This window comes from Leyella stercorea, from assembly GCF_021531655.1.
On sequence record NZ_JADYUF010000006.1, the window covers coordinates 57,672 to 104,026 of the forward strand.

Sequence of the window (46,355 nt, forward strand, 5' to 3'; positions counted from 1 at the left end):
CGTCGTTGCGACTTGGAGTTTGATGGCATTGACGACCCTAATCTGCCTGCTTGGTTTGAAGGACGTCCTACAAGCGAGTGGCCGGTATTCCCATGTTGGGGAATGTATTTCCGCAATGTAGGGCTGGTATATATAAATAATGTGACTCTGCGCTTGAAGGGCGTCGACTATCGGGTGCCATACATGTGTCACAATGTGGGTGAAATGAAAAAAAGGAAACTCAAATATTGAGTTTCCTTTTTTAATAGTTGGGTGGCAGGTGGGACTCGAACCCACGACATTCAGAACCACAATCTGACGCTCTAACCAACTGAACTACGGCCACCATGTGAATGGGCTTTGATTTTTAAGCGAGTGCAAAGGTAGTGAATTATTGCTAAACTACCAAATGCTTTTGCTACTTTTTTTAGTCTTTATGTGCGATTTTTGTAGAATTAGCAAAAAAAAAAAGAGTTCAGCAAACTGTTTGCGCTTGCTGAACTCTTATGTAGTTTTAATCAAACTGTCTTGTTGGTATTACTTTGCGGGCTGAGCAGGAGTCTGCTGAGTGCCTGCTGCAGGAGCCTGCTGAGCACCAGTAGCAGGAGCTTGCTGCTGCTGGCTTGCACCGAAACCAGGAGTTGTGTTCGGGTTTGTGTTCTGTGTTTCAGTAGCTGCCTTCTCCATAACGCTGCTTTCGGTAGTAGAAACCGGAGCTACATAGGCGCATACGATGCTGAAGAATACCATAGCAATGGCAAGACCCCATGTTGCCTTCTCGATGAAGTCGGTAGTTTTGCGAACGCCCATGATGGCGTTTGATGAAGAGAAGTTTGAGGCCAGTCCGCCACCCTTAGATTCTTGGATAAGAACGATGCCGATCATCAGCAGCGAAGCTATCACAATGAAAATTACGAATAAAAAGTAAATCATTTTCTTATTTGTTATTTATTATTTATTATTTATTATTTATTGCTTGTTTTTTGTGGCTTTGCCACTTTGCTACGAATGTGTGCAAACTGCGTTTTTACTGCTTTTTGCCCTTCTCGTTTATGATAAGTTTCTTCAAGAAACGTATTTGGTCTGCAAAGTAAGCACTTTTTTTTGGATAATTCAAATTTAAGCGTTGAATAATTTCAAGTGCCTTTGAATATCTGCCTTGTTTTATATAAATTTTGGCCAAAGTCTCTGTGAAATACCCTTCGTCGCTGTCGTTTGACGTATTGTCCTCGTTGTTTATTTCTGGTTTGTATGTGGGCTTGTCTTGCAGTTGTATCTTGCCACCGTCGTTGTTGATGAAGTCGTCGATAAGTTCCTGCCCCTTCAGTTGCGGACTTTCGTTGTTGGTATTCTCTTCGTCTTCGTTCTCTTGTTTTAGCAGATATGCCACGTAGTCGATTGCGGCATCGGCTGGAGTTGGTTTGCTCTTTGTGTCTTGTCCGTCTGTGTCGGCATCGGGTTTGGCATTTTCAAGATAGCTGTCAATCAGGGATATGGTTCGGTTGCCCGTTGAGTCATTGTCTCGCTGGGCAGCAGAGCTGGCTGATTTCTCGTCGGCCAGCTCTTGTGCTGTCTTTATCTTATAATGTGCCCCCTCTACAAGTTCGAAGAGTAGTGAACGGTCGGATACGTATAGTGCAGCCCGATGCAGTTCGTCGTCGAAAGCCGAGTCGTGCATCAGGTACATGTTCTGCAACATCAGCAGCCTGGCTGTCTGATAGTAAGGATAGAGCGCGACAAGGCTTCGGAGTTCGTACAGAGTCTCCTTGTTCATTAGCTCGGGATGTTGTATGAGGCGCACTAAGTCCACGTTGTCGTTATGTTAAATGTTAATTGATAGTTGTTGAATGTTTGATTACCAGTTTGCCACGGTGGCGTTGAATATCTGTTCGGTCAGGTCCTTCACCATTTGTGTCACGAGCTCTTCCTGTACCGCAGCGAGGCTTTGTGTGGTTTCGTACGACTTTGATGCGGTGAACTGTCGTTCGAAGTCCTCGTTGTGATTGGCGTTGTTGGTGAATCGTACGTTGACCGTAATAGACAGTTCGGTCTGTGCTGAACTACCGTCAGCCGATACCGACTTGTTACGCTGTGAGTATTGGGTTATCTCGCCCTCAATCTTCAGGTCGCCGTTGCGCTTCACCTGGCTAAGCTTGGTATGGTTGGCAAACTCGTCCTTTAGCTGATTGTTGAACATCGGTCCCATAGGTCCCCATACATAGCTTGAGCGTATGGGGAAATCGGCTATCTGTATAGTCTTGGTCTTGGTGTAGTCGATGCTGGCTCCGTTGAACTTGTATCCGGAGAAAGCGCACGAAACCCATGTCATTGCCATCAAGGCAAAAGCCACCATTCTAATGGTCAGGTGTTTATGTTTGTTTATCATTTTAGATATGCTTTATTGTTTATCCAGTCCATACTGCTTGATGCGTCGGTAGAGTGTACGGTCGGAGATGCCGAGTTCTTGTGCCGCTTTCTTGCGGTTGCCGCCATTACGCTCAAGAGCTTTCTCCACGACATGACGTCCTATGTCGTTGAGGTTGAGGCTGTCGTTTTCGGACAGTCCGGCATTCTCGTTGTCGTTTATCTCTTCGGCTTCAACATCCTGGAAGGCATTGAAGCGGTTTTGCGGATTACGATACTGCTGTATTGATGCTGCGGGATTGCCGTAACCGTGAGTCTCTGGTCCGCCAAGCGAGTGCATACCGTTCAGCGCCGACAGATTGTCGAGTGCGTGAGTGGTGTCCATCTTCTTGCGCATGTCTGCCATCTCGCGTCGCAGGTCGCTCACGTTGCCTCGCAGTTCGTACAATATCTTATATAGTATTTCGCGTTCGCTCTCGTAGGAGTGGCTTCCCGGAGCTGTGGTTGTGGTAAGCTGTGTGCTTTCCTGGTTCTCAGGTATGAACTTGCTCAATGTCTCGGCATCAATCTCGCGCTTCTGGCTTAATATCGACATCTGCTCGGTGATATTCTTGAGCTGGCGCACGTTGCCCGGCCACTTGTACTTGAGCATTATCTGCTTGGCGTCGTCGGTGAGTGTGATGCGAGGAATGCGATACTTCTCAGCCATCTGCATTGTGAAGAGTCTGAACAACAGCAGTATGTCTTCACCTCTATCGCGCAATGGCGGAATCTGTATAGGTATGGTATTGAGACGATAGAACAGATCCTCGCGGAAGCGTCCCTCGCTTATTGCCTTGTGCATATTGACATTGGTGGCAGCCACGATGCGCACATCGGTCTTCATTATTTTCTGACCGCCTACACGTATGTATTCGCCGGTTTCGAGTACACGCAGCAATCTTGCCTGTGTGGCAATGGGCAGTTCGCCCACTTCATCGAGGAATATCGTACCCTTGTTGGCTGTACCGAAATAGCCCTCACTCTCGCCTATAGCACCCGTGAACGAACCCTTTTCGTGTCCGAACAGTTCGCTGTCGATAGTGCCTTCGGGGATGGAGCCGCAGTTGATGGCGAAGTATTTTTCGCGCTTTCGTGTTGAGTTGTCGTGTATCAGGCGTGGTATAATCTCCTTGCCCACGCCACTTTCGCCTACGATAAGCACACTAAGATCGGTCGGCGCAACCTGAAGAGCTACGTCGAGTGCGTGATTGAGGGCTTCGCAGTTGCCCACAATATTGTATCTTTGTTTTATTCTTTGCAGTTCTGATGTGTCCATTTGCTAACAAAATTACACATTATAATTGATATATAGGCAACGGGCTTTCTGTTTTTTTTAGTGAATTTAAAGGTTTGGTGCCCGTTGCTGTTTACATCCGTTATTCAGCAGCCTGCTGCTTGTTGGCATCAGTCTTTTGTGGAGTTGCGCTGTTTCGGTTGTCTGTCTGTCCGGGGTGTTGTGCCGGACGGCGGTCGTTATGTTCGTTGCGGTTGAACGGTTCGCGCTTCTTGGGTATGGCAAATCTTACCTTCTCGCTGTCGTCGCGTTTCTCGTGATAGAGTTTCTGCAATGGATTGGCAAGTGGCAAGTCGTGCTCGTCGCGGTTGCGTACTATATCGATGGCTCTGAATATGGCATGGCGTAGTGCGCTCTCATCGTTCTCGCCGCTGCCGGCATTGGCGAAGTCGGGAGTCAGGGCGGGTGCCGTGCATACCAGCGGTAGCGATGCTATGTAGCATATGCCGTCGTTCTGCATGAGTGTGGTGAACGGTATGTTGGCCTGGTCGTCGTACATTGCCAGAACGCAGTCGAAGGCTTCGTAGAGGTTTTGTCCGAAGAATTCGTCGGCGGCATAAGGTCCGTATGTGTTGATGCCGTCCTCTTCCGATTTCTTGATGGCCGGAATGATAGTGTCTTTCTCTTCAGTGCCATTGGCATTAGGGTTGAGTGCCAATACGGCTATGCGCGGATTTGAGATACGGAAGTCGCGCTGTATGCTTGTGTGCACAGCCTTGATTTTGGCTATGAGACGCTCTTCGGTGAGGCTTGCCGGCACATCCTTGATAGCGAGTCCGTCGGTGGCGAGTGCTATGCGCAGCGATTCGTTAATCATTATCTTCACGCCCTTGGCACCGTCGCCGATGCTTGTCTCCGAGTATTCCTTCAGATTCTTGTAGCTGTAGTTGTCGGCTGACATGTTGGTGTTGTCTACCGGACATGCCACAAGCACATCGTACAGTTGGCTGCGGAAGTCGGTCATGGCACGGTCGAGAGCCTTCAGGGCAGCTTCGCCCGACTCCTTGGTAGGTGTGCCAATCTCTACTTTCACCTCATCGTCGAAGCATGTGAGCAGATTGACACGTCCGTCTTGTGCGTCTTCTGCACGGTTGATGATGCTGAAGCTGGCCTGGATGTTCATAGCTTTGCGATGATAGGCAGCAATCTTAGGCGAACCGTAGATGATGGGAGTGCACAGTTCCAGCATCTCAGGCTCAGCAAAGGTTTTAAAAATGAGTTCGTATCCGATACCGTTGGTATCGCCGTGCGTTATGGCAACGCGTATTTTTCTATCTTCCATTGTATATTATATATTGTGTATAAATAATTAGTCTGTATGTGTTTTGCCCGACAGATGCCTTGTCGGCTCCTGCTTCTTCTTTGCCCGTTGTTTATGCGTAGCATACACGATGGCTTCGAGCTGCATCATGAGGTTGCGCTTTTTCATGCCGGGGGCATAGACGAATCCCTCTACCGTTACTGCCTCACGAGGATAATATCCCCATATCGAACGAGCCACAAGCGGTCCGCCCATAGCATCGCCTTTCATCTCCCACAGTCCGCGCCACTCTTGCGTATGGATGTCTTCCCGCTCGTCATTCTTGTAGATTACGCTACATGCGTCATGTACGGTTGCCATGTACATCGAGTCGGTCTCTCCCTTTATGTTCACCTGCATCACGCTGTCGCGGTTGCGAAACTGCTGCTTATAGATGCAGATGTTCTGCATAGCCGTAGGCGAATCGTTTGAAATCCACAGAAAGTCCTTGCCACGTTTGCACGACTTCATGTCGGCAGGAATCGGCATGTCAAACCCGAACATGCGCTTCACCTCTGCCTCCATCTTCGGGTTGTGCTTGCGCTGTAAAGTTTCGATGTAGGCTTTCGACTCGTGGGCTTTCAGCAGTTCAACCAATGTGTGTGCATTGCCTTGCAGGGCTGTGTCTTGGGCAGACATGCTGCGCAAGCAGTCGGCAGTAGGGGCGCATACTCGCACAATCAGTTGCGGTTTGGCGTACATATTGTGCTTGCATGCAATGCTCAGCTTGTCGTATTTCTTTGGGTTGATGTCCACAACGACCAGCGACCTTGCGTATCGCAACACTCCATTCAATGCTTCCGCCGGTCTGACATCAGGCTCGCTCACGTCGAACATCGGTTCGCTCTGCGGCAATCCTTCAACGTCTATGCTCAGCGCCTTGTACAATATGCTGTCAACATCGCCCACTACAGTCACCTCAAACGGACTGCCTCCGCTCGTAGGCAGCATGCTCTTGCGGTCGTTGCAGGCTGCAATGAGCAGACAGCAGAAGCTAAGCAGGAGGCGTGTTACGTACTTATACATATGGTATTTGTATATAGATATATTTGAGCAATCATTGCATATTGCTCCCCTCCCTGCGGGGGAGGGGTAAGGGGGAGGGGCTTTATCTTCTTATGTCCTCAATCGTCTTTGCCGTAGACAGCAGTCCGCACGCAGCGAAGATGTCCTGTCCTCGGCTTGCGCGTATAGTGGTGATGATGCCGTGATTGTTGAGATAGTCGCGGAAAGCCTCCATCTTCTGCTCGTCGCAACCCTCAAGGTCGACATTGGGAATCTTGTGGAAGCGTATGAGATTGATACGGCAGAACAGTCCCTTTGTCAGCTTCACAATCTCGCGGGCGTGAGTCATCGAGTCGTTTACGCCACGGAACATGATGTATTCGAACGAAAGGCGGCGCTGATGAGTGAAGTCATACTGGTGCATGAGGTCGATAATCTCCGTTATGGACATGCCGCGTTCGGCAGGCATGAGCATGGCTCGCTGCTCGGGAATGGGTGAGTGCATGCTGATGGCAACATGGCATTCGCTCTCGTCGAGAAATCTCTTCAGCTTGTTCTTCACGCCCACGCTGCTCACCGTGATGCGTTTGGGGCTCCATGCGTAGCCATAGTCAGACGTAAGCACCTCGGTAGCCTTCAGCACGTTGTCGAGATTGTCCATAGGTTCGCCTTGTCCCATAAACACAACGTTGGTCAATTTGTCGCGTTCGGGCAATGCGTATATCTGGTTGAGAATGTCAGTAACGGTAAGATAGCCCTCAAAGCCCTGCTTGCCGGTCTGGCAGAACAGGCAATTCATCTTGCATCCCACCTCGCACGATACACAAAGTGTGGCGCGGTCGTGGTCGGGAATGTACACCGTCTCTACATGTTTGCCCGATGCTGTGGGGAAAAGATACTTCATAGTGCCGTCCTTCGACTTCTGGCATTCTATGTGCGGCATGCAGCCTATGGTGTATTCGGCGGCGAGCTTCTCGCGGTTTGCCTTTGATATATTTGTCATTTCGTCAATCGACTCTACATGCTGTGTGTACAGCCACTTTGCCATCTGTCCGCCAGTGAAGGCCGGCATGCCGAGCGACTTAGCCACTTCTTTCAGTTCATGGAGCGATAGTCCGAGTAGGGGTTTCTTATTGTCTGTCATATAATTTCCGTTAGCGAATTGTTTCATCTATAATTCTGCAAAATTAATGTTTTCCTCGCAGAATACCAAATGTTTAAGGGGTGTAATTCAAATGTAGTCCTTTTGGCTTTCAAATGTAGTCCTTTTACACTTCAAAAGGAGTCCTTTTGCAAGCCAAAACGAGTCCTTTTGCAAGCCAAAAGGAGTCCTTTTGCAAGTAGGGAGGACAGATTTGGGCGGATATACCCGTAATAACCTCGTTTTTGTGGGGTTTTTACAGCATACGTTGAGGCTTTTTCGAAAAATATAAGTTACCTTTGTAGCGGATTATTTTAGCATCGTATATACTTGAAACGAAAAAAGACAACTGACACGATTATGATAAAGAATCTGATTTTCGACTTCGGCAAGGTTCTTGTCGATTATGATTATATGCTGGTGCTCGACCAGGTTTTCAGTACACACGAGCAGTCGGTCGACTTCTACAATCGTCTTATGGCCGACGGATGGAACAAGCGTCTCGACCGCGAAGACAAGCCTTTCGGTGCTGTCATCGATGACATGGCGGAGGCAATGCCGCAATATGCCGACGAGATACGCCAGTTTGGCAGTCGCTATACGGAGTTTGTCATTGGCGAGATGGAGGGGATGCGTTCGTTGCTCGGGCAGTTGAAGCAGGAGGGTTATAGGCTCTTCGGGCTGACCAACTGGTGCAGCAAGGTGCATGTCACAATGAAGCAGTATCCTATATTTGAGCTGTTGGAGGGGCGTCTGGTGTCGTCAGAAGAACATCTGATAAAGCCCGAACGTGCCATATATGAGCGTATGTGCGAGAAGTTCGCGTTGAAGCCCGAAGAGTGCGTGTTCGCCGACGACAGAATGGACAATATCGAGGCTGCACGTGATTACGGTATGCGCGGCATAGTGTTCAGAAATGCGCGCCAGTATGAGGCCGACTTGCGACGTATACTCGACATAGAGAGTAGGGTAGAGCGTGCTGTCGACAACTTCATGCAGGGTTATGGATGCTGCCAGTCGGTAGTGGCAGCATTCGGAGATATGTACGGACTCGACGACAATCTTGCCAAACGTATAGGTGCCGGTTTTGGCGGAGGCGTGGGACGTATGCGTATGATGTGCGGAGCCGTGTCGGGTATAGTCACATGTGTAGGACTTGACTGTGGTCAGACCGATGGTGCCGACCGTGAGGGCAAGTCGGCTTGCTACAAGGTAGTGCAGGATTTGCTTGCCAAGTCGAAAGAGCAGAACGGCTCGCTTATATGTGCCGAGATACTCGGACTGAAAGGTGTGGACAAGGCGCATTCGTCGTATGTAGCCTCGGCACGTACAGCCGAATACTATAAGAAGCGTCCGTGTGCAGCCAAGGTGGAGAGTGCTGCCCGCATATTTGCCGACTATCTGGAGGACAAACTCTTCGCTGAGGAGTGTGCTGCCGATGACAGTAAGACGGTTTACAGATAAATTTGATGGCTAAAAATGCTGATAATGCTAAAATTGTCCGCATTTTTGGCACTTGTGAAGATAATTTGTTGTAACTTTGCAGAAACACATACAACGAATTGTAGTAAAAATAGATATTATGTCAAGAAATATACTCATAGCAATGTTTATGGCTGTTGCCGGCATGTTTGTGCCATGCAGTGCCGAAGCAGTTTGTTTGACAGAAATGGATATGATAGACAATAATGACATGTCGAAGATAACCATCTCGGTCAATGAGTCGGTGCTGCGCGTTACGGGTGCAGCCGGAATGACAATGTCTGTTTATAATGTTACGGGCGGTGTGCCGGTGATGAAGGTTAGGATTGAAGGTCCCGACAAGCGTTTCGATCTTAATCTGCCACGAGGCATTTATATTGTTCAGGTAGGCAAGGCCGTGCGTAAAATTGTAATAAAATAATTCTGCTTTTGAGAAATCAGCATTTTGAACCATTAAGGTTCTTTATTCTTGTAGCTCTTGTGGCATGCGCGTTGTGCTCGTGCAATGAGAGTAAGGTCAATATGCACGTTTCTCTTGATGCGTTTGCCGAATTGCGCAAACCATATTTACAGATTGACGAGGACAAGGTGAGCGAGAATATACGCCGACTGGCATTTGCTGACCGATCGCTAACAACTGCCGACCGACATACGCGCACCTATTATCTTGAGGGCGGACGGCCTATGTGGCTCTCGCGAAAAGGTGCCGACAGCAGGGTGGACAGCGTGCTGGCGTATGTAGCAAGGGTCGATTCTTTCGGCTTTTCGCGCGAAGGCTTCTGTTATTCCACTATTATCAGCGACGTTGCACGTGTGCAAAACCTCGACTTCGACACTTTGCCCGATGCAGCTAACAGCATCAATCGTGTATATGCCCGACTGGAATACAGTCTGACCAAGGCTTTCCTGCGCTATTGCGAAGGCCAGCGCTTTGGTTTCGCCAACCCATATGATTTGTTCAACCGTCTTGATGTGCGCGACAGCGACTCCGTACACGTGTCGTATCGCTCGCTATATGGCGTGCCTACAAAATTGGCTGGTAGCGCATTTCTTGATGAAGCTTACGGCGCAATAGCCTCAGGCAGCGAGAAGGTGGGGGCTTTCATGCAAGCCTCTTATCCCGAAAATCCTCTTTATCCCGAATTCTGCAAGATGTTGTCGCGTACGTTGTCGGCTGCCGAACGACGTCGGGTGTTCTGCAATATAGAGCGTAGCCGCTGGCGTCATGGCGACTATCCGCAGCTGCACGACAAGTATGTACTTGTGAACGTGCCTACGCAGCAACTCGAAGCGGTAGACAAGGACCGGAGAATGACAATGCGCATAGCGCTTGGCAGTATGAAGACGAAGACCCCACTGCTCAACGGACGCATCAAGCGCATCGACTTCAATCCGCAATGGATCATACCCAAAAGTATCATCAAGACATCGGTGCGCCATCATGCAGGTGACATAGGCTACTTTGAACGTCACAACTATTTTGTGCGTGAGCGCAAGTCGGGCAAGATAATCAGTCCCGCGTTCGTCACAGCCGACATGATGATGAGCCACGACTATCATGTCGTGCAGCGTGGAGGCAAAGGCAATGCCCTGGGACGCATCATCTTCCGATTCGACAACGACTACAGCATATATCTGCACGATACATCAAGCCCTGCGGTTTTTGCCAATCGCAACCGCATAGTATCGCATGGCTGCATACGTGTGGAGCGTCCTTACGACCTCGCAGTGTTTATGCTTGCCGATAAGGACGAGCGCGTTATGGAAAAGATGAAATACTCCATAGCCGTCGATCTGAGCAACGAAGGTGGCGAAGCTGACGACCGTCCTGCAATAGACAAGAGCAAGTTGCTGCACAGTCTGAGCGTCAAGCCTACCGTTCCGCTGTTCATCACCTATTACACATTATATCCAAATGCCGACGGCGTAATGACAGGCTATGACGACATATATGGTTTCGACCCGGTGATATATGCAAAAATACAGAATTTCATAAAACAATAACAATAATGTCAACCACCTTGCCGACGACCGAAGCAGAAAAACAAGCGTTTTTCGCCAATATCGTTGCCCAGTACAGCGAGCGGCTGTATTGGACGGTTCGTCGTATAGTGATTGACCATGACGATGCCGACGATGTGCTGCAGAATGTCTTTGTGAAGGCGTGGAGCAATATGGACGACTTTCAGAACCGCTCAAAAATATCCACATGGCTGTATCGTATAGCGGTGAACGAGTCGCTCGACTTTATAAGACGTAAGAAGGATATAGCCTCGCTTGGTGACGAAGCTAATGTGGCAGTAGCCAACCGGCTTATGTCTGACGACTATTTCGATGGCGATAGGGCGCAGGCTCTGCTGCAAGCAGCTATAGCATCGCTACCCGATGTGCAACGCGTGGTGTTCAATCTGCGCTACTACGACGAAATGAAATATTCAGACATCAGTCGGCTACTCAATACTTCAGAGGGTGCATTGAAGGCAAGCTATCACATAGCGGTGAAGAAGATAACGGCATTTGTAAAGAGTCACGAGTAAACCGACGCTTGCCGTGATTTGGCTAGATATATAAATATGTGTATAAAATAAATGTAATGATTAAACCTTTTCCGCTTTTGTGAGTCAAATACATAAAATTATTGAAGGAATATGGAATCTGATGAGAAATATTTAGAGAGAAAATTCGGAAGACAGAATCATTTCGCTGTCCCTGAAGGATACTTGCAGAACTTGACCGCATCTGTAATGGCCAATGTCAGCAAACAGTATGCTTGTGATGTGTCTGAAGATGAATCTGTCTTGTCTGATAAGGTAACAGCCGGTGCAAAAGTCGTTGTTATGCTACCGTGGTGGCGTCGCACCCGTGTGCGTATAGCTGCGGCTGCCGCTTGTCTGTTGCTGGCTGGCGGTACGGCATTCTATACTTATTCGGTGCACCATGCCGAGCCTGCATACAATATTGCAGTATCAGTCCCAAGCCATAACATAGAAGCCGATGTGTCTACATCATACAATGAGATAGCCGACTATACTATGCTCGACAATGATGATATATATTCGCTCTTAGCAAGTAATTGAACATATTATAAATGATGAGAATAAGCAAATGTTTCATAATCGCGCTATTGACTTTTGTAATGTCTCTGGCGCAAGCTCAGAAGCCTAAGCACTTTGACCCGGAACGCTTCCAGCGCGATCTGGAGCAGTTCATTGCCACACAGGCATGTCTGTCGCCGGCTGAGTCTGCTGAGTTTTTCCCCATTTATCGTGAGATGCGCAACAAGCAATGGGCGTATTTTGCAACCGAGCGTCGCCTGCGTCATATTGATACAAGCGACAATCAGGCGTGTGCTGAGGCTATCCGTAAGCGCGATGCGGGCGATTTGGAGTTGAAACGCATTCAACAGACTTATCACGAGAAGTTTATGACCATCCTGCCTGCATCAAAGGTTTATCTGATTATTAAGGCTGAGGACAATTTCCATCGCCGATTGTTCAAGCAAAGCAATGGCACCAAGAAGAAAACCAATTAATTTATACAGGACATATTTCAGATGCAACGCTACTTTATAACATTTGCCTACGACGGTACGGCTTATCATGGCTGGCAGATACAGCCCAATGGCAATTCTGTTCAAGAAGAACTGCAGAAAGCTCTTTCTACAATATTGCGTGAGAATATAGAGGTGGTCGGTGCAGGACGTACAGATGCCGGTGTGCATGCGCGACGCATGACTGCGCATTTCGAGACCGAAGCCAATTTCGATTATGCACAGTTGGCTTACAAACTCAACAGATTGGTGCCACGCGATATTTCTGTTTATGATGTATATCCGGTTGATGCCGATATGCATGCACGTTTCAGTGCCACATTACGAACATACCATTATTATATACATACACGCAAGAATCCTTTCTTGCGATATTATTCTTGCGAACTTCATTATCAGCTCGACTTCGATCTTATGAACCAAGCTGCTGCCCGTTTGCTTGCGGTTGACGACTTCGGAGCTTTCTGCAAGGCGCATGCCGATGTCAAAACCACATTGTGCAATGTCACAGAAGCTGTATGGGTGCGCGACGCTGACGATGCCTGGCATTTCCGTATCTCTGCCAACCGATTCCTACGCAATATGGTGCGTGCCGTGGTCGGTACGCTTATTGAGGTGGGGCGCCATCGTATGACATTGCAGCAGTTTGACGATGTCATTGCAAGTGGAAGCCGCTCCAAAGCTGGCGAGAGTATGCCAGGCAATGCTCTGTTCTTGGAGGATGTGAAGTATTGACAGTAAAGTGTGAAACGTATATATATAATAAGGTGTAAAGTATATTAATAATAAAGCACGAAGTATATTAATGCTAAAGTACGAAGTATATATAATATAAACTACACCTTATATATAATATGCTCCACCTTATATATAATATGTATAGTATTGACAAATTATAGTTTTGTTTTATGTGGCTGATATTGGCTTTTTGCTCAGCGGCTTTGCTGGGCTTTTATGATGTTTTCAAGAAGTTGGCGTTGTCTGGCAATGCCGTTCTGCCGGTTCTTTTTCTTAATACGATGATATGCTCGCTGCTGTTCTTGCCGTTCATATTGCTGTCGTCGTGCACCAATATGCTCGACGGTTCGATGTTTTATGTCGAACAGTGTGGATGGGAACAGCATAAGTATATATTGCTTAAGGCTTGTATAGTTCTCTCATCGTGGGTGTTCGGCTATTTCGCAATGAAGAATCTGCCCATCACCATTGTCGGTCCTATCAATGCCACACGTCCGGTAATGGTACTGGTAGGTGCCATGCTGGTGTTTGGCGAGCGTCTTAATGTATGGCAGTGGTGCGGTGTGCTACTTGCTATAATATCGTTCTTCCTGCTCAGCAGAAGTGGCAAGAAGGAAGGAGTCGACTTCCGCCATAACAAATGGATATACTTCCTGGTGCTTGCAGCAGTACTTGGAGCTGTAAGCGGACTCTATGACAAGTATCTTATGGCTTCGCCTGATAACGGCGGAGTTGGATTGAGCCGCATGGTGGTGCAGAGTTGGTACAATATATATCAACTGTTTCTTATGGGCGTGACCATGCTGCTCATCTGGTGGCCTACACGCAAGAAGACAACAGCCTTCACATGGCGTTGGAGCATATTGTTTATAAGTCTGTTTTTGAGTGCAGCTGATTTTGTGTATTTCTATGCCCTTAGTCTGCCTGGAGCTATGATAAGCATTGTCTCAATGGTACGACGTGGCAGTGTGGTCGTAAGTTTCTGTTGTGGAGCCGCTGTCTTCAAGGAAAGAAATCTTAAAAGCAAGGCAATTGACATGCTTCTGGTTTTGTTGGGAATGATATTCCTGTATATTGGTACACGTTGACGATTTGCGCTAATAAAAAACGAATACTCTTTCAAATTATGTATTTTTTATCTCTACATTTTTCTCATTTCACAGGAAAATGTTAACTTTGTAGACAAAATGAACATATTATAAGCATAAAATATATGGCACGAAACATCTTCAAAGGATTAGGAATAGCTCTGGTGACCCCATTCACAGCCAATGGCGAAGTTGATTACAAGGCGATTGTGCGTCTTGTAGAGTATCAGATACAGAATGGAGCCGACTTCTTGTGTATATTGGCCACCACAGGCGAGACTCCTTGTCTGTCAACAGAAGAAAAAGAAAATATAAAGAAATTGGTTGTGGACACTAATCGTGGTCGTCTGCCAATACTTATGGGATGCGGTGGTAACAATACGCGTGCCGTAGTTGAAGAATTGAAGACAGCTGACTGGACTGGTATAGATGGTGTTCTCAGCGTGTGTCCATACTATAACAAGCCTTCGCAGGAGGGTCTTTATCAGCATTTCAAAGCTATAGCCGAGGCAAGTCCGCTTCCCGTTGTATTATATAATGTGCCAGGACGTACTGGTATCAACATGAAGTCGGAGACTACAGTGCGTCTTGCACGCGATTGTGAGAATATCGTTGCTGTAAAGGAAGCAAGCGGTAGCCTTGAACAGGTTGATGAAATCATCAAGAACAAGCCCGAACGCTTTGACGTTATTAGTGGTGACGATGCCCTGACATTCTCAATGGTAGCAAGTGGAGCAGCCGGTAGCATCTCGGTTATTGGCAATGCTTTGCCTAAGGAGGTGTCGCGTATGATTCGTCTGGAGTTTAAGGGCGAATACGAAGCCGCCCGTACTATACACCACAGATTTACCGAACTCTATTCGTTATTGTTCGTTGACGGTAACCCAGCTGGTGTAAAGGCGCTTCTGCATGAAATGGGATTTATCGAGAACGTGTTGCGCCTGCCTCTTGTGCCGACACGTATCACCACCTTGCAGAAGATGACAGAGATATTGAAAACATTGAAAATCTGATTTCATTAGAAATCAAATAGAAATGAGGACTTGGCACGCAACGTTGTCATATTTATTTGTCTTGGTATTGGAATTGCAGCACTGTTCTTCATAAACATCTTTTATGGAGCAGTGTCAATACCTTTTTCGTCTGTGGTTGATGCCCTTCTTGGGTGTCAACTGCCTGAGGCGAGCTGGCAGTTTATTATTTTGCAATCGCGATTGCCGCAAGCCTTGACAGCTCTTTTTGCCGGTTGTGCATTGTCTGTATGCGGATTGATGCTACAGGCTGTATTCCGCAATCCGCTTGCCGACCCTTCTATTCTTGGCATTAGTAGTGGCGCAGGATTGGGAGTGGCTCTTGTCATGCTGCTATGGGGCGGCGGATTCGCTGTCGGCAGTTTGGCTATAGGTGGCTTTGTGGCTGTGCTTGTAGCCGCATTTATCGGTGCTTTCACCGTAACGCTTATCATGTATCTGCTTTCACTTGTGATTCGTAGCAACACCATATTGCTTATTGTTGGTGTGTTGGTAGGTTACGTATCTTCCTCATTCATTGTTTTGCTCAACTTTTTGGCTTCACAAGATGGCGTTCGTGCTTATATGATGTGGGGAATGGGCTCCTTCTCGGGTGTTCCTCATACCATGTTGCCCGTCTTTACAATTTCCATTATCTTGTGTCTTATTGTACCTATATTGCTTGCAAAACCATTGAATCTGCTTGTTCTTGGTAATAAGTACGCCGAAAATCTCGGTGTTGGCATTCGTACTGTGCGTAATGCCTTGCTGCTTGCAAGCGGAACGTTGACAGCAATAGTTACAACTTTCTGCGGACCGATTGCTTTCATCGGCCTTGCGGTGCCGCATATGACTCGTCTTGTATTCAAGACAGACGACTTCCGTATTCTTATTCCTGCCGTTATGCTTTGTGGTGCTGCCACGGCGTTGGTTTGCAACGCTGTGTGTGTATTGCCTGGCGATGGTGGCGTAATACCTTTGAATGTGGTTACACCTTTGATTGGTGTGCCGGTAATACTTTATATCATGCTGAAAAAATACTTTTAGACATTTATCATGAACGAAAAAGAACGAATATTATATCTACGCGAACAACTGCATGAGCACAATTACAAGTACTATGTGCTCAATCAGCCAGACATATCCGACCAGGATTTCGACTTCCTTATGCACGAATTGCAGGATCTTGAGGCAAAACATCCCGAACTGTACGATGCCAATTCGCCTACACAACGTGTAGGTAGCGACTTGAATCAGAACTTTACTCAGGTGGCACATAAGTATCCTATGCTCTCACTTGCAAACACTTACAACGAGCAGGATGTTGCCGATTGGTACGAATCGGTTAGTCGTGGACTTGCAGGCGAGCCTTTTGAGGTGTGCTGCGAAATGAAGTATGACGGATTGTCAATTTCGCTTACTTATGTTGACGGTAAACTCGTGAGTGGCGTAACGCGTGGTGATGGTGTTCATGGTGATGATGTTACGGCTAATGTGAAGACCATTCGTTGCATACCACTTGTGTTGAAAGAGGGTACGGGCTATCCAAAAGAGTTTGAGATACGTGGTGAAATACTTATGCCATGGAAGGTTTTTGAACAGCTGAATGCCGAGCGTGAGGCTGCTGAAGAACCATTGTTTGCCAATCCACGTAATGCTGCAAGTGGCACATTGAAGAGTCAGAACTCCAAGCTTGTAGCCAGTCGACGCCTTGACGCTTATCTGTATTATTTGTTGGGCGACAATCTTCCGGCTGAAGGACACTATGAGAATCTGCAGGCTGCGGCTCATTGGGGATTCAAGATTTCGCAAGGTATGAAGAAGGTAGGCAGTCTTGAGGAAATATACCAATTCATAAACTATTGGGATACCGAACGCAAGAACCTGCCGGTAGCTACCGATGGCATAGTATTGAAGGTTAACTCGTTGCGCCAGCAGCGTGCTCTTGGATATACGGCTAAGTCTCCGCGTTGGGCGATAGCATATAAGTTTAAGGCCGAGCGGGCTTGTACACGACTCAATGAAGTAACATATCAAGTCGGAAGAACCGGTGCTGTGACGCCTGTAGCCAATATGTACCCAGTACAATTGGCTGGTACTATCGTAAAGCGTGCCACACTGAACAATGAGGATTTCATACGTAGCTTCGATTTGCATATAGGTGATTATGTGTATGTAGAGAAAGGTGGTGAGATTATACCTAAGATTGTAGGTGTTGCAGAGGAAAAACGTCCAAAGGACGCTCAGCCAGTTGAATTCATCAAGACGTGTCCTGAATGTGGAACACCGCTTGTGCGATATGAAGGCGAGGCTGCCCATTACTGTCCCAACGACACCGGTTGTCCTCCACAGATAAAGGGACGCATTGAGCATTTCATTGCCCGACGTGCCATGAATATAGACTCTCTCGGTCCGGAGACGGTTGATGAGTATTATCGAAGAGGAATGATTCACAACATAGCCGACCTCTACAAGATACAGGTGCAGGACATCAATGGCGCAGGCAATCGTGAACGCTCAGCCCAAAAGATAGTGAATGGTATAGAAGCATCGAAGAAGGTTCCTTTCGAACGTTTTGTCTTTGCCCTCGGCATACGCTTCGTGGGCGAGACTTCTGCCCGTTTGCTTGCACATAGATTCAAGACAATGGATGCCTTGCAGGCTGCTACAATGCAGCAACTGATGGATATTGACGGGGTCGGTGAGGTGATAGCCAAGAGCGTAATAACTTATTTTGCCAATCCGGTGAACCAGGAAATCGTTGAACGTCTGCGTTCTTATGGCCTACAGATGCAACTCTCTGAGGAGCAGATTGAAGGGACGAGCGACAAGCTTTCGGGCAAGTCGATTGTTATAAGCGGTGTTTTTGCAAAGCACAGCCGCGACGAATACAAGGCATTGATTGAGAAGAACGGAGGCAAGAATGTCGGTTCGATTAGTGGCAAGACTTCATTCATACTTGCCGGCGACAATATGGGACCTTCAAAACTTCAGAAAGCCGAAAAACTTGGAGTGCCATTGGTTGACGAAGCAACTTTCCTTAATATGATAGGCGAGGTTTCTGCCGAAAGTGAAGACGTCAAAATGCCGACGGTAGAGCCTGATGGTCAGTTGTCGTTGTTTTAAGTAACAGAGCAATTCATTAAATATAAGTAAATATGAAAGTTGAGGTTTCTGCTGAGATGCATTCTGTCTGCCCCGTATTTGTAGGCGCTTGCATCACTGCAAACATAATGAATACAGAATATTCAGCCGAGTTGTGGCGCGAGATTGACGCTTTGAGCGAAGAGTATCGTGCCACGCTCACTACAGAATCATTAAAGCAGATGGAGTCAATTCAGGCTACCCGCCGCATCTACAAACTTTGTGGCAAGGATCCGTCGCGCTATCGTCCGTCGGGCGAGGCTCTTGTTCGTCGTGTGTTGCAGGGCAAACAGCTTTATCAGATTGACACTCTTGTCGATTTGATAAACCTTGCCAGTATGAAGTATGGTTATAGCATCGGTGCCTTTGATGCCGACCATTTCAGTGGAGAAACGTTGACTCTCGGCATAGGACGTGAAGGCGAACCTTACGAAGGTATAGGTCGTGGAATGATAAACATAGCAGGTCTGCCGGTATATCGTGACAATATAGGAGGAGTAGGTACCCCGACGAGCGACCACGAACGTACCAAGGTAAGCGTCAGTACAACTCATTTGCTTGTTCTTGTCAATGGATATGACGGCAATGAACAGTGTGTGCGCGACACAGCAGAATATATAATAGAACTGCTTAATAAATACTGTGAAGCAGCAAACAGCTTCTATACATTATATAAATAGCACTTTACAAGAAACAAAATAACGCTAATCATTAAAACAATTCAAAAATATGGGAATAGTTATAGGCATTGACGTAGGCATAAGCACGACAAAGATTGTGGGCATTGACGAGCAAGGCAAGGTGTTGTCGCCGATACGTATTCGTGCCACCGACCCCGTTACGTCGCTCTATGGAGCCTTCGGCAAATATCTGCATGAGAATCACATCAAGCTCAGCGATGTTGAGAAGGTGATGCTTACGGGCGTAGGCAGCGCTTACATCAACGAACCCGTATATGGACTTTCTACCGATAAGGCAGAGGAGTTTGTTGCTGACGGACTCGGTGCACGATATGAGACCAAGCTCGACCGTATGCTTGTTGTCAGTCTTGGCACTGGAACGTCTATCGTAAAGTGCGACGGTGACGACATAAAGCATATTGGTGGCATTGGTATAGGAGGCGGAACGTTGCAAGGTCTTTCGCGTCTGCTTCTCAAGACCGACGACATCAAGCAGGTAGCGGCACTTGCTGAGGAAGGTGACATCTCACATATCAATGTGCTTATAAAGGACATCTGTGCCAATCCGCTGCAAGGCTTGCCTATGGATGCCATAGCCTCGCTTTGGGGAAATGCAAAGAGCAATGCCTCGCGCGAAGACATTGCTCTTGGATTGATATGGATGGTATTGCAGTCTATTTGTAGTGCCACAATTTTGTCGTCGCTTGGCAGCGGTATAAAGGAGTTTGTTATGATTGGCAATCTCACTCTCCTTCCGCAGTGTCAGCGTGTGTTTCCTGCCACCGAACGACTTTATGGTGTGAAATTCCGAATTCCTCAATATTCTGAATTCTGTACTGCCATAGGTGCTGCTTTGTGCTATCGCAAGATAGACGCCAAATAATTGATAATAATAAATAATCAATTGACTGCGTAGGCTATGGCGAGGACGCCATAGTCTCCTATTTGATTGCACTGTCAATTTACTCACATATTGGAATTTCAATACTATCATTCGAAATGTCGGATAAACATTTTTGTATCTGATCATTTCCGCTGTCTATATTGTTTTCAGCCTATAAGATGGTACACTCCACCAGCGTAAAGCCTGACAATACCCTTCAGTTCCAGGTTGAACAGCGTTGAGGCTACTGTACTTATAGGCAAACCGCATTTCACAGAAATGATATTTGCCTGCAAATCGTTGGTATGTTGCAGGGTGTTTACGATACGTGTTTCGTCATCGGTTAGCTCGGGAAACATCTGTCGTTCAATTCCTTTTTCGCGTGCTTTCTTCAGTTTGGCATCCTGTTCCCATCCCATTGTCTTTACGAAGTCTTCTGCAGATGTAATAAGAGCAGCCTTGTTGTCACGTATAAGATTGTTGCATCCTTCGCTGTATGGCATTCCTATGTTTCCGGGAAAGGCGAAGACCTCGCGTCCATAGCTGTTGGCAATGTCTGCCGTTATCAGTCCTCCGCCATGTGCAGCGCTTTCCACCACTATTGTTGCATCTGCAGTGCCTGCAATTATTCGGTTGCGTCGCACAAAGTTTATCTTGTCGGCATTGGTTGAAGTCATGAATTCGGTGAGCAGACCGCCTTGTTTCAGCATTTCAGTTGCAGTATCCCGGTGTGCGGTAGGGTAGAGATAGTCGAGACCGTGTGCCAGTACACCCACGGTTTCGAATCCGTTTTTCAAAGCATTTCGGTGAGCTTGTATGTCCACACCATACGCCAGTCCGCTTACGACAAGCACGTCAGGGCATAGTTCTTTCAACTGGCTTATGAACTTGCTTATGATTTCCTGTCCGTAGACAGTACAATGTCGTGTGCCAACAACAGATATAATACGTTGCTTGTTAAGGTCGGCAGTACCTCGATAATATACTACGAGAGGCGCATCCTCGCATTCTCGCAGACGTTGAGGATAGTCGTCATCATTGAAAACAAGTGGTTTGATTCTGTGGCTTTCGTCAAATTCCAATTCCTTTTCGGCGCGTCGCATGGCATCCGAAATATCCTTGAGAGCCTTAATCAGTCGTGGTGTAGCATCAGGAAGCACCGCCCGAATATCGTGGCGGTGCTCCATAATGTTCGTTGCCGACCCAAGCTTGCGATAAAGTTGCAAGCTTGTGGCAACGTTGAAGTAGTTGATGCGTGTCAGAGCGACGGCATATAGTGTTTCTTGGTTTATATTCATTCTATAGGTTTTACCAAACGTGCAGCTCGCCTAATACGAAGAGCAGTAAATATCCGAGTATGAGTCCGATGATACCCATGGTCAGACCGATCTTCATCATTTCGTTCTGCTTTACCAGACCGGTAGAGTGTGCAATGGCGTTAGGAGGTGTCGAGATAGGCAGAGTCATCGCTACAGACGCTGCCACGGCAATACCGATGAGCACGGTAGGTGTTCCGCCGATGCTGTTGAGCGAGTCACCCATACCCTTACATACCACAGCGAGGATTGGCACGAGCAAAGCTGCTGTTGCAGTGTTTGAGATGAAGTTGGACAATATGTAGCAGATGATGCCCGAAGCAAGCAGAATCATTACTGGCGACCATGATCCGAACGGTATGCTCTTAATCACGTTCTCTGCCAGTCCCGATTCGTTGAGGGCCAATCCGAGTGCAAAACCACCGGCAACCATCCATATGACGCTCCAGTTGATTTCTTCAAGGTCGCGTGCTTTGATTACGCCCGTGAATGCGAATACCACGATAGGAATCATGGCTACGGTATTGGAGCCAACGCCTGTCCAACGGTCGCAAATCCAAAGCAATACGGTTATGATGAAAGTACAAGCCACTACCATGGTGCGCCAGTTGTGCTGTACTTCGCCTTCAATCTCAAGCTGTATGGTTTTCTTCTTGAACGGGAAGAACTTCTTCAACAGGAACCAGCCGATAAGCAACAGAACTACAGTCAGCGGAAGCATATACATCATCCATTCGCCAAATCCTATGCCGAGGTTGAGACCGGTAGGTGAGTTGAGATACTTCAGTGCGATAGCATTTGGAGGTGTTCCGATAGGAGTTCCCATACCGCCGATGTTGGCAGCTACTGGGACAGAGAGAGTCAGAGCAACACGTCCCTTGCCTTCAGGAGGCAGAGCCTTGAACACCGGAGCGAGGAATGTAAGCATCATGGCTGCGGTTGCAGTGTTGCTGACAAACATCGAGAATACGCCGGTGATGAGTATGAAGCCCAATAGCACGTTCTCGCTCTTCTGTCCGAAAGGCTTGAGCAGTGTGCGTGCCAGCAATACGTCAAGACCCGACTTGGTGGCTGCAATAGCAAGAATGAAACCGCCAAGGAAGAGTATGATGATTGGGTCGGCAAATGTTGCCATGAGCGCGCTATGGTCGAGCAGTTCGCTCTTGTCTATTCCCGATCGGAAGAAGTGGAAAGCGTTGTCGGATGTAGTGAGAAGCAGTAAGCCGATAAGCGAAACGGATGTTGCCCAAGGTGAGATGGCTTCGGTCACCCACAGTATTGTCGCGAGAGCGAACACAGCGATGATGCGTTGCTGGATTACTGTAAGTCCGTCGATGCCGAAACTGTCAATCGGAAGGTTCCAGATTATCAGTGTGACAAGGACGGCGATAGCGAAAAGGGTTGCGTTTTTCTTGCTGAAGTTGCCAGTAAGAAGGTTTCTTTTTTCTGTTGCCATAAATCTTTGTTAGGTTAGATTAATTAATTCTTTGTTAATAGGTCAGTACAAATCCCGGTCAGAACATCCTCTTGTTGGGGCGGTTCTTTCCGGGATTGTGTTACGCTCACAAAGATAATCAAAATTGAAATAACGCCAAAATTTTTGCAATGTTTTTGAGTGTTATTTTTCATTATGTTTGTAACTTTGCATCGTTCATTTTATATGACTTTGTAAATGTAGTCCTTTTGCACTTCAAAAGGACTCGTTTTGGAGCGTAAAAGGACTCCTTTTGCATAGCTAAAGTTGTCCTTTTGGAGTGCAAAAGGACAACATTTCGAAAACTGCCGTTTCCGACTCCTTTTTCGGGTCGGTTATGTACGGTAAACGTCAATACTATATAATATAATAAGGTGTAAATATATGAAGTCTCAGTATTCAGGTTTTTCGTTTCTTGCAGGCTTGCGTCTATGTGCGTCGGCATTGGCATTGCTCTCTATTCTTTCATGTGGCGGCAAACGTACAGGTTCGGCTGCCCAAGGTGGCGACACCATTCGCATGGAATATGCCAAGCATATCACGATAGTAAAGCACGACGGCTATGCCACAGCCGAACTCTCCAACCCGTGGCGTACAGATGCTGTGTTGCATCGCTATGTATTGGTAGAGCGTAAAGATTCGGCACGTATGGCTTCCAAGGTGTCTGCATTGGATGGCACTGTAGTGTACACGCCAGTGAAAAGAGCGGTCTTGTTCTCGGCTCCTCATTGCTATCTGATGGGCGAACTTGGTGCCGCTGATGCGGTGAGTGGTGTGTGCGACTTGAACTATATTAATCTTCCAAATCTGCACAAGGCTGTAGCTGCGGGCCGTATTGCCGATTGTGGCAATGGTATGTCGCCTTCTGTAGAGCATATAGTGTCGGTATCGTCCGACGCTTTGTTCGTGACTCCGTTCGAGGGAGTCAACTATGGCCAGCTCGCCAATATCGGTGTGCCGCTCGTAGAGTGTGCCGACTATATGGAGACATCGGCATTGGGGCGTGCCGAATGGATGAAGTTCTATGGCATGCTTGTAGGGCGTGAGCACGAGGCAGACAGCCTTTTTGCTGTGGTGAAGCGCAATTATGCCGACTATAAAGACCGTGCAATGAAGTCGGCATTGCGTCCGCGTGTCATAACAGAACGTGTGGTGAGTGGCGTGTGGTATTGTCCGGGTGGCGAGAGTTCGATGGGGCGGTTGTTGTGCGATGCTGGTGTGGATTATGTCTTTGCCGACGACAAGCATAGCGGTTCGCTAACTCTCTCGCCCGAGAAAGTCATAGAGAAGGCAGCTACAGCCGACTGGTGGCTTTTCGTGAATAGCGGTGCCGGCAAACTCGATCGCAACGGCTTGCTGACAGAATATTCAGGCTACAAGATGATAAAGGCTTATCGTGAGGGGCATATACTCGAATGTATACCGAGTATGTCAAACCCATATTTCGAACAAATCTCGTTCCGTCCCGACTTCCTGATTGCCGATTTTGTCAGTTGGTTTCATCCCGAACTGCATATTTCGCCCTCTGCTCACTACTATAAACTCATGGAATAGTGCATAAAATAAGGCTGAAAGGTATGATATTGCATAAAAAATGACATTTTTGATGAAAAAAGTGCAGGAAATGTTTGGCGGTATAGAAAATAAATACTACCTTTGCACTCGCAATTGAGAAACAGTGCTCTGGTTAAAACTTTAATCGTATGGAAGTTTGGGTGAGTGGCTGAAACCAGTAGTTTGCTAAACTGCCGTACGGGTAACCGTACCGGGGGTTCGAATCCCCCAGCTTCCGCTGTTTTCTTGATGCAAAATAACCGCGGTGGATTCATCTAATGGTTAGGATACAAGATTCTCAATCTTGGCATAGGGGTTCGATTCCCCTATCCACTACGCAGAAAAACAAACTTTAGCTGAGTTGGTTTACAATGCCCAAGCGGTCTTCTTTGAAATTGATGGTGGATTCATCTAATGGTTAGGATACAAGATTCTCAATCTTGGCATAGGGGTTCGATTCCCCTATCCACTACAAATGATAGGGTATGTACACTGAGTATTCAGAGTATATACCCTTTTTCTTGTTGATAACCAGTGAGTTATGGCCCACTTGATTGGATGTACATAATATATATTATGCTTATGATTGTGCAGTTTTGAAACCATTTTGTTCATTTCGTTGTGCATGTCGATGTGCATGTTTTTCAATAGAATGAAACCGTATGCAACGATCTGAATATCAAGAACGTTATATCGGTAAAGCTAAGGCTTTACAATGAAAAATATAAAGAACCTGTCGTAATCTCATCTTTTTATTGAGATTACGACAGGTTCTTTATTATAGGAAAACTCCGTATAGCGGCATATTGGTGATGTTCTTTTGTTGGCGGTATGGCAGCATAGAATAGCGTATGGCTGATATGTCAGGATGTTCCATAAGATAGTTGTGCAATGAAGTGGCCTTTATGCTTGTTCCGCCCTTTACCTCTATAGGCAATATGGCACCATTGCGTTGAACAAGGAAATCCATTTCCATACGAGAGGTATCGGAACTGTAATAGTAGATGTGATTGATGCCCGACGCAAGTAACTGTTGAAGAACATATTGTTCTGTGAACGCTCCTTTATAATCTGTAAACACGTTATCGCCAAGCAACACATCCTTTGCAGCGGTATCTGCCATAGCCCCCATCAGTCCACAATCGCATAGATAAAGCTTGAATGCCGACAAGTCTTCATAAAACTTCAATGGCAATTCCGGCTTAGTCACCTTTGTTATCTTATACACCAAACCAGCATCTACCAACCATTGTATTGCCAGTTCAAACTCCTTGGCTCTGCCACCTTTCTTCAATACACCATACACAAACTTCTTGTTCTCTTTAGATAGTTGACCCAATATCGACTGCCATACCATGTCTATGCGTGGCACTTCTTGCGTAGGAGCATGCTTGGAGAAGTCGCTGGCATAGTTGGAGAGTATTTCGTTCTGTATAGTGCGCACTTGGTTTAGCAATCTGTTTTCCACATACGTCTTCACTACTTCAGGCATTCCACCCACGTAATAGTATTGGCGCAAAAAGTCTTTCAACTTTTCGTGGAACGCATTCATCAATTCATAGTCCTTGCTGTACATTAGTTTAAGCAACTGGTCTTCGCCCATAGCCATTAGGAATTCTTCAAAATCCATAGGGAACAGACGCATTGTCTGTACCTTGCCTACTGGAAAGGATACACCTGCATGCAAGGCAACACCTAATAGCGAACCTGCCACCACTATATGATACTCTGGAGCATCTTCGCAGAAATACTTCAATGCTTCCAATGCCTGTGGGAATGCTTGCACCTCATCCAAGAATATAAGAGTCTTGCCAGGGATTATATCCACTCCAGTCAAAGCACTTAATCCCCGAATGATTCTTGCAGTATCAAAGTCGCCTGCATATATAGCATGTAGATTCTCATTCCTATCACAACTGACGTAAGCAAGATTGTCAAATTCATTCAGACCGAATTCTTTTAGAATATAAGTCTTTCCACATTGTCTTACTCCATTTAATATCAATGGCTTATGATGCTCTTGATTCTTCCATTCTACAAGTTGGGTATATATCTTTCTTTTCATAGATTTACACTTTTAGACATATGATAATGTCAGAATGTTACACTTTTAGACACATGATAACAGAAAAATTCTACATTTTCTGACATATAAAATCATCACAAAGCTACACTTTTCGACACATACGACCAAATAAACATAGAAAAACAATCAGGTTATTATATTTTTTTAAGCATAATAACCTATCTTTTTTATTACCTTTGCCTAAAATAGGCAACAATGTTTTCCAAAAAGAAAACATGAAGATTTCTTCATTTTAGGGGTGATTGATTTACGGAAAGTATGTCTATTAGAGTAGAAACAAGAAGAAAATGACGTAATGACTGAAGAAAATGAACAGCAGATGGAACAGCTGTTCCACAACAATTACGAACGGATGTATCGCTTTGCCTTTGCCTTGCTACATGACAACGATGTGGCGAAGGATGTGGTGAGCGACGTGTTCTCAAGGTTGTGGGACAAACAGCTGATTCCTGACCAGGCTTACTTGATGCGGAGCGTGAAGAATGCTTGCATCAATATTATAGCCAAGAAGAAACGGGATGAAAGGCTTAAGCTGCTTCTTCCTCTCTCGGAAGAGAAACTGACGGAGGAAGAGCCTTACCGCCTGGAAGAACGATGGCAAGCAGCGGTGGATTGCATCGACAACGACTTGACCAATCAAACCGCTTCCGTTATCCGATTGTGCTATCGCGAAGGCATGTCGTATAAGGATACAGCAGAAGAATTAGGCATCAGCATCTCGGCTGTGAACAAGCACATCGTGAAAGGTTTGCGAACGCTCAGAGAAAAGTTGAAAGGAAAGTAGCATAACGATTTTTCTATTGTATGAAGACGTCCTTACAATAGAAACCCTAAAATGAAGAAAAGAAAATGAAACAAGAATTATATAGTATAGATTCACAGAAATGGGATATGCTCCTCGAACTCTTGGAGCATCCTGAAAGGTATTCCGAAACCCAAAAGGCAGAACTTTTGGGCGATGAGGAAATGAATGAAATCTATCAGCAGATGGTTGAAACCAGACAGGCACTTGATTTCGACAAGTCGAATGAAGAAATGAAGATGCCTTCGATTGAGGCTGAATGGAAGAATCTGAAAGATGAAAAGCAGAACAGTACCAAAGCGGTTTCTCCTTGGAGTCCGATGAGAAAGGTGGCAGCCGTTGCTGCAGTCCTTGTTGTCTCAGGCTTCGCCTTTGCAGCCATTCATCTGGTTACACTCTCTCAGCAGTCATCCGACGATAACGACACCGAACTCGTGGCATCTGACGATAATTCCGCACAGCAAGCCCCAACTCCACAGAAAACATATACGGAAGAAAAGACTGACACTGCAAGTATTGCCAAGTTTCCGTTGGTTTATGAAAACGCTGAGCTTCAGAATATCCTGATCCCTATAGCAGAGCATTTCCATCTTAAGGTGACTTATCAGAACGAGTCGGTTCGCCATATCCGTCTATTCCTGCAACTGAGGGAGGATATGAGCATAGATGATATCATCACACTGATGAATCATTTCGAGAAAGTGAACATTCGTCGTGAAGGTCAAACCCTAATAGTGGAATAAGATGAAAAGATTAAGATACGTTATATTGCTCGTGGGCTTGATGAGTATTTCTCTTCACTCTGCTTATGCCCAACGCATCACCCACAACTTCCGCAACACTTCGATGTCGGAAGCTCTCACCGTCCTTGCCAAGAGTACAAAGGATTATCACATCAATTTCATATATGATGAGTTGGAGGACTTCATGGTTACCACTAATATCGTGAAGCGAACCGCTCCTGATGCCATCAGGCAAATCATAGGTTTCTATCCGATGAAGATGACGATAGATGGCGACAATATATTCGTGGAATGCACGCAGAAGTCATCTACAAAAATGATTGGTCGCGTAGTTGACAGCAATAATCGCCCGATAGATTTTGCCAATGTAGCGTTGCTTAATGTGGGTAATTCTTCATTGATAAATGGCGGTGTGACGAACGAGAATGGTCAGTTTGTGATTCCCAGCAAAGCCTGTAAGGCAATAGTAAGGGTGAGTTGTGTGGGCTATCAGACTACATTCCATTCATACAATACCGGTATGATAGGAGCAATCGTGCTGCATGAGAACACGATAAACCTTAAAGGCGTGAAGGTAAAAGCCATGCGCGAGAACATAAAGTTGGGACAGGAGGGTATGATTGTGGATATAGAACATTCCGATATTAACAAGATTGGTACAGCAACTGATGTGTTGCGCGAAATGCCTCGCGTTGATGTCAGTTCGGATGGAACGGTGAATGTGTTTGCCAAAGGTTCGCCGCTTATCTATATCAACAACCGACAGGTGAGAGATCTCAACGAACTGCATCAACTTAAGTCGGATAATATAAAGAATGTAGAGATTGTCACTGCACCAGGTGCTAAATATAATGCAGAGGTTAAGTCCGTAATACGTATCAATACAATACGCCGTCAGGGCGAAGGATGGAGTGGCGAGAACTATACTACTACAATGTTCAACAAGTGGTGGGGTGGCTCGCAATACATGTCGTCAACATATCGTACTAATAAGGTAGAAGTATTTGTTGAACTATGGGGGTCAACGACACCCGGAGGTGAGGATAATGTGTTGTCTAACGAAATCAAAGGTACGAAGAATATATTCATTGAACAGGCAGCACCGCTTAAGTATCGTTCAAAAGGAGCCGGTGCTAAGGCTGGCTTTGCTTATTCCATAGATGATGACAATACATTGGGATTGAGCTACGAAAATCAGTCGGGTTTGGGCAAAGGAGAGATGACCGGCTCTTATCAGAAGATAATGGAAGACGGGGTGCAAACAGCATTCATAAACGAAGCTGCCAATGTGAGGGATTGCTTTAGTCCTACACATAATGCCAATGCATATTATGTGGGTAAGATAGGCAAGTTTGGTGTGGACTTCAACGCTACTTATTTCTGGAAAAAGAAAGGTAGGACGATGTCAATCAAAGAGAGCAGCGTAGATATTGAGAGTCGCGACGTGCATACACGCAACAGACAGCATAGTGACATGACTGCTGCCAAACTCATTCTGTCTTACCCCGTTTGGAAAGGAACGCTAAGCGTAGGCACCGAATTTACATCATCACGTATTCGGGGCGAATATACTAATGCCGAACAATATGTCGCTGCGTCGAATACAAAGATAGAGGAACAGAACATTGCAGGCTTTGCTGAGTATGGCTTGAAGTTTGGCGACTTCTCGGTAAATGTAGGTGTAAGATATGAGAATGTAAAGTCCAATTATTATTCTTTCGGGGATTGGCAGACTGAGCCGAGTCGTAGATATTCCGATTGGTTCCCTTCTGCTTCTATGTCATGGAACAGTGGTAAATGGGCATTGCAACTTGCTTATACCTGCAAGACTCAGCGACCCAGCTATAACAGTCTGCGTGATGAGGTGCAGTATGACAACCGCTATACTTATGAGGGTGGAAATCCATATATCCGTCCATGTATAATAAATAATGTGGACTTGAATGTGGTGTACGATTGGTTGTCGTTCAATGCCGGCTACAACTATATCGACAAACCTATGGTGTGGATTGCAACGCTCTACCAAGGCAAGGACATCGTATTTCTGCGCAATGTCAACTTCAATCATAGTAAGGACGTGTATGTGTCGATAGTGGCTTCGCCACGTTTCGGTTGGTATAATCCTATGGCAGAGATTGACTACACACAGTCGTTCTTGTGTATTGACGGTTTCGATATCAACAAACCGTCAAACAGACCGTGCTTCAATTTCCGTCTGAACAATCGTTTCAATATAACGTCTACGCTGAAGGCTTTCCTGAATATGCGATATAAAACAAGCCGACTTTATGATCTTCAATATTCCAAACAGTTCGCTCAAGTAGACGTGAAGTTCACTAAGTCGTTTCTCAACGACGCTCTTGTATTAGGCGTTTATGCCAACGACTTGTTCAAGACCGATAAGGAACGTTGGACAATGTATGGCAACCATAATGTAATGACAAAAGATTGTTATGGCTATACGCGCTGTGTGGGTATGACCTTGTCGTACAACTTCAATACAGCAAAGAGCAAGTACAAGGGCACGGGTGCAGGCAATACTGAGAAGAACCGTTTGTAATAAAAATGCGGAGGCTATGGCGTTCTTACCATAACCTCCGCATTCTTACTCTTGATTCTCTTCATTGAATATACGTTCGAATGTATTTCTTAGCGCATCCTTATTGTTCAGGGCGTCGCGTATTTCCTTCAGTTTCTTCTCGTTGGGTGAGTTTGTCATCCAAAGGCGGATGTATCCGTGCAACGAATACTTCTGATCCATGTGTTGCAGAAAGCGCTCCCAATGTTCTTCCTTGCACTTTTCGGGGTAGTGGGTAAGTCCATACTGAACTGTACGTCGGAAGATATGTTCAGGTTCGAGGTCGCGGTCGGCTTCTGCTACAATCTTTCCGTATATGCTGCGTGGTGCGTGCGAAGCCGAAGCACGATGGTCTTCCACAGCTTCCTTCATTATCTTTATCTGCTCTTCGCTGAACCATCGTCTTAGGCGGCGGTCTGCCATAAGTATTTTTCCGCTTGATAAGTGGTGTATGGCTCGTGGTCCTTCAAGCCCAAGATCGTGGTAGGCGGCAATAGCATATGCCATATTGATGTCGGCACCAGTAGAAAGAGCGAGTGCGAGCGAGTTCTTTATTACAAGATTAGCGTGGTTCAAGTTGTGTGCTTTGTCGAAATTATTGTATCTTGGCAATATGTTGCGCTCGACAAATTCCATAAGGTCGAGGTTTACGATTCTTGTATCCATGAGCGAATGATATTATGATTTACTTGCAAAATTAATCTATTATGGTTAATTTTGCAAGAAACAAGATGCTTTTAAATGTATAAAATCTAAGTTTTCAATTTAAATTCAATGAAATAAAGATGATAGAATCGAATGTAAAGGTAAACTCTGCCAAGGCGTGGTTTCTTGCAGCGCGACCAAAAACGTTGACAGGTGCAGCTGTGCCCGTTATGATTGGCATTTCGGCAGCGATGGCTATGTATGGCAGTAGTGTCAGGGTTGTACCGGCTGTGTTGTGTATGCTTTTTGCGTTGGTGATGCAGATAGATGCCAACTTTGTCAATGATTATTTCGACTTTATGAAGGGTACCGACGATGAGCAACGTCTTGGACCTAAGCGAGCGTGTGCACAAGGATGGATAACTGCTGCTGCCATGCGTAGCGGTTTGCTTTATACTACTATCCTTGCATGTGCTGTGGGATTGCCGTTGGTGTACTTTGGCGGATGGGAGATGATACTCGTTGGCTTTGCATGTGTGGTGTTCTGCTTTCTGTATACCATCTCGTTCTCTTATATCGGACTTGGAGATGTGCTTGTACTCGTATTCTTCGGACTCGTTCCCGTGTGCATGACCTATTGGCTTGTGGCTCCTCCCACACCGCTTATGTCTATACCTTGGCCGGTGATAGTGTTGTCTATAGCTTGCGGACTCATCATCGATACATTGCTTGTTGTAAACAACTATCGTGACATCGACAACGACCGCCGTGCAGGCAAGCGCACCTTGATTGTACGAATAGGCGAGCGTGGCGGATTGCTGCTCTATATGTTGCTCGGATTGGCAGGTACAATATTGGCTATTGCTGGTATCATATACCTTAATTGGCACGATGGACAATTTATGCAGTTGATAATGTTGCTGTATATACCGTTCCATGTGAGAGCCTTCGTAGAAATGCGACGCATAAGGAAAGGTGCCGAACTCAACAAGGTGCTTGGAATGACGGCACGCAATATGTTCATTTTCGGTGTGTTCGTTTCGGCTGCTTTATTGTTGGCTTGGCTTTAAGATAATCATATAAATAAAAAATCCGCAATACTCGAGAAATCGGTATTGCGGATTTTTTATGTGGGTTGTGGTGTTAGTTGTAGAAGTTCCAGCTGACACCAAATCTGAATATGCGTTGGTTGAGCGGATAGTGCGGTGCAAGGAAATAGTCGGGTTTGCCTTGTCCTGCATTGATATGACTCATCATCACGAAGAATCGTGTGCGCTGCAAGTGGAAGTTGGCGTAAACATTCACGATAGGGTAGTTGCCCACTTCTGTTCTGTGTTCGCCAGTCTGTACTGCATACTGTCCGAGTGCGGGACTGTAGTCGGGTGCATAATACTTTGTGAAGAATCGTGCATCGGCTCCAAAGTCGCATTTCAACACACGTGCAATCTTGAATCTGAGGAACAGATTGGTGTAGATGTTAAGGTCTGGTACTGGCAGAGCCACATCGTCCGATGACTTCTGATATGTTATGACATTGTCCCAATGCAGCGGTCCGAGTTTCAGCTTCTGCTGCAGTTCGAGCGTCAACAGGCTTATTGCTCCGCTCTTCTGTACTACGCTCAGTGTGTTGCCCGTGCGTCCGAAGTCGTCAGTCACGTTATAACCCATTGCAAAGAACGTATGGTTCTTGATGTTGTCGAAGGCAACGCGAACGGTTGTCTTCGTCTTCTCGTAGCCGAACTTGCCCTCAATACGTGTGTGTATTATCTTCGACATGTCGTCATTGTCCCACCAGAAGTGCTTTGAGTGGTAGTGGCGATAGTAGAAAGTAGGGTTCAGTCGGTGGAAGAATCCGCTTGCCTGCAAGCGTACCGTGTCGCCGAAGAGTGCGAAGTTGACGTCGGCATCGGCGTCAATCTTCAGTTGTCCTGCATCCTTTCCGGTAAGCCATGTCTCTAAAGTAGCATCGTAGTGCAGGGTTTTGCCTTGCGACTTGATGAGCTGACCACCTATGCTGAGATTGTGTTCGTTGTATGCCTTGGCTATTTCGGTCTCTGTAGGCAGGGTGAAGTGGCGCAGGTCGGACGTTACGAAAGCCTTCAGTCCGGCTTTAGCCCATTTGTTGAATCCCTCAAGTAGCGATATTGCAAATGTGTTCTGAACCCGATAGTGTGTTGTCTTGTCATAGATGGAGTCGCCAGGGTAGTTGCCTGCGGGATTGAATGTGTCGGCATAGAAGTCTTTCGGTGTCTCGTATGCCTGGTATATGCGCCTGTATGTGTCAAACTTCATTGTGTGTATGAAACTTGTCACGGGCACATATTCGTTCTTCATCCACATAGTGTCCTGTGCGGCTTTGGCTTCAAGGGCATTCAGACTGTCTGCGGCAGCCTTTCCGTTTACTGCTATTCGCTCTGAAGGTGCTTTTGTTGATGTAGAGTCGGTTGGTGCGCTTGTGTTTACCACACGTGCGTTGTCAGGTCTGCCGCTAAATGTTTGCTTCTTGAACTTCTTTTCGTCAAACTCACGTCCCTCACGTTTTGCCTTGCGTCTGGCTTCTTCAAGGTCTTTCTGTGCTTGGTTTTCCTTTTGTGAAGCCATTGCAAACTTACGTGCTTCGATTTCTTCCTTGCTCATCTTCACCTTTCTGTTGAATCCGAGATTGTATCTGTGAGTTAGGAATACGTGCAGGTTGTTGTTGCGGTTCCAGTTGCGCTCAAGCACGGTAGGAATCTCGTTGGTGGCATAGTTGTCGTCGAAACTCTCTGGATGCTTGATGTATTCGTCGTTGGTTATACCGCCATTCTCGGTGACTTTCTGTGTGAGTGTCGAGAATATCAAGTGCGCTTGGTAGCGGTCGCCGATGTATGAGCCGTACATCAGATACTTGAAGTGTGATGTGCTTTGGCTTGAGTAGAATCCTCTGCCGTACATATAGTCGACATTAAAGCCTACGCCCAAGCGCTTTCCTGCATTAACGGCAAACTTGGCTTTGAAGTGGTCTTCGCCATTGGTGCGGTTGCCGGCTGTGTTGTAGTCGAGATTGGTGAATGGTGAGAGCGTGTTTGTAAAGTGAAACTGGTCTACCGGTGACACGATATAGTCGTAGGGTTGTGTGAACAGAAACTGGTCGGTCTCTGCTCTGTTTATGAAAATACGATTGATGCGTGGTGCTCCAAGGTTTCCGGTAGTGTTGTATTCGCCACGCAATCCGGTGGTGAATATAGTATTTGGATACATATACGACATTGTATCCAATTCGGCCTGACGACGGTCGCCAAATCTTTGGTCGACTGTCCAAACCTTAATGCCTTTAGGTATTTCCTTGTCTGTGCCAAGCGAGTCGGCCATATTGCGGCTCGACCTTTGACTGATGTTGCCGTCGGGCGACATCTGATTGAATTGGTCGAACTGATTGCCGTTTCGATTGTCTATCTGTGCTACAGCATTGCTGGCTGTCGCAGTCAGTAATATTGCGACAGCCAGTACGAGTCTTGTTGCTGACTTTATCATATTCGTTGTTATTGGCGTATGAATCTGAAACAACATTCAGCTATTTTAAACGCCATTGCGGTGAGTATTATTATTGTTCCGAGGGTGCGGTCTTGAAAATAGAAGATGGCCATACCTACAATCGCTCCCAACATGAAGATTATGTTGAGCACGTTGCGTATCTTGAAGTATTTGTCTTGACTTTTGTCTGGCCGTCTGTGTCTCGGTGGGAGCACGCCGCCATTCTGCTCTATGTCCGTTATTTTCTGTTCTTCGTCAATCATGTATGCTGTTTATGGCTTGTGTTCGTTTTGTTTGTCTTTATTTACTTCAAAGCGTTGTCTATCAACTGGAAAATCTTGTCCTTACGGTCGATGGTCTTCTTGCGGAACTTTGCCGAACCAGGGATGAGCTTGGTGCCTTTCTTGTTGACAGCAAACTTGTCGGTAATCCAGTTCTCGGCAGAAGTCTTCAGTCCGGTTGAGCGGTCTTCTTCGTAAGCATAGCTTATGCGTTCGAGTGTCATATGCAGCTTGTTGTCCGAGCAGTTGGCTATGATTATGTAGCTCATCTTGGTGCGGTCGAGCGAGATGAAGCTCTTGCTGAACTCAAGCCATTCCTGATAGCGTGCTACGATGCTGTGAGCCTTGCGGTTGATGAGAGCTATGCTGCTGTTGATCTGTTCTGGCTTCTTGGTCAGACTGTCGAGCGTTGCATATACTATGTCGTATATTTCCTGTGCGTTCTTGCCGTTCACGTCAACGTCGTGAGTGAACACCACCTTGCCCTCAATTTCGGGCACAGCGCCTTTCTGTATATACTTCCAGTCCTTTATGTTCTTGGCATCAATAGTTTTTTTCTTTGCCTCGGCCTTGTGCGACTTCTTGGCTGTGTCTTTCACTTCTTTTGTTACATTATTTTGATTTGTAACAGGAGCCTCCCATTCGCTTTGTGCCGCACACATCAGAGGGCAGCACATCAAAAATGTGATAATTATTTTTTTCATAGTTGTTGTTTTGTTACTTCTTTTATATTGATATTGTGCAAAATTACTAAATAATATGGTATGAAACTTATATTATTGATAATTTAACGTTATTTCCCCGTCTCTTCGTCAAGCAGCGATTGCAGTCTTACAATCTCGTCGCGATATTGTGCTGCTTGTAGGAAATCGAGCTGTCGTGCGGCTTCTTTCATCATTTCGGTTGTGTCGGCTATGCTCTTTTCCAATTGCTTGCGTGTCATACGTTTAACAATCGGGTCGGCAGCATAGGCATAACCTTCCGGTTCGATATATGGCTGATAGCGCTTAGGCGCTTGCTTGTTGTCGGCAGCTTTGACGTTGCCCGTCGGTTTCTCTGTGTCGTGCTGCTGTGCATCGGCAAAAGCCGACAGCGTACCCTTTATGTCCTTGCGTATCTGCTGTGGAGTAATGCCGTGGTCGGCATTGTACTTCAGCTGTATCTGTCGACGTCGTGCCGTCTCGTCAATGGTTTGTTGCATGCTAGCTGTTATTGTGTCGGCATACATTATTACCTTACCGTTGATGTTTCTTGCTGCACGTCCTGCTGTCTGTGTGAGCGATCGGTGGCTACGCAGAAAACCTTCTTTGTCGGCGTCGAGAATTGCTACGAGCGAAACCTCAGGCAAGTCAAGTCCCTCACGCAATAGGTTCACGCCTACCAATACGTCGTACAGTCCGGCACGCAGGTCGTTCATTATCTGTACACGGTCGAGTGTTGCCACATCGCTATGTATGTAGTTGGCGCGTATGTTGTGATTCAGCAGAAATTCGGTCAACTCTTCAGCCATGCGCTTGGTGAGTGTAGTCACAAGCACACGCTCGTCGCGTTCGCATCGTTGCTGTATCTCTTCAAGCAGGTCGTCAATCTGGTTTTCGCTCGGACGCACTTCGATTATCGGGTCAAGCAGTCCGGTAGGGCGTATGATTTGTTCTACAACAACGCCCTCAGCCTCGTTCATTTCGAAGGCAGCAGGTGTTGCCGATACGTACACCACTTGATTGACCATATCCATAAACTCGTCAAACTTAAGCGGACGGTTGTCGAATGCAGCAGGTAGACGAAATCCGTATTCCACAAGATTCTGCTTGCGTGCACGGTCGCCTCCATACATGGCGCTAATCTGCGGCACACTAACGTGGCTTTCGTCTATGAACATTAGATAATCCTTCGGGAAGAAGTCGAGCAGGCAGTAAGGTCGTTGGCCAGCCTCGCGTCCGTCAAAGTATCGTGAGTAGTTCTCTATACCCGAACAATGTCCAAGTTCTTTCATCATTTCCATGTCGTACTCTACGCGTTCCTTTATGCGTTGCGCCTTGATAGGGTCGCCCATTTCGTTGAAGAAGTCTATCTGTCGTGTCAGGTCGTCCTGTATCAGTCGTATTGCGTGCTCGGTCTGTTCCTTTGATGTAACAAACAGGTTGGCTGGATATATCTGATAGTCGTCGAACGATGCCAGACGCTGATACGTGACGCTATCAAGCTCTTCTATTGAGTCAATCTCGTCATCCCACCATGTTATTCTCAATAAGTTGTCGCTGTAAGCCATTGATACGTCTACCGTGTCGCCTTTCACACGGAAGCATCCTCGCTTCAGTTCCATATCGTTGCGCAAGTATAGAGCGTCAACAAGTTTGCGCAGAAAATCGTTGCGGTCGAGAGTCTGTCCGCGTTTCACATTGATAATGCAGTTGGCCATAGCGGTAGGGCCTCCCATACCGTATATGCACGATACCGACGATACTACAATAACGTCCTTACGTCCTGAAAGTAATGCACTTACCGCTGACAGTCTCAACTTGTCAATGTCCTCGTTTATGGCGAGGTCTTTCTCAATGTATGTGTCCGACGAAGGCAGATATGCCTCTGGCTGATAATAGTCGTAGTACGACACGTAATATTCAACAGCGTTTTGAGGGAAAAAGCTCTTCATCTCCTCGTACAGCTGTGCGGCAAGAGTCTTGTTGTGGCTCAGTATAAGGGTGGGGCGTCCTATGTTGGCTATGACATTGGCCATGGTGAAAGTCTTGCCTGAGCCTGTCACGCCAAGCAACACTTGTGCCCTGTCGCCCTGTAGTATGCCGTCTGTAAGTTGGCTTATGGCTTCGGGCTGGTCGCCTGTAGGCGCAAATTTAGAAGTGATTTTAAAGTCCATGAGACATAGTATTTAAGATTACAAAATTAGGAATAATTGTATACATCAGCGCTGTTTTTGCGAAAAAAAAGACCAAGTGGCCTATATTATCTAATGGAATTACGTTTTCAGCGTGAAGAATTTCTAAAAAATAAGCTCATTACTTTGTAAATAGACTAATAATATGTATTTTTGCAGTTCAAAAAGATATAGGATATGAAGAAAACCATTTACGCTGTTGTCTTTTTGGCACTGTTGTTTTCAAGTTGTGCCAATGAGTTCAACAAGGTATACAAGAGCACTGACAACAATTTCAAGTATGAATATGCCAAGGAATGCTTCGCCAAGGGCAAGTATGTCCGCGCTTCGACTTTGCTACAGGGACTGGTTACGATGCAGAAAGGATCAGACAATGCCCAGGAAAGTCTTTACATGCTTGGAATGTCCGAATTCAATAGCCGTGACTACGAGGGTGCCTCAGCAACGTTCAAGAAGTATTGTCAAAGCTATCCCAAGGGATCATACACCGAGGAAGCCCGCTTCCTTATCGGAATGAGTCTGTACAATTGTACTCCCGAGCCTCGTCTCGACCAGTCGCAGACTGTCAATGCCATTACTGCCTTTCAGGAGTATATCGACCTCTATCCAGATGGCAAGCAGAAGAAGGATGCACAGCAGCGTCTCTTCGAATTGCAGGACAAGCTGGTTCAGAAGGAACTTTATTCGGCACAGCTCTATTACGACCTTGGTCAGTATTTTGGTAATTGTACTTATGGCGGCAACAACTACGAGGCTTGTATCATAACCGCTCAGAATGCATTGAAGGACTATCCTTATTCCACCTTGCGTGAGAAGTTCTCGGTACTTGTGATGAAGAGCAAGTTTGAGTTGGCTCAGCAGAGTGTTGAAGAGAAGAAACTTGAGCGTTTCCAGGATGCCGAGGACGAGTGTTACGGATTCCTTAATGAATATCCTGACTCAAAGAACAAGGCAATGGCCGAGAAGTTCATCAACAAGTGCAAGGAATATACCAAGGATTAAAAGTTTGAATTATTAAGTATAAATAAAATAATAGATTAATGGATTACAAAAAGTCAAAAGCGCCGGTCAACACTGTCACACGCAACATTATGGATCTGTGTGATGAGACAGGCAACATCTATGAGAGTGTTGTAATTATCTCGAAGCGTGCCAATCAGATTGCTGTCGAAATTAAGCAAGACCTCAACAAGAAGTTGGCCGAGTTTGCTTCTTACAACGACTCACTTGAGGAGGTATTCGAGAATCGTGAGCAGATAGAGATTTCGCGCTATTACGAGAAACTTCCGAAGCCTACACTTCTCGCTACAGAGGAATTCATCGAGGGCCACGTCTATTATCGCGACCCCGCTCAGGACAACGCTAACACACAGGAACCCGCATAATGATACAGCGTAAGCAAAGTGTTTTCTTGCTGCTTGCATTCATTGCTTCGGTTGTGTGTCTGTGCCTTCGTATTGGCGATATAGAGCCAGCAGGTATGGGTGTCGGTTTCAAACTGTACAACATCATGCTTGACAAGGGCGCAAGCGTCGACTATTCACCGTGCGGTCTTTTTGGCATATTGCTTGTTAGCAGTGCCATGAGTCTCGCCACAATATTCCTTTATCGCAACCGTAAGTTGCAGAGCAGTCTGTGTTTGTGTAATGTGTTCTTGCTCTTGGCATGGTATATAGTGCTTGGGGTTGTTACACGCAATGTCGTTTCGGCAGATGCCAACTTCCACATTGCTTTTGCAGCATGTCTTCCTGCCGTTTCATTAGTGCTCAACTTTATGGCTCGTGCAGGTGTTATCCACGATGAGAAAATGGTGCGTGCGGCCGACCGCATACGCTAATATAAAGAAAAAGGCAACGCCTTGAAAGTTGAAGATCATTGATTGTCTTCCGCTTTCAAGGCGTTTTTTTTATTTGTCTTTTTCCTCTTTATGCTTTGTCTTGTTTTCAGGTATGCCTTTACTATTGATTATCTGTTGGCATACATGCTGTCGTAATACTTCTGATAGTCGCCCGAAGTGACGTTGTCCATCCATTCCTGGTTGTCCAGATACCAGCGTACTGTCTTCTCTATGCCTTCCTCAAATTGCAGGCTTGGTTCCCAACCCAACTCTCTTTGCAGCTTTCGCGAGTCGATGGCGTAGCGCATGTCGTGGCCCATACGGTCAGTTACGTGGGTTATGAGGTTCAGGTCTTCGCCTTCCTTGCGTCCCAGCAGGCGGTCGACAGTCTTTATCAGCACATGTATTATGTCAATGTTCTTCCACTCGTTGAATCCGCCTATGTTGTAAGTCTCAGCCACATTGCCCTTATGGAATATAAGGTCAATGGCACGTGCGTGGTCTTCTACATACAGCCAGTCGCGTACGTTCAGTCCCTCACCATACACAGGCAGCGGTTTGCGGTGGCGTATGTTGTTGATGAACAGAGGTATCAGTTTCTCGGGAAATTGATACGGACCATAGTTGTTAGAGCAGTTGGTCACGATAGTCGGCATGCCGTATGTGTCGTGAAAGGCGCGTACGAAGTGGTCGGACGATGCCTTTGCAGCCGAATAGGGCGAGTGTGGATTGTATTTTGTGGTCTCCAGGAAGAATTCTGTGCCGTATGCGTGGTGATGTTCTGACGAAGCCTTTGTTGTGAAAGGCGATTCTATGCCCTCGGGATTTGTCAGTTCGAGCGCTCCGTACACCTCATCGGTAGAGATGTGGTAGAATCGTTTGCCTTCATATTTCTCAGGCAGACTCTCCCAATATGTCTTGGCAGCCTGCAGCATTGACAATGTTCCCATTACGTTGGTGCGTGCAAAGGTGAACGGGTCCTTGATAGAACGGTCCACGTGGCTCTCTGCTGCAAGGTGTATTATGCCCGTAACATTGTACTTGCGCATTAGTTCGAGTATCAGTTCATAGTCGCAGATGTCGCCCTTTACGAATGTATAGTTGGGCTTGTTCTCAATGTCCTTCAAGTTAGCGAGATTGCCTGCATACGTCAGTTTGTCAAGATTGATGATGTGGTAGTCGGGGTATTTGTTTACAAACAGTCTCACTACATGCGACCCGATAAATCCTGCGCCTCCTGTGATGATGATGCTTTGCATAATGTTTGATGATTGGTGGTTAATGTATTCATTTATTGTTGGCTTCGGCAAGTTGCTTTATGCATACTTCGAGCGAGTCAGTCCAGTACGGCACCTTTATGCCGAATGTTTCCTTTATCTTTCTTTTGTCGAGCACGGAGAAGTGCGGACGTTTCACTGGACTGGGAAACTCCTTGCTGTAGCAAGGGCTGATGTCGCATGTATTGCCCGACAGCTTGCATATCATTTTGGCGAAGTCGTACCATGAGCACACCCCTTCGTTAGAAAAGTGGTAGATGCCCGTCTTGTTGGTCTGTCCTGTATTAATAATGTGGGCAATAGTGTCGGCAAGGTCGCCTGCAAAGGTAGGAGTGCCCACTTGGTCGAACACCACTTTCAGCGTATCGTGTGTTGCGGTAAGGCTCTGCATGGTCTTCACAAAGTTCTTTCCCCATTGCGAGTAGAGCCATGCTGTTCGTATGATGATACTGTTACATCCCGTAGTGGCAATTGCTGCCTCGCCTGCAAGCTTCGTTTTGCCGTAGACGCCGAGCGGATTGGTCGTCCAGTCTTCTTGGCATGGCGTGTTGCGGTCGCCTTGGAAAACATAGTCGGTACTTATATGTATCAGCGTACCGCCTGCTTCCTTCATGGCAGTAGCTAGATTGCCTACAGCCGTGTTGTTTATCAGATCGGCTGTGTCGTAGTCGCTTTCGGCTTTGTCTACGTTGGTGTATGCAGCACAGTTAACGATTATGTCCACATTGTTATTCTTCACCATATTGCGTATATCCTCGATATTTGTAATGTCGAGTTTCTCGTAGCCGTCTGCCACGTCGGTGAATATATAGTTGTGGTTGCTTGATTTGGCCACACGTTGCATCTCATGTCCGAGTTGTCCGTTGGCTCCTGTAACAAGAATGTTCATCTCTATTATATATATAATGTATATATTAATTATGGTAGGCGAGATATTTCATCATCTCACCATCTCAACACCTCACCCTTTTCAGTATAACGGCTCGTCAATGCTGAACGGCGAGTTGAAGTCTTTCAGCATATAGTGCTTTGTATCCTTCTCGCTGAGTATCGCCTTGTCGGTAGGTATGCGCCAGTCTATGCCTAATGAGTCGTCGAGAATGGATATTCCTCCGTCGGCTTCCGGGTGATAGAAGTTGTCGCATTTGTATTGGAATACAGCCACATCGCTCAGAACGGCAAATCCGTGGGCAAAACCCCGTGGCACGAAAAACTGGCGGTGGTTGTCCTCTGTCAGTTCTACAGCTACGTGCTTGCCGTATGTAGGCGACCCTTTGCGTATGTCTACAGCCACATCGAGCACAGCACCTTTTACGCAGCGCACCAGTTTGCTTTGCGTGAATGGCGGACGCTGAAAGTGCAGACCGCGCATTACTCCATACGTCGACATGCTCTCATTGTCCTGACAGAAGTCTATTTGTGCTACCTTTTCGTTGAACTCCCGTTGCGAGTAGCTCTCGAAAAAGTAGCCTCTGGCATCTTTGAATATGCGCGGTTCGATTATCACCACGCCCTCTATTTCTGTTTTTATTACTTCCATATATAGTATGTTATATATATGCAAAGTTACTTATTTATTTTCAACTAAGTGCAATAGTTAATGTTATTATTGCTACCTTTGTGAAATATAAGATTTCTATAAATTATTCTAACATCTATATATATGAAGAAGATATTGTTGATGTTGCTGTTGCTTGTTTCAACAATGCAGGCTTCGGCTTACGATTTTCTGCGTGCAGTAAAAGACTCGATACCTGGTGGTTACAACTTCTGGGTTTATACTCCTATAGATTATTTCTACTCGCAGGAGCAGACTCCCGTCATCATATTCCTGCATGGCGCAAGCCTTTGCGGTCGCAATCTTGAGCGAGTGCGCCGATATGGTCCGCTCGATGCCATTGTCAAAGGTCGCCAAATTGATGCGCTTACTATAGTTCCGCAGAACCCTGGCGGAGCATGGAGCCCGAAGAAGATAATGGATGTGCTCGATTGGGTGAAGAGCCGTTATGCTTGTGACACTACTCGTGTATATGTGCTGGGAATGAGTCTTGGCGGTTATGGTACTATGGATGTGTGTGGCACTTATCCCGACCGTATTGCAGCAGGCATGGCCTTGTGTGGTGGAACGTCGCTTAAGGATGTGAGCGGACTTGGCCGACTGCCGTTCTGGATAATACATGGCACAGCCGACCGAGCTGTACCCGTAAGCAAGTCGAAGACGGTGGTAGAGAGTCTTAAGCGCGATGGCAACGACACACGTCTCCTATACGATTGGCTCAATGGTGCCAATCATGGCGCTCCGGCTCGTATCTTCTATCTTCGCAAGACTTACGACTGGCTCTTTTCGCATAGTCTGCTAGACAAAGACCGTCCCGTACGTCGCGACCTGACCATAGGTCTTGACGATTTGCGTCGTGCCTATGGCGATGTCCGACGCAATGCAGGTGCGCCCGAGCTTATCGAAGGACCAAGCGTAATAAAAGGTGAAGGTCATGAATATTAAAATCCCAATATAGTAGCACATAATCGTCTCAATTTGTGCTTTCTATATGACAATATTTGCATTTTTTTTCGCTCAATACTGTCAGTTGAACGCATTAAGAAATCTTTGGCTCGAAATTCTTGAGTTTTGAGCGTGTATGATTAAAGTGCTTATACACAGATTGTTATGTGGTTTTGCTGCCGGATGTCAAAATTCCTACCAACATAAAACCCTCCATTTCATTTCAAATGGAGGGTTTTTACGTTCTAACTGTACTCCATTTGCTCTTCAACTGTAGTCCTTTTACAATGCAAAAGGGCTACAGTTGGAAGGCAAAGAAGGCTTAAATGAAGAGTGGGGTGGCTAAACTCACATAAAAAGACGGTAAAAACAGCTTCTCGAAACTCTAGAATCGATTTTTGTTTTGTAACACTTTTTTACTGCTTGCCTTATATTTGCATTAGATTTTCCACCTTATTTGCAGGTCCATATCAGCCTGCCACGACGAGTTTATTTGCTGGTATGAACTCGATATTTTCTTGCGATCGAAGTATTTGGTGGCTCCAACCTTACATAATATAATAAGGTGTGAACCTATGTTGCTACGCAACAGCATGGCGCTGCGCATTCCTTCACCGTAAAACATAGGGAAATTGAATGTGTAGAGCGTTCCGTTCTCGTAGGTGTAGAGTCGGGAGTTGTAGTCGCGGGTGTGAAAATAGGCTATATTGGCAGATGCAGACAGATAGGTGTTGGTGTAAGCTACGTTTTGTGACATCATCCACCCGAAGCTCTTCGGCTTGCCTGCAAGACCGTCGGGATAGACTATGTAGGCGGCATCGCCCTGCGTCTTGGCTTGCCAGTGGGTGTTGGCATATATCAGCGAAAGGCGCATTCGGTGCTCGGTCTTGTCTATCAGACGCTTGGCTTTAGCTTCCTTGTCGTTGTAGTCTTCCTCGCGCATCTTTATGCGATAGCGTGAGTTGAGCGTAAGTAGTGGCGACAGACGATAGGTGGCCTGTAAGAGATTGTCCCACGTATGACTCTTGTCGCTCACCTGATAGCGCACCCATGGATAGTAGGCATAGTCGCTGTAAGCTAATATTGAGAGTTGTGACGATGGGGTCCATACTGCTCCAACGTATATTCCGTTCTCGTTCTGCACCTTGCCTCCGTCGCTGAAGGCTGAGCTGAACATCGAATAATAACGATAGCTGTAAAAGCGCTGTATGGCGGTGAGTGTGAGCCATCGGTTGGTTCTCAGAGCAATTGAATTGATTGTGGCTACGGCTCCCTTGTCGTTTATGGCTGTCTCGCCGTTGATACTGATGCGATGATTGATGAATCCGTAGTCGATGCTGGCATTGTAAAAATGTTTTCCCGTAGGATTGTATTTGCGATAGGCTTGTCGCTTGTCGGGATTGAGTGAGTCGCTGTACGAAGTATACACGCCAGTCAATCCCACGTGCCATCCGCCACTGTGCCAGCGCATGTTGCCTCCGGTGGTCATCTGCGAGGCATTATGCTTGCGTAATATCTCACTCTCGGTGCGGTGATAGCCAGTCTGCAGCAATGTCTTGATGGTTCCGTCCTTGTTGAGTGTCGCATCTATCTTGCGATAGGAGGCGAATGCCGTGAAGTCCAGATTCTTGCTGAATGCGATAGTTGAGGCTGCTCCTTGCAGATAGTAGGCGTCCGAACGTGATGAGTTGGGTGTAATACTATTGGTGGGTATTGACATTGTGGCAGCCGTAGTCTTGCCTAATGTGAATCCGGTGTTCATAGCCAGTCCCATTCCAAAGCGTAACTTGTATTGTCCGAGTGCAAGAGTCTTCAGTCTGCCAAGTTTTCTTATTACAGCATAGTAGGCATAATGGTCGTAACCCATGCTGTTGCCGTGGGCGAAGAAAGGCTCCCCGGCATCCTGCGTTCCCAGAAAACCTATTTGCAGATATTGTCCGTAACGGAAAGTGTAACGCATCCAATGTTTGTACCTGCTGCCAAGATAGCCGTCGTGGTCACCCTTACGGGTATAGAATGGAATCTTTGCGGTAGCCACAACGTCGTGTTTGCCGTATTTTAGGATGTTGCCCAGCTTTGGAAAACTATTCTTTTCCTCAGTTTCACCAATATATGTAAAGCACGTAAGCAACTGCAGACGAATAGGGTCAATCGACTTTATCATAGCGAGTTCGCCGATAGAGCGCAACGGACGATAGCGGTCAATGTATTCTGTAAGCTCTTCTGCTTGTGCAGCGTTGAGGAACATCAGGCGTTTTATGTCGTCGGCAGTAGCAGTATTCAGATTAACTGGCGAGTCTTCCAGTTCGCACATCTGGTCGTAAAGTTCCTCTAGGTTGGTCGATTCCATGTCGTCCATATCATTCAACTGGTCGAAATATTGTTGCCAGTTGTGTCGTGGCAATGTAGGTTTGCCTTCGGTCTGAGTGACTGATGGTAAATCGGTTTTGTTGTCAGTTTGTGCTGAACATACAGCCGTCATCGCCGAAAGAAGCAGCGTAATCGTGGTTTTTAACATAGCAGTAATATTAGGTTTGTGATTTTGGTTAGCGTCAACAATTACAAATTTAAAGATTATTTTTGGAAAAGAAAACGCTTTCAACGATTTTTTTCAAATAACTTGATTTTTGTTTCCTCCCGAGGTTGCAAAAACTTTCTCCCGAGGAAACAAAAAATCTCTGACGAGAGAAGAATGTTTCTCTGCCGAGGTTTGAAAAACATCACCAACATTAATGATTCAAGAATCGTGCAAGCAATATTTAGGAGGTTATGGCATCTTCGTCATGACCTGCGCAAACTAAATATCATATGATTACGTTTTTCCTATAATATATAATAAGGTGTCGTTGTTTGCGCAAACAGAGAATCGTTGATATGAATCAACTTTCAATGAAAATACAGCAAAAATGCTGAATTTTCTCAGTGAAAGTTTTGGAGATTCAAATAAAAGTCATACCTTTGCATCCGCTTTCGAGAACGAACTTGATAAGCCAAATGAACAGAACGAAGCTTGCTTCAGTTATGTCATGGCGAAAGTTCGTATTAAACGAACGAAACCTCAAGCAAAACGAGATTGAAAGGCGTTCTGGAAAAGCGAATGAAGAAAGAGTTCTTTGAAAAGATTTACATAAGACAGATAAAGTAGTACAAGAA

42 protein-coding genes, 4 tRNA genes and 1 pseudogene (1 of these 47 only partly in view) are annotated in these 46,355 nt (G+C 46.2%); 27 read left to right on the forward strand and 20 right to left on the reverse strand.

Translation table 11 applies throughout. The annotated features are described in order from the left end of the window. Positions 1–231, forward strand: the final stretch of a protein-coding gene (locus I6E49_RS02900) for a glycosyl hydrolase family 28 protein (RefSeq protein ID WP_235400347.1). It extends 1,050 nt beyond the left edge of the window; the window shows 231 of its 1,281 coding nt (coding positions 1,051–1,281); its start codon lies beyond the left edge, outside the window; the stop codon is at positions 229–231. A gap of 19 nt (positions 232–250) precedes the next feature. Here the strand turns inward: I6E49_RS02900 and I6E49_RS02905 are convergent. The 8 genes from I6E49_RS02905 to rlmN form a co-directional block, all read right to left on the reverse strand. Then, positions 251–326 (reverse strand) — tRNA-His (locus I6E49_RS02905). A gap of 190 nt (positions 327–516) precedes the next feature. Continuing rightward, on the reverse strand, positions 517–912 hold the full coding sequence (secG, locus tag I6E49_RS02910; RefSeq protein WP_235400348.1) for a preprotein translocase subunit SecG: 396 nt from the start codon (positions 910–912) through the stop codon (positions 517–519). Positions 913–1,006: 94 nt separating this feature from the next. Next, positions 1,007–1,789, reverse strand: a complete 783-nt coding sequence (locus I6E49_RS02915) for a tetratricopeptide repeat protein (RefSeq protein ID WP_235400349.1) — start codon at positions 1,787–1,789, stop codon at positions 1,007–1,009. A gap of 45 nt (positions 1,790–1,834) precedes the next feature. Beyond that, complete coding sequence (locus I6E49_RS02920) at positions 1,835–2,332, reverse strand: LptE family protein (RefSeq protein WP_235400389.1); 498 nt, start codon at positions 2,330–2,332, stop codon at positions 1,835–1,837. A 45-nt stretch (positions 2,333–2,377) separates the two neighbouring features. Continuing rightward, positions 2,378–3,661: a sigma-54 interaction domain-containing protein gene (locus I6E49_RS02925; RefSeq protein WP_235400350.1), complete on the reverse strand. Its 1,284-nt coding sequence runs from the start codon at positions 3,659–3,661 to the stop codon at positions 2,378–2,380. A gap of 100 nt (positions 3,662–3,761) precedes the next feature. Beyond that, a complete protein-coding gene (locus tag I6E49_RS02930) occupies positions 3,762–4,961 on the reverse strand; it encodes a PdxA family dehydrogenase (RefSeq protein ID WP_235393170.1) in 1,200 nt (399 codons plus the stop codon). A 27-nt stretch (positions 4,962–4,988) separates the two neighbouring features. Next, entirely contained in the window at positions 4,989–6,005 is a 1,017-nt protein-coding gene (locus I6E49_RS02935) for a DUF4837 family protein (RefSeq protein ID WP_235400351.1), read from the reverse strand. An 82-nt stretch (positions 6,006–6,087) separates the two neighbouring features. Then, positions 6,088–7,128: a 23S rRNA (adenine(2503)-C(2))-methyltransferase RlmN gene (rlmN, locus tag I6E49_RS02940; RefSeq protein ID WP_235400353.1), complete on the reverse strand. Its 1,041-nt coding sequence runs from the start codon at positions 7,126–7,128 to the stop codon at positions 6,088–6,090. Positions 7,129–7,680: 552 nt separating this feature from the next. Between rlmN and I6E49_RS02945 the strand changes: the two are divergent. The 14 genes and pseudogenes from I6E49_RS02945 to coaW form a co-directional block, all read left to right on the forward strand. Further along, positions 7,681–8,061 (forward strand): annotated as a pseudogene (locus tag I6E49_RS02945) (HAD-IA family hydrolase); the annotation flags it as partial. 57 nt (positions 8,062–8,118) lie between these two features. Further along, positions 8,119–8,589 (forward strand): C-GCAxxG-C-C family protein, encoded by a 471-nt coding sequence (locus I6E49_RS02950; RefSeq protein WP_235400390.1) that lies wholly within the window; start codon positions 8,119–8,121, stop codon positions 8,587–8,589. A gap of 118 nt (positions 8,590–8,707) precedes the next feature. Next, positions 8,708–9,028 (forward strand): T9SS type A sorting domain-containing protein, encoded by a 321-nt coding sequence (locus tag I6E49_RS02955; RefSeq protein ID WP_235400354.1) that lies wholly within the window; start codon positions 8,708–8,710, stop codon positions 9,026–9,028. A 101-nt stretch (positions 9,029–9,129) separates the two neighbouring features. Further along, entirely contained in the window at positions 9,130–10,611 is a 1,482-nt protein-coding gene (locus I6E49_RS02960; RefSeq protein WP_235400355.1) for a L,D-transpeptidase family protein, read from the forward strand. Between the two features lie 5 nt (positions 10,612–10,616). Beyond that, positions 10,617–11,144, forward strand: coding sequence for an RNA polymerase sigma factor (locus I6E49_RS02965; protein WP_235400356.1), 528 nt, complete (start codon positions 10,617–10,619; stop codon positions 11,142–11,144). Positions 11,145–11,255: 111 nt separating this feature from the next. Further along, positions 11,256–11,684: a hypothetical protein gene (locus I6E49_RS02970; RefSeq protein ID WP_235400357.1), complete on the forward strand. Its 429-nt coding sequence runs from the start codon at positions 11,256–11,258 to the stop codon at positions 11,682–11,684. A 59-nt stretch (positions 11,685–11,743) separates the two neighbouring features. Then, a complete protein-coding gene (locus I6E49_RS02975) occupies positions 11,744–12,139 on the forward strand; it encodes a hypothetical protein (RefSeq protein WP_235400358.1) in 396 nt (131 codons plus the stop codon). A gap of 21 nt (positions 12,140–12,160) precedes the next feature. Continuing rightward, positions 12,161–12,892 carry a tRNA pseudouridine(38-40) synthase TruA gene (truA, locus tag I6E49_RS02980; protein WP_235400359.1) on the forward strand — a complete coding sequence of 244 codons (732 nt, stop codon included), beginning with the start codon at positions 12,161–12,163 and terminating at the stop codon, positions 12,890–12,892. A gap of 173 nt (positions 12,893–13,065) precedes the next feature. Then, on the forward strand, positions 13,066–13,983 hold the full coding sequence (locus tag I6E49_RS02985) for a DMT family transporter (protein ID WP_235400361.1): 918 nt from the start codon (positions 13,066–13,068) through the stop codon (positions 13,981–13,983). A 125-nt stretch (positions 13,984–14,108) separates the two neighbouring features. Further along, positions 14,109–14,996, forward strand: coding sequence for a 4-hydroxy-tetrahydrodipicolinate synthase (gene dapA, locus I6E49_RS02990; protein ID WP_235400363.1), 888 nt, complete (start codon positions 14,109–14,111; stop codon positions 14,994–14,996). 30 nt (positions 14,997–15,026) lie between these two features. Beyond that, entirely contained in the window at positions 15,027–16,040 is a 1,014-nt protein-coding gene (locus tag I6E49_RS02995; protein ID WP_235400364.1) for an iron ABC transporter permease, read from the forward strand. A 9-nt stretch (positions 16,041–16,049) separates the two neighbouring features. Continuing rightward, positions 16,050–18,119 carry an NAD-dependent DNA ligase LigA gene (ligA, locus tag I6E49_RS03000; RefSeq protein ID WP_235400365.1) on the forward strand — a complete coding sequence of 690 codons (2,070 nt, stop codon included), beginning with the start codon at positions 16,050–16,052 and terminating at the stop codon, positions 18,117–18,119. 32 nt (positions 18,120–18,151) lie between these two features. Continuing rightward, positions 18,152–18,817: a B3/B4 domain-containing protein gene (locus I6E49_RS03005; RefSeq protein ID WP_235400366.1), complete on the forward strand. Its 666-nt coding sequence runs from the start codon at positions 18,152–18,154 to the stop codon at positions 18,815–18,817. Positions 18,818–18,866: 49 nt separating this feature from the next. Then, complete coding sequence (gene coaW, locus I6E49_RS03010; RefSeq protein ID WP_235400367.1) at positions 18,867–19,700, forward strand: type II pantothenate kinase; 834 nt, start codon at positions 18,867–18,869, stop codon at positions 19,698–19,700. Between the two features lie 167 nt (positions 19,701–19,867). Here the strand turns inward: coaW and dprA are convergent, their stop codons facing one another. Both dprA and I6E49_RS03020 read right to left on the reverse strand, forming a co-directional pair. Continuing rightward, positions 19,868–20,998, reverse strand: a complete 1,131-nt coding sequence (dprA, locus tag I6E49_RS03015; protein ID WP_235400368.1) for a DNA-processing protein DprA — start codon at positions 20,996–20,998, stop codon at positions 19,868–19,870. 10 nt (positions 20,999–21,008) lie between these two features. After that, entirely contained in the window at positions 21,009–22,472 is a 1,464-nt protein-coding gene (locus tag I6E49_RS03020; RefSeq protein WP_235400369.1) for an SLC13 family permease, read from the reverse strand. 402 nt (positions 22,473–22,874) lie between these two features. On the opposite strand from I6E49_RS03020, the gene I6E49_RS03025 reads away from it, so the two are divergent. The 4 genes from I6E49_RS03025 to I6E49_RS03040 all read left to right on the forward strand — a co-directional run bounded on the left by I6E49_RS03025 (position 22,875) and on the right by I6E49_RS03040 (position 24,516). Further along, positions 22,875–24,044 carry an ABC transporter substrate-binding protein gene (locus tag I6E49_RS03025; protein WP_235400370.1) on the forward strand — a complete coding sequence of 390 codons (1,170 nt, stop codon included), beginning with the start codon at positions 22,875–22,877 and terminating at the stop codon, positions 24,042–24,044. A 151-nt stretch (positions 24,045–24,195) separates the two neighbouring features. Then, positions 24,196–24,282 (forward strand) — tRNA-Ser (locus tag I6E49_RS03030). A 26-nt stretch (positions 24,283–24,308) separates the two neighbouring features. Further along, positions 24,309–24,380: transfer RNA gene (locus I6E49_RS03035), tRNA-Glu, on the forward strand. A 64-nt stretch (positions 24,381–24,444) separates the two neighbouring features. Then, a tRNA-Glu gene (locus I6E49_RS03040) sits at positions 24,445–24,516 on the forward strand. A gap of 306 nt (positions 24,517–24,822) precedes the next feature. Here I6E49_RS03040 and I6E49_RS03045 read toward each other — a convergent pair. Continuing rightward, positions 24,823–26,109: an ATP-binding protein gene (locus tag I6E49_RS03045; protein WP_235400371.1), complete on the reverse strand. Its 1,287-nt coding sequence runs from the start codon at positions 26,107–26,109 to the stop codon at positions 24,823–24,825. Positions 26,110–26,425: 316 nt separating this feature from the next. Between I6E49_RS03045 and I6E49_RS03050 the strand changes: the two genes are divergently transcribed. From I6E49_RS03050 to I6E49_RS03060, 3 genes are all read left to right on the forward strand, one after another. Next, positions 26,426–26,914, forward strand: a complete 489-nt coding sequence (locus tag I6E49_RS03050) for an RNA polymerase sigma factor (protein ID WP_235400372.1) — start codon at positions 26,426–26,428, stop codon at positions 26,912–26,914. A 65-nt stretch (positions 26,915–26,979) separates the two neighbouring features. Then, positions 26,980–27,675 (forward strand): DUF4974 domain-containing protein, encoded by a 696-nt coding sequence (locus I6E49_RS03055; RefSeq protein WP_235400373.1) that lies wholly within the window; start codon positions 26,980–26,982, stop codon positions 27,673–27,675. A 1-nt stretch (position 27,676) separates the two neighbouring features. After that, positions 27,677–30,235: an outer membrane beta-barrel family protein gene (locus I6E49_RS03060; protein WP_235400374.1), complete on the forward strand. Its 2,559-nt coding sequence runs from the start codon at positions 27,677–27,679 to the stop codon at positions 30,233–30,235. A 45-nt stretch (positions 30,236–30,280) separates the two neighbouring features. Here the strand turns inward: I6E49_RS03060 and I6E49_RS03065 are convergent, their stop codons facing one another. Continuing rightward, positions 30,281–30,919: an HD domain-containing protein gene (locus I6E49_RS03065; protein WP_235400375.1), complete on the reverse strand. Its 639-nt coding sequence runs from the start codon at positions 30,917–30,919 to the stop codon at positions 30,281–30,283. Positions 30,920–31,038: 119 nt separating this feature from the next. On the opposite strand from I6E49_RS03065, the gene menA reads away from it, so the two are divergent. Next, positions 31,039–31,968 (forward strand): 1,4-dihydroxy-2-naphthoate octaprenyltransferase, encoded by a 930-nt coding sequence (menA, locus tag I6E49_RS03070; protein WP_235400376.1) that lies wholly within the window; start codon positions 31,039–31,041, stop codon positions 31,966–31,968. A 73-nt stretch (positions 31,969–32,041) separates the two neighbouring features. Here menA and I6E49_RS03075 read toward each other — a convergent pair whose 3' ends face one another. From I6E49_RS03075 to uvrB, 4 genes are all read right to left on the reverse strand, one after another. Further along, positions 32,042–34,411 (reverse strand): putative porin, encoded by a 2,370-nt coding sequence (locus I6E49_RS03075; RefSeq protein ID WP_235400377.1) that lies wholly within the window; start codon positions 34,409–34,411, stop codon positions 32,042–32,044. An 8-nt stretch (positions 34,412–34,419) separates the two neighbouring features. Beyond that, positions 34,420–34,674, reverse strand: coding sequence for a hypothetical protein (locus tag I6E49_RS03080; protein ID WP_235400378.1), 255 nt, complete (start codon positions 34,672–34,674; stop codon positions 34,420–34,422). 41 nt (positions 34,675–34,715) lie between these two features. Beyond that, positions 34,716–35,396: a DUF4468 domain-containing protein gene (locus tag I6E49_RS03085; RefSeq protein ID WP_235400379.1), complete on the reverse strand. Its 681-nt coding sequence runs from the start codon at positions 35,394–35,396 to the stop codon at positions 34,716–34,718. Between the two features lie 89 nt (positions 35,397–35,485). Beyond that, the gene (gene uvrB, locus I6E49_RS03090) at positions 35,486–37,567 is read right to left on the reverse strand and encodes an excinuclease ABC subunit UvrB (RefSeq protein WP_235400380.1); all 2,082 of its coding nucleotides are present in this window, start codon (positions 37,565–37,567) and stop codon (positions 35,486–35,488) included. A gap of 195 nt (positions 37,568–37,762) precedes the next feature. Here uvrB and I6E49_RS03095 point away from each other — a divergent pair, with 195 nt between their 5' ends. From I6E49_RS03095 to I6E49_RS03105, 3 genes are read left to right on the forward strand one after another with little or no spacing between them, the layout of a single operon-like run. Then, positions 37,763–38,587, forward strand: a complete 825-nt coding sequence (locus I6E49_RS03095; RefSeq protein WP_235400381.1) for an outer membrane protein assembly factor BamD — start codon at positions 37,763–37,765, stop codon at positions 38,585–38,587. 38 nt (positions 38,588–38,625) lie between these two features. Next, positions 38,626–38,970, forward strand: coding sequence for a DNA-directed RNA polymerase subunit omega (locus I6E49_RS03100; protein WP_235400382.1), 345 nt, complete (start codon positions 38,626–38,628; stop codon positions 38,968–38,970). Continuing rightward, positions 38,970–39,422 (forward strand): DUF4293 domain-containing protein, encoded by a 453-nt coding sequence (locus I6E49_RS03105; protein WP_235400383.1) that lies wholly within the window; start codon positions 38,970–38,972, stop codon positions 39,420–39,422. The genes I6E49_RS03100 and I6E49_RS03105 overlap by 1 nt, the downstream gene beginning before the upstream one ends. Positions 39,423–39,550: 128 nt before the next feature. Here the strand turns inward: I6E49_RS03105 and rfbB are convergent, their stop codons facing one another. The 3 genes from rfbB to rfbC form a co-directional block, all read right to left on the reverse strand. Next, positions 39,551–40,681 (reverse strand): dTDP-glucose 4,6-dehydratase, encoded by a 1,131-nt coding sequence (gene rfbB, locus I6E49_RS03110; protein ID WP_235400384.1) that lies wholly within the window; start codon positions 40,679–40,681, stop codon positions 39,551–39,553. Positions 40,682–40,709: 28 nt separating this feature from the next. Beyond that, positions 40,710–41,588 (reverse strand): dTDP-4-dehydrorhamnose reductase, encoded by an 879-nt coding sequence (gene rfbD / locus I6E49_RS03115; protein ID WP_235400385.1) that lies wholly within the window; start codon positions 41,586–41,588, stop codon positions 40,710–40,712. 81 nt (positions 41,589–41,669) lie between these two features. Then, positions 41,670–42,239, reverse strand: coding sequence for a dTDP-4-dehydrorhamnose 3,5-epimerase (gene rfbC / locus I6E49_RS03120; protein ID WP_235400386.1), 570 nt, complete (start codon positions 42,237–42,239; stop codon positions 41,670–41,672). A 123-nt stretch (positions 42,240–42,362) separates the two neighbouring features. On the opposite strand from rfbC, the gene I6E49_RS03125 reads away from it, so the two are divergent. Then, positions 42,363–43,202 (forward strand): prolyl oligopeptidase family serine peptidase, encoded by an 840-nt coding sequence (locus I6E49_RS03125; RefSeq protein ID WP_235400387.1) that lies wholly within the window; start codon positions 42,363–42,365, stop codon positions 43,200–43,202. Positions 43,203–43,641: 439 nt separating this feature from the next. Here the strand turns inward: I6E49_RS03125 and I6E49_RS03130 are convergent, their stop codons facing one another. Then, complete coding sequence (locus tag I6E49_RS03130; RefSeq protein WP_235400388.1) at positions 43,642–45,720, reverse strand: helix-hairpin-helix domain-containing protein; 2,079 nt, start codon at positions 45,718–45,720, stop codon at positions 43,642–43,644. Positions 45,721–46,355: the final 635 nt, after the last annotated feature.

Bases quoted from the DNA above. Each gene is read 5' to 3' on its own strand.
- I6E49_RS02985 (WP_235400361.1), top strand. From the start codon at position 13,066: ATGTGGCTGATATTGGCTTTTTGCTCAGCGGCTTTGCTGGGCTTTTAT.
- rlmN (WP_235400353.1), bottom strand. From the start codon at position 7,128: ATGACAGACAATAAGAAACCCCTACTCGGACTATCGCTCCATGAACTG.
- I6E49_RS03050 (WP_235400372.1), top strand. From the start codon at position 26,426: ATGACTGAAGAAAATGAACAGCAGATGGAACAGCTGTTCCACAACAAT.
- I6E49_RS02975 (WP_235400358.1), top strand. From the start codon at position 11,744: ATGTCTCTGGCGCAAGCTCAGAAGCCTAAGCACTTTGACCCGGAACGC.
- I6E49_RS03075 (WP_235400377.1), bottom strand. From the start codon at position 34,411: ATGATAAAGTCAGCAACAAGACTCGTACTGGCTGTCGCAATATTACTG.
- I6E49_RS03025 (WP_235400370.1), top strand. From the start codon at position 22,875: ATGAAGTCTCAGTATTCAGGTTTTTCGTTTCTTGCAGGCTTGCGTCTA.
- truA (WP_235400359.1), top strand. From the start codon at position 12,161: ATGCAACGCTACTTTATAACATTTGCCTACGACGGTACGGCTTATCAT.
- I6E49_RS03020 (WP_235400369.1), bottom strand. From the start codon at position 22,472: ATGGCAACAGAAAAAAGAAACCTTCTTACTGGCAACTTCAGCAAGAAA.
- dprA (WP_235400368.1), bottom strand. From the start codon at position 20,998: ATGAATATAAACCAAGAAACACTATATGCCGTCGCTCTGACACGCATC.
- I6E49_RS03125 (WP_235400387.1), top strand. From the start codon at position 42,363: ATGAAGAAGATATTGTTGATGTTGCTGTTGCTTGTTTCAACAATGCAG.
- I6E49_RS03060 (WP_235400374.1), top strand. From the start codon at position 27,677: ATGAAAAGATTAAGATACGTTATATTGCTCGTGGGCTTGATGAGTATT.
- ligA (WP_235400365.1), top strand. From the start codon at position 16,050: ATGAACGAAAAAGAACGAATATTATATCTACGCGAACAACTGCATGAG.
- I6E49_RS03045 (WP_235400371.1), bottom strand. From the start codon at position 26,109: ATGAAAAGAAAGATATATACCCAACTTGTAGAATGGAAGAATCAAGAG.
- I6E49_RS02965 (WP_235400356.1), top strand. From the start codon at position 10,617: ATGTCAACCACCTTGCCGACGACCGAAGCAGAAAAACAAGCGTTTTTC.
- I6E49_RS02970 (WP_235400357.1), top strand. From the start codon at position 11,256: ATGGAATCTGATGAGAAATATTTAGAGAGAAAATTCGGAAGACAGAAT.
- I6E49_RS03095 (WP_235400381.1), top strand. From the start codon at position 37,763: ATGAAGAAAACCATTTACGCTGTTGTCTTTTTGGCACTGTTGTTTTCA.
- I6E49_RS02930 (WP_235393170.1), bottom strand. From the start codon at position 4,961: ATGGAAGATAGAAAAATACGCGTTGCCATAACGCACGGCGATACCAAC.
- I6E49_RS03100 (WP_235400382.1), top strand. From the start codon at position 38,626: ATGGATTACAAAAAGTCAAAAGCGCCGGTCAACACTGTCACACGCAAC.
- I6E49_RS02935 (WP_235400351.1), bottom strand. From the start codon at position 6,005: ATGTATAAGTACGTAACACGCCTCCTGCTTAGCTTCTGCTGTCTGCTC.
- rfbD (WP_235400385.1), bottom strand. From the start codon at position 41,588: ATGAACATTCTTGTTACAGGAGCCAACGGACAACTCGGACATGAGATG.
- secG (WP_235400348.1), bottom strand. From the start codon at position 912: ATGATTTACTTTTTATTCGTAATTTTCATTGTGATAGCTTCGCTGCTG.
- I6E49_RS02925 (WP_235400350.1), bottom strand. From the start codon at position 3,661: ATGGACACATCAGAACTGCAAAGAATAAAACAAAGATACAATATTGTG.
- I6E49_RS02950 (WP_235400390.1), top strand. From the start codon at position 8,119: ATGCAGGGTTATGGATGCTGCCAGTCGGTAGTGGCAGCATTCGGAGAT.
- I6E49_RS03130 (WP_235400388.1), bottom strand. From the start codon at position 45,720: ATGTTAAAAACCACGATTACGCTGCTTCTTTCGGCGATGACGGCTGTA.
- I6E49_RS02920 (WP_235400389.1), bottom strand. From the start codon at position 2,332: ATGGTGGCTTTTGCCTTGATGGCAATGACATGGGTTTCGTGCGCTTTC.
- uvrB (WP_235400380.1), bottom strand. From the start codon at position 37,567: ATGGACTTTAAAATCACTTCTAAATTTGCGCCTACAGGCGACCAGCCC.
- menA (WP_235400376.1), top strand. From the start codon at position 31,039: ATGATAGAATCGAATGTAAAGGTAAACTCTGCCAAGGCGTGGTTTCTT.
- I6E49_RS03080 (WP_235400378.1), bottom strand. From the start codon at position 34,674: ATGATTGACGAAGAACAGAAAATAACGGACATAGAGCAGAATGGCGGC.
- I6E49_RS02960 (WP_235400355.1), top strand. From the start codon at position 9,130: ATGCACGTTTCTCTTGATGCGTTTGCCGAATTGCGCAAACCATATTTA.
- rfbB (WP_235400384.1), bottom strand. From the start codon at position 40,681: ATGCAAAGCATCATCATCACAGGAGGCGCAGGATTTATCGGGTCGCAT.
- I6E49_RS03105 (WP_235400383.1), top strand. From the start codon at position 38,970: ATGATACAGCGTAAGCAAAGTGTTTTCTTGCTGCTTGCATTCATTGCT.
- I6E49_RS03085 (WP_235400379.1), bottom strand. From the start codon at position 35,396: ATGAAAAAAATAATTATCACATTTTTGATGTGCTGCCCTCTGATGTGT.
- I6E49_RS03055 (WP_235400373.1), top strand. From the start codon at position 26,980: ATGAAACAAGAATTATATAGTATAGATTCACAGAAATGGGATATGCTC.
- dapA (WP_235400363.1), top strand. From the start codon at position 14,109: ATGGCACGAAACATCTTCAAAGGATTAGGAATAGCTCTGGTGACCCCA.
- coaW (WP_235400367.1), top strand. From the start codon at position 18,867: ATGGGAATAGTTATAGGCATTGACGTAGGCATAAGCACGACAAAGATT.
- I6E49_RS03065 (WP_235400375.1), bottom strand. From the start codon at position 30,919: ATGGATACAAGAATCGTAAACCTCGACCTTATGGAATTTGTCGAGCGC.
- rfbC (WP_235400386.1), bottom strand. From the start codon at position 42,239: ATGGAAGTAATAAAAACAGAAATAGAGGGCGTGGTGATAATCGAACCG.
- I6E49_RS03005 (WP_235400366.1), top strand. From the start codon at position 18,152: ATGAAAGTTGAGGTTTCTGCTGAGATGCATTCTGTCTGCCCCGTATTT.
- I6E49_RS02955 (WP_235400354.1), top strand. From the start codon at position 8,708: ATGTCAAGAAATATACTCATAGCAATGTTTATGGCTGTTGCCGGCATG.